Here is a 57496-nt window from a genome sequence, read left to right on the forward strand (position 1 = left end):
CTTGCTTGATGCACCAATATCCTCTGCAAAATCATAGAGAAGAGAGAGTTCTCTGTCTGAAATTGAACCATTAAAAATTTTTTTGACAATTTCCTGCATTCTCTTTGTGCCGATTCTACATGGAATACATTCAGCACAGGAGTTTTGTTGGGTGTAGTCAAGGAAAAAGTCAATTATTTCTGCCATGCATTTATCCTCTTCCCAGAAAAGCTTTCCTGCTGAACCAACTGTGGCAACAGTTCTTGAAAGAGTTAGCCAGTCAACATCAACTGGTGTTTTAATTGAAAGAGGACCGAGAGCTTTTATTTTTCCAACAAAATCCCTTGCAACCTGGGCAAATTTAAGTCCTTCTGCTCCTGAAATCCACTCAAGTCTTACCCTTTCCTTTGGAATTCCTATAACTTCAAGAAATCTTGTAAGTAAATTGAATCTTCTGTTGGCATAATAATTTCCAGTTCTATAATGACAGTCTCCTGGATGACAGCCAGCAACTAAAACTCCATCAGCACCTGATAAAAAAGCTTTAATGATAAACTCTGGTTCCACTCTTCCACTACAGGGAACTCGAATTGCACATAAATTAGGTGGATAACTATACCTCAATGAACCTGCCAGATCACATCCTGCATAACTACACCAATTACACAAAAAGGCAATAATCTTGGGCTCAAACCCTTGCTCCATCGCCAAACCTCCTCACAATTTTTTCTTGTTGTGCTTTCTTAGCTTGAGGCCAACCTTCTGGCAGGCAAGTTCAAAGAGTTTTTTATAAAGGCTTCTGCCTTTTTAGACCTTCCTGGTAATTTTCTACAAAAATTATATATGAACTTTTGATCTTTGTCAAGCCCCCCGAATTGCCTCTGTGACTTTACTTTAGGAATAACACCCCTGTATCTTCCCTTAAAATTTTTTAAATACAAGGGAAGCATTTGTTCCACCAAAACCAAATGAGTTTGTTATTGCATACCTAATTTCTTTCTTCTTTGGTTTATAAGGAACATAGTCAAGGTCGCATTCGGGGTCTGGATTGTCAAGATTAATGGTTGGTGGGACAATATTTTCATAAATACTTAAAACTGTAAAAATTGCTTCAACTCCACCAGCAGCACCAAGAAGATGTCCTGTCATAGATTTTGTAGAGCTTACGCAGAGTTTGTAGGCATGTTCACCAAAAACTGTCTTTATTGCCTGAGTCTCAAGCTCGTCTCCTTGCTTTGTCCCTGTTCCATGTGCATTTATATAATCAACTTCTTCTGGATGAATTCCAGCATCATTTATTGCCATTTTCATACATCTTGCTCCACCCTCTCCTTCTGGTGCAGGTGCTGTAATATGATAGGCATCTGAACTCATTCCATATCCGACAAGTTCTGCATAAATTTTTGCTCCTCTTTTCAAAGCATGTTCAAGCTCTTCAAGAATAATAATTCCACTTCCTTCACCCATTACAAATCCATCTCTATCAATGTCAAAAGGTCTGCTTGCTTTTTCAGGCTCATCATTTCTTGTTGAAAGAGCTCTCATTATGGCAAATCCTGCTACCGCCATTGGTGTGATAACAGCCTCTGTGCCACCTGCAATCATTACATCCGCATCTCCATACTGAATCATTCTGAAAGCTTCTCCAATTGAATGATTTCCTGTTGCACAGGCAGTTGTTACTGCAAGATTTGGTCCCTTTATTCCATATCTTATGGATATCTGACCAGCAGCAAGATTAACAATAACCATAGGAATGAAAAATGGAGTTACCCTTTTCCATCCTTTCTCAAGCAATAATTTGTGGTAATATTCAATGGTTGGAAGTCCTCCCATGCCTGAGCCAATCACAATTCCGATTCTTTCAGAATTCTGAGGAGTGATTTTTAAACCTGAATCCTGCAGTGCCATCTCAGTGGCAGCAATTGCAAAATGGATAAATCTATCCATTTTTTTTATTTCTTTTTGTTCAATGTAGTTCGCAGGATCAAAACCTTTAACTTCTGCTGCAATTCTTACAGGATAGTCTTTCGCATCGAAATGGGTAATATAAGAAACTCCAGATTTGCCCTGAAGAATTGCCTCCCATGTAGATTTAACATCAAGACCGAGAGGGGAAACCATTCCCATCCCGGTCACAACAACTCTTCTTTTACCCATAAAATATTATGCCTGACCTGTTTTATTTTTTATGTACTCAATTGCATCCTTTACCTTGCTAATCTTTTCAGCGTCCTCATCCGGAATCTCAATACCAAATGCCTCTTCAAATGCCATAACCAGCTCAACAGTATCAAGAGAGTCTGCTCCAAGGTCCTCCACAAAGGATGCTTCAGGGGTTACCTGAGATACTTCAACACCAAGCTGTTTTGCTATAATTTCCTTTACCTTTTCTTCTACCATTACTTACCTCCTTTTCTTTTTTTACATGTACATTCCGCCATTTACATGAATAACCTGTCCGGTTATGTATCCAGATTCTGGCAAAGCCAGAAATATTATAGCGTTTGCAACATCCTGCGTTGTTCCAAATCTCTGAAGTGGAATCATACGTAGCATCTCTTCTTTAACTTTTTCAGGCAACTGCTCTGTCATGGCTGTTTGAATAAAACCTGGAGCAACAGCATTAACAGTAATTCCTCGGGAAGCATACTCTTTAGCCAGAGTTTTTGTTAAAGCTACCAGTCCTGCTTTAGATGCTGAATAGTTAACCTGTCCAGGATTTCCTATAAAAGCCACAACAGAGGCAATATTTATAATTCTACCATACTTGTTTTTTGACATGATTTTCACTGCTTCACGGCAGCATAGAAATGCACCTTTAAGGTTTATGTTTAAAACAGCATCCCATTCTTCATCTTTCATCCTTATAAGAAGATTATCTCTTGTTATTCCTGCATTGTTTACAAGAATATCAATTTTAGAAAATTTTTTAACTGCTTCATCAAAAAGCTTTCTTACATCTTCTGAATTAGAAACATCTGCTTTAACTCCTAAGGTTTCAACACCATAAAGAGATTTAATTTCTTCTGCAACTTTTTCAGCATTACCTCCATTTATATCAACAATTACAGTGTTTACTCCTCTTTTAGCAAACTCTTCTGCAGTTGTTCTACCAATACCTCTTGAAGAACCAGTTATTATAGCTGTCTGCCCTTTCATAAAAAACCTCCCTTCATCAGCATTCTCTGAAAGTAAAATTATAAAAAAATTCTCTCTAAAAATTCCACTCCGAATTGCCTCATTAAAAATCTATTCAAAAAGGATATCTTCGAGGTATCCCTATACCACAACCGCTCGTATACCTTATTTGTTCTAAGAAAAAACAGCCAAAAAATTATCCCTTTTAATAAAACATAAAAAGCCTGACTAAATAAGTGTTCGTAAATCCAGAAACAGGTATAGATACTACTGCATAATTTTGGAAAACATGTTTTATGACAAAATCATGACAAAATTGCCAAAAAGTAAAGCTTCGATTTTATTTATCGGGGCGAGTGGATTTGAACCACCGACCCCCTGCTCCCAAGGCAGGTGCGCTATCCAAGCTGCGCTACGCCCCGATATTTTTTAAATTACAAGAAAGCATTGGAAAAAGTCAAATTGTTAACTCTTCTTAAAATTTAGTATTATATATCAAATACCTTCCAGGAGGTGTAAGATGGTAGAAAATATTAAATGGCTTGGGCATGATACTTTTAAAATTATTGGAGAAAAGATAATTTACACTGATCCATTCCAAATTAAAAAGCCTGATAAGGCTGATATTCTTCTCATCACCCATGAACATTATGACCATTTCAGTCCTGAAGATATTAAAAAGCTTTTAGCGCCTCATACAGTGCTTGTTCTTCCAGAGGACTGTTCTGGCAAAATTAAAGCAAAAGAAGTTATTGTTAAACCAGGAGACAGAATTACTGTAGAAGGTATAGAAATAGAGGCTGTTCCATCTTACAACACAAACAAAAAATTTCATCCAAAGGAAAAAGGATGGGTTGGCTATATTTTTAAAGTAATGGGTAAAAGAATTTATATTGCTGGAGATACGGATTATATTCCAGAGATGAAAACCTTTAAAGATATTGATATTGCTTTGCTTCCAGTTTCAGGAACCTATGTTATGACTGCAGAAGAGGCTGTTCAGGCTGCACTGGATATTAACCCTAAAATAGCAATTCCCATGCACTATGGAAGTATTGTTGGTTCTGAAAAGGATGCTCAAGAGTTTGCTAAAAAACTTAAAGGGAAAATAGAAGTAATAATACTTAAACCTGAGGAGTAAGAGCATGGAATTTACAGGTGAAGATTTAAAGAAGTCATTACCTTCTGGGTTGGAAATAGGAAAAGAAATTGTGGTTTATGATGAGGTTGAATCAACCAATTCTAAGGCAAATGAGCTTTTAAAACAGGGTTATCCTTCTGGAACCGTTGTGATTGCAGACAGACAAACAAAAGGTAAAGGGAGATTAGGTAGAACATGGATTTCACCTTCAGGAAAAAATCTTTATATGAGCATTGCTTTGAAACCAGGTATTCCTCCAAAATATGCTACACTGCTTACTTTAACAAGTGTTGTGGCTTGTACAACAGCATTAAGAAGATATACTGACATACCTGTGATGATTAAATGGCCTAATGATATGCTGATTGATGATAAAAAAATTGGCGGGATTCTGACAGAAATGAAGATTGAAGGAGAAAAAATAAAGTCTGCTGTTGTTGGTATTGGTATTAATGTGAATATGACAGAAGAAGATATACCTGAAGAGATCAAAGATATAGCTTCTTCTCTTAAAATATACAAGGGAGAAGATTTTTCAAGAGAGATTCTTATAGTAGAGATAATTAAAGAGTTTGATAAATGGTATCAATTGCTTGAAAAAAGACAGAGAAAAACAATTATTGACCGCTGGATGCAACTCAGTGGCACCATTGGAAGACAGGTTAAGATAGTTTTAGCAGATAGAGAACTTGTTGCTACAGCAGAAGCAATAGATGAAGAGGGTAGGCTCATAGTAAAACTTAATGATGGAACTTATGAAAAAATCTGTGCAGGAGATGTCACTTTACTCAGGGCAAAATGAACTCGTGGCGATTAAAATAGGAAATTCTACTGTGAATTTCGCTTTTTTCAGAACGCCTTGCTGTTCTGATTTTGATATGATTTCCTTTGAGACAAAGGAAATATTAAATTGGGAATATGATAGTCTTTGTCGTCTTTTCAGTAACCATCAAAATTGTGATTGTATAGTTTGTTCTGTTGTGCCAGAGCTTACAGAAAAATTTTTTTCTTTTTTAAAAAAAGTTTACAATAAAGTCATTGTCATCACCTCTAAAACTCCTTCAGGACTGTCTTTAAGAATTCGTAATCCAGAGTCTTTTGGAGTTGATAGACTTGCTGCTACAGTGGCTGCGTATGAATTATTCAAAAAAAATATAGCAGTTGTAGATGCTGGAACAGCTACCACAATAACAGTTGTCACCCAGGAAGGAGAAATTCTTGGAGGAGCAATAATGCCTGGACTGGGTACGATGAATTATTCTCTTAAAGAAAAAACAGCCAGCTTACCATTGGTGGATCTGGAAAAGGATTTTGATGTTCCTGGAATAGATACTCATTCAGCAATTCTAAGCGGAATACTGCTGGGGACAGTATATGCTATTGAGGGAATAATAGGGGATATTGAAAAAAAAATAAACCATAAGCTTGAAATTGTTTTAACCGGTGGATACTCTCAGTTACTTTCAAAATACATGCATAAAAAACATTTATTAAATAAACATCTTGTAATTGAGGGTATGAGATTGATATACTTAAAAAACATTAAAAATTAGGAGGGCATTATGAAATTCCAGAAGATTCTTTTACCAACAGATTTTTCAGATGAGTCATTGTACGCTCTTTCTTATGCTGTAGACCTTGCAAAAATGTTTAATGCAAAGTTATATCTTCTACATGTCATCTACGATATTGAGAAAGCATCAAATCTTCACATTCCACATCCGTCAATAACAGAGCTTTACAAGGACCTTGAGGCTCATGCTAAAAAGAATCTTGATAGTTTCGGAGCGGATATGCTTGAAGACTTCAAAAATGTTGAAACTGCTGTGTTAAGAGGCATTCCATATGAAGAAATTATCAAATATGCAAAAGAAAACAAAATTGATTTAATCATTATTGGAACACTTCCAAGAAGTGGCGTTGAAAGGTTTTTTGTGGGCAGCACAACACAGAGAGTTATTAGAAATGCTCCATGCCCTGTATTGGTAGTGACTAAAAAGCAATAAATTGAAAAATTCTGTTGAAAGTGGAATGTGAAGTTTTAGTTGTTGGTGGTGGACCAGCTGGTAGCACTGCTTCAAGACTACTTGCAGAAAAAGGGATAGAAACTGTCTTAATTGAAAAAAATCTTTCCTTTAATAAGCCCTGTGGAGGAGGAATCCCATCTGCAGGGCTAAAAGAATTTAATATTTTAAAGGAAATTCAAAAAGAGGTTGAATTTAACAGAGCAACAAAAGTAAAAATATTTCCTCCCTTTTCAGAACCAATAGAAGTTTCACTTAGAGATGGAGAGATTCTGATTTTTAATCGTCAAAATTTTGATTCCTTTTTAAGAAAACTGTCTGAAATCAGAGGAACAAATGTTATTGAAGCAGAACTGGTAAACATAGAAAATCTTGGCAATAAGTTTAAATCAACGGTAAGAGAAAAAACAGGTAAAATTATACAAATCTATTCTGAATATATCATTGCTGCCGATGGTGTTAACTCAAAGGTTTGTGCGCTTACAGGATTGCCAAAACCTGATTATTACTGGACAGTAAGCCTCCATATTCCTTCAGATTCACAAACAAAAGATACATGTGAGTTCTGGTTTGGTAATGCCCATGCTTCATTTTTTTACTCATGGGTTTTTCCAGGCACAAACTATTTATCAGTGGGAACTGGTTCAGAGGACATTAGAAAGCTAAAGAGTCTTATTGAAGGTTTTCTTAAAAAAAGATTTGAATTGCAGGCAGATTATGTTTCACTTAGAGCTTATAAGATTCCGAGATGGAAGAAAAGAAAATTTTTTATGAATAATATTCTTTTTTGTGGAGATGCTCTAGGCACTGTAATGCCTGTTTCCTTTGAAGGGATATATTATTCTATGAAATCTGCCCAATTTGCCTCAGAAGCAATCATTCAAAAAGATTTAAAGTTATATGAAAAGCTCTGGAATGAAAATTTTTTAAGACAATTCAGCATAATGAAGAAGTTTCAAGATTTTATGTTTGGCAACGATGAAAGAATGGATCGCTGGCTTAATATTCACAGAGACCCTGCCATTCAGGAACTTGCAATGGCTTTATGGTTAAAGAAAAAACATGGAAAGAAACTTATCCCTCTTTATTTAAAAGCCTTCGGAAGCCTTATTTCAAGAATTGCTCAATTTAAGATAAAATAAAATTGTGAAGAAAGCTCTATTGTATTCCTGCATGTTTCATATTTCACTATTTATATTTATCCTGATTTTACAGGATTATTTTAGACCTGCCAAACCTCAAGAACCTGTCTCAGTAGTAATTGTGCCTGTAACTCCTCAAATGCCCAAATTTTCACCATCTTTCAAAACTCCTCCACCAAAACACCTTGAAAAACTTCCTCCCATCAGAGAATTAAAACAGCCAAAATATTTAAGTGCTATTCCAAAGGGAAATCAGGGACAAAGCACAGAGAAACAGAAAGAAACAGCTTCTTCAGGAAATTTGAAAACAGAAAAACACTTTAAAGAATTAACTCCTGCACAGTCTCCAGATATTTTTGATAAAGATGTAATTGCCAGGCTTTCAAGAAAACATCAAAAAAGTAAGGAAGTAGAACAATTACGAGGATTAAGTTTTTCAGCAAAAGAATTCAATGACTGGGGATATCTTGAAAGGCTAAAGGAAAAAATAGAAAGAGTCTGGCAGTATCCTCCTCAGGCTGCAGAAAGAGGTATATATGGTGATCTTTATATAAGATTTACAATTAACAAAAAAGGCAAACTTTTGTCTGTAGAACTTGTAAGGACTTCAGGTTACAGAATGCTTGATGATGCAGCAATAAAGGCACTGAAGGATGCTGAACCATTCTGGCCTCTTCCTGATGATTGGCAGAAAGACAGCCTTACAATAACAGGACATTTTATCTATACACTACATGGCTTTTATCTAAGGTAAATTCTGTCTGAATTCTCGGAGCATCAAGCCATAGTCTCTCAAGATCATAAAATCTTCTTGTTTCTTCTAAAAATATATGAACAATTACATCACCATAATCCATTAAAACCCAGTGAGCATAAGAAAATCCTTCTACAGAATAGGGTTTATATCCCTCAATTCCCATACTCTCTTCTAAATACTCCGTAAGAGCTTTTACCTGTGTTGTACTTTCAGCAGAACATATGACAAAGTAATCAGTGATTATAGTAAGATCTTTAAGCTCAAGAATCGTAATGTCCTGTGCTTTTTTATCATAAAGCAATTTTGCTGTTTTTAAAGCCTTCTGTTTTGAATCCATCTGTTTAATTATATCATATTTTTTTGATAAAACTTCCATTCAACTAAAAAACTTACCAGAGAAACTGAAACAATAGATGCTGTTTCTGCCTTTAAAATTCTTTTGCCAAGCGATGCTATTTTTATATTGTTTTTTTCTGCTTGAACAACTTCTTTTTCGCTAAAACCTCCCTCAGGTCCTGTTAATAAAAATATATCTTCGTAAGGATTAATCTCAAAAATTATTTGCATTAAAGGATTTGTTGCCTTTTCCCAGAAAAGGATTCCATTTTTTATATTCTTAATTAATTCCGGGAAAGATGTTACATCTTCTACTTTAGGAACAATGCTTCTTCGTGCCTGCTCGGAAGCTTGTTTTGCTATTTTCCTCCATCTTTCAGTTTTACGAGTTTCCTTTACAACAGATCTTTCACTTACAAAGGGAATTATTTTTTTTACTCCCAGCTCTGTTGCTTTCTGTATGACCATTTCCATTTTTTCACCTTTTAAAATTGCCTGACATAAAACTATTGAAAAGGCATCTTCAGTGTGAAGTTCTTCCTCTTCAAGAACTTGTATGCTTCTGTCATCAATTATTTCTGCTTGAAAGTTTTTTCCTCTACCATCAAAGATTGAAATAATATCTCCTGCCTGACATCTTAAAACATTGAAAAGATATTTCTGGTCCTGACTTGAAAGCTTTATAATTTTTCCTGGAAAAATTTCACAGTATTGAATACATATTCTTGGCTTAGTCATTTAACAACTTCAGTGCCAACCCCTTTTTGGGTAAAAATCTCAAGAAGTAAACTATGAGGAATTCTTCCATCTATTATGTGAGTTTTTTTAACATTGCCTTCAAGTGCGTTAAGACAGGCATAAACCTTTGGAATCATTCCTCCAGTAATAATTTGCTGTTCAATTAATTTGAAAGCTTCTTGTATATTCAAAGTAGGGATAAGATTATTAATTTCATCGGTTATTCCCTGTACATCAGTAAGAAGAATGAGTTTTTCAGCTTTTACAGCTACAGCAATTGCAGAAGCTACTGTATCAGCATTAATGTTGTAGCTACATCCAGAATTGTCAAAGCCTATTGGAGCTACAACAGGGATAAAACCTTTATCCTGAAGACTTTCAAGTACCTCTATACAAACTTTTTCTATTTCACCAACAAATCCTAAATCAACTTCTTCATTGTTTATTTTCAAAAGCTTTTTCCTTGTTTTAAGCAATTTCCCATCTTTACCTGTAAGTCCAACAGCCTTGCCACCGTGAGAGTTAATAAGTTGAACAATTTCTTTGTTTATAACTCCTCCAAGAACCATCTCTACAATTTCCATAGTTTCTTTATCAGTAACTCTGTGGCCATGTATGAATTGGGGCTCTTTGCCAAGCCGTTTCATAACTTCTGTAATTTTAGGTCCACCCCCATGAACAACAACAGGCTTTATTCCAATGAAATTTAGAAGCACAATATCCTGAGCAAAGGCTTCTTTAAGCGAAGGATCTTTCTGAGCAGCACCACCGTATTTTATTACAAAGGTTTTTCCATAGAATTTTCTTATATAAGGAAGTGCTTCAACAAGAATGTTTGCTTTTTCAAGGAGTGCCTGGGATATATTATTCATTGAGTCCTTCTCAAAAACTCCTCTATATCAAATTCATTGCTTATGATTTCTTTTGCTTTCATTGCCTTGTCTTTTTCTCTTATAACAGCTTTGCCCATAAGTTTTTCCATTCTATCAACTGCTGTAAATGTATCCATAGGAGTAACAATAATCGGAATACCTTTAGCTTTAGCAATTCCTGTTACAGTTTCATTGACATGCATTCCTCCTGTAAGTATAAGGCACTTTGTTGATGTCTCCATTGCTACTATCTGGATGTCTGTTCTGTGAATTCCTGTTATAACTGCTTTATTCGGTATTCTTAAAAAGTATGAGAGAGCTGTTTCAGGATCCATTGCTCCAATTGAAAGATTCTCAACAAAATCATCAAGTTTATTCTCACAACAGACAAGCCCTCCATTTACTGCTTCCATAAGTCTTCTCACTGTGACAGCTTCAAGAAATTTATCTTTCTTAAAAACTCCTAAAACTTTTATCCCCTTTCCTTCAATAAAGGGCACAGCTTTTTCCCTGACATGATGAAATTGCTCAGAAGGCACTTTATTTATAACTGCACCAGTAAATTTTTCACTAATTAACTGTCTTATGCCGAATATATCATCCATTGCAAGCTCACTATCCCAGTGCTGAATTGCTATAACTCTGCCATCTGTTTCCTTTATTAAACTTATGGCATCAATTCCCAGTGTAAATCCTTCAAATATGTTATTTGGTCCAACAACTATTACAAAATCTTTATTGCTCTGTTTTGTAAAGGAGTTTATAACTTTTTCCTTTATTTTTAAATCACCGCCTTCAAAAAGTCTGTACTGTGTTTCATAAGTGAAAACAAAAGGAGATATTACACTTAAAGGCTCTTCAAGCCCTAAAAGTTCCTTTATGAAGACAGCTTCTTCATCAAATATTTCCTCGCCTTTTTTAATGGGAATTCTTCCAAGAGGTCTTATATATCCTATTTTAAATCCTCGTTCCTGAAGTGTAAGAGCCAGGCCTAAGGCAAAAAAGTTTTTCCCTGTGAAGGCTCTGTTTGATATTATAAAAATTGGTATCATTTCTCCCTCCTTCTAAACTCCTTCGCTCTTTAAATTATTATTCTTGCATCAAGCCCAATACCACCGTTATTGAATACCATATAAGGATTAATGTCAATTTCCTTAATCATGGGAAAATCCATAACCAGCCTTGAAAGCTTTTTTATGCAACTTGCTATGTCATTTTTATCGTATGGTTTTTCACCCCTTACTCCATCAAGTATTCTGCTTGCCTTTATCTCATTTATCATATCAAAGGCTTCCTCTTCTGTAACTGGAACTATTCTAAAAGAAACATCCTTGAGCACTTCCACATAAATTCCTCCAAGTCCAAACATAATCATGTGTCCGAAGGTTCTGTCATAACTTACACCAAGAATTACTTCTTTACCTCCGCTAACCATTTCATAAATCATTACACCTTCTATGTATGCTTCAGGCATAACTCTTTTAACATTTGTTGTTATTTCTACAAAAGCGTTGTAAACAGCTCTTTCATTGTTGAGATTGAGTTTTACTCCGCCAACATCTGTTTTATGAAGAATATGAGGTGAAGATACTTTCATAACAACTGGATATCCAATTCTTTCTGCAATTGCAACAGCCTCCATTGGTGTTTTTGCCAGTGCTCTCTCAGGGAAAGAAAATCCATACAGTGAAAGTATTTGCATTGCTTCTTCTCCGCCAATTTCTGATATTCCCTGTGATTTCAGAGTTTGAATAATTTCTTTTGCTTTTTCAATGTGTTCTCGTGGTACTTCTATTTGAATTTCGCTGGATATTTTTTTCTTCTTGAGTTCTGCAAATTCAATAAGTTTTCCATAGGCATTAATTGCAACAGTTGGATCACTAAAACAGGGAATTTTTGATTGTTTAAGCTTATTTACAGCATTTTTTACTCTCTGCCCTCCAATAAATGCTGCAAAAACAGGTTTTTCTGTATCACGAGCAGAATCAACTACAACATCTGCTACCTGATCAACATCTGTCATTGCCTGGGGAGTGAGAATCACACAAATTCCTTCTACAGCCTCATCTTTAGTAGCCTGCTCAAGAACAACTTTATACCTCTCAGAAGTCGCATCTCCAATTATATCAACAGGGTTATAAAGAGAGGCAGTTGGAGGAAGTTTTTCAGCTATTGCGTCTATTGAAGCTCTGGTCATTGGATCAAGTTTTATCTTAAGGCTATCTGCTGTATCAGCTGCAATAATTCCTGGTCCTCCAGCATTTGTAATAATTAAAAGTCTTCTGCCTTTAGGAATTTTTCTTGAAATAAACATCTCAGCTGTGTCAAACAATTCCTGAATGCCTGATGCTCTTATTATTCCTGTTTTTCTAAATGCTTCTGTAAAAGCTCTATCAGAACCAGCAAGGGCTCCTGTATGACTGGAAGCAGCACGGGCACCTGCTTCAGTAGCACCAGATTTAATCAATACTACAGGTTTTATTTTTGTAACCTCTTTAGCAACCTCAAGAAATCTTTTGCCATCCACAACATCTTCAATATATCCAAGAATTACATCAGTCTCTGGATCTGATGCAAAGTATTCAAGAAAGTCTGTTTCGTTAAGGTCTGCTTTGTTACCGAAACTTACAAATTTTGAAAAACCGAAGTTATTCTCTAATGCCCAGTCTATAATTGCAACTCCCAGTGCTCCTGATTGGGAAAAAAAGGCAACTCTTCCAGCTGGAGGCAGCTGAGCAGCAAAGGTAGCATTCATCTTATTTTTAGTGTTCATCACACCAAGACAATTGGGACCTACCATTTTCATTCCAGAGGATCTCACAATTTCTACTATTTCTTTTTCTCTTGCTACTCCATCTCCTCCAACTTCTTTAAAGCCTGCTGTAATAACAACCACACCTTTAACTCCTGCCCTGGCACAATCCTTTAAAGTTTCTGCTACTGCTTTGGCTGGAATTACAATTATCGCAAGGTCAACTTTATCAGGGATAGCTGATACAGAAGGATAACAGGGCAGTGAAAGTATTTGAGTTCTTGAAGGATTTACAGGATATATTTTACCTGAGTATCCATTAATAAGATTTTTAAGAACAGCATTGCCGACCTTTTTTTCTTCAGCAGATGCTCCAACAACAGCAATGGAATCTGGATTAAATATAAAATCAAGCATGGGATAATTTACCATAAGAATAAAGCCAAATGCAAAAGAAATTATTTATTTTTCATCATAAGTTTTTCTTTCACTTTAATAAGATTTGTGATTGTTTCATTTACAGGCACGGATAAATTGCATTCTTTAGCAAGCTTAACAATCGCACCATTTAATGCATCTATCTCAGTTTTTTTACCCTGCTTTATATCGTAATACATTGATGGAAAATGCTTTGCTGTAGGTGGAACGAGTTTTTCATAAAAATGCTGAAGATACTCTTTGTAGTCCTTCCAGTTAAGTTTTATCTTGTTTATCTTTACCACATTGAATATTTCTTCAACAATTTTATTCATTATTTTTCTTGTTTCTTCGTGCTCTGCCAGAGTGCCATAACTACATTCAAGAATTGCTCCAAGAGGATTTAATGCAGAGTTATAAAGAATTTTATCCCACAAGATAGCATAAACATCGTGAGATACTCTTGTAGGAAGTCCTGCTTCATTAAAAACTTTTGCAATTTCAATTAATTTTTCCTCAGGAACTGCCTTATCTGGTTGTCCCACAATTATATCATCAGCAAAAACAGTGACTTCAGCTGTGCCAACTTCAACAATTTTTGCACCAAAAATTATTCTTGAAAGAATAACTTTTTGTCTGCCAACAATAGAGCTTGCCACTTCATAGTTTCCATATCCATTTTGAGCAAGTAAAATCAGAGTATTCTGCCCTACGATTGGTTTAATTTGATTAATAGCGGTTTCAGTATCATAAGCTTTTACTGAAACAATTATAAGGTGAGGAGCTTTGTTTTTAATTTGTTCGGTATTTGTAAAGATACCATCAAGTTGAGCTTCTTTATTGCCAAAAAGTCCTTTTATCCTTAGTTTTCTATCCTTTAAATGAGTGATGTATTTTTCTTTTGTCAATCCAAAAACAGTATGTCCCTGAGATTTAAGACAGGTGGCAAAAACTGTTCCCAATGCACCCAGTCCAAAAACAACTATTTCCATATTAAAACTCCGTTTATCTTGGCATAGATTTAATTTCTTTATTAGTAGAGTCTTTTGGAGATTCAGGATTTGAATTATCTGTGGTTTCCTGGGTAACAGCTGGACAGATAAAGTCCTGGATTTCTTTATTGGACAGAGCTTCTTTCATAAATTGTGCCCAAATTGGAGCAGAAACTCTTCCACCTGCCTCTCCAGCTCCAAGACTTTTTCTCATGTCATCATAGCCAACCCATACACCTGCTACAAGTTGAGGAGTGTATCCAATAAACCAGGCATCCTTAAAATCGTTGCTTGTGCCAGTTTTACCTGCCACAGGTCTTCCAATATTTGCTCTTGTTCCTGTTCCATAATTTACAACATCTTTGAGCATATCAGTAATGGTATAAGCAACCTCAGGCGATATTGCATCTTCCAATTGTGGTTCATTGTTAAGTAACACTTTTCCAGATGCATCACTTACATATTTTATTGCAATTGGTTTAATTTTTTTACCTCCATTTGCGAACACAGCAAAGGCTGAGGTTAACTCCAAAGGAGAGACACTGAGGCTACCAAGTGCTAAAGTCAGATCCGCAGGCATTTCTGAGTTAATTCCAGCTCTTCTGGCGAGGTTTACAATTGAATCAACTCCAAGCATTTCTGCTAATCTTACTGTTGGAACATTTCTTGAATAAGCCAAAGCTACCCTCAATGTAATCTCGCCCCAAAATTGACCATCATAATTTGATGGTGACCATTCTTTAAGTCCTGTTCTGTAACTAACCGGTTCATCAAGGATGGTGCTTTCAGGTTTAAATCCTTTTTCGATTGCTGTAGCATACACAAAGGGTTTAAAACTACTTCCAGGCTGTCTTCGTGCATAAACAGCTCTATTAAATTCTCCTCTTTGGAAACTGTATCCACCAACCATTGCTCTTATATATCCTGTCTGCGGATCCAATGCAACAACTGCACCTTCTATTTCAGGTTCCTGCTCAAGGGCAAATAAAATTTCTTTACCAATTGATTTGAATCTGACCATTATAACATCTCCTGGATGTAAGATATCCGTAAGATGGAAATTTTTTATTACTCTGACTTTTCCTGAAGAATCTATTACTTTACTTGCCCATAAAGCATCTTGTAAATTCAGTTTTCCTTTCAATCCTCTTGCTTTAACAACTGCTTGATTTGGCAAAACTGAGATGACAACACCTTTTGCAATATCTCCAACTGTTGGGCTAAAAGCAACCTTTTCTTCTTTTTGTTCATTATCTTTTAGAGAGACTTTTCCAATTGGTCCACGCCAACCAATTCTTTTATCAACATCTCTAAGCCCTTCCTGTAATGCTTTTTGAGCTGCCCGTTGAGCATGGGGGTCAAGGGTTGTGTAAACTTTTAAATTACCTTTGTAAATTTTTTCAATATCAAAGTTCTCTTCAAGCTGTTTTCTCACATACTCAAGAAAATAATTGTAATTTTCAGTTGAAATTCTCAATGAACTCAGATGAATAGGTTGCATAGAGGCTCTTTTTCTTTCCTGAGGAGTAATCAACTCTTCCTTTTCCATTCTTTCAAGTACTGTTTCCTGACGCTGTTTTGCCCTGACAAGGTCATTGTATGGTGAGTATGTATTTGGAGCTCTTATTAATCCTGCAAGTAAAGCTGCCTCAGGCAGAGTAATTTCATGAACTGACTTGCCGAAATATATTCTTGATGCCATTTCAACACCATAGGCTCCATGTCCAAAATAAACATTGTTAAGATAAAGCTCGAGTATTTTGTCTTTGCTCAGTTCCTTTTCAATTTTCATGGCAAGATAGGCTTCCTTGATTTTTCTTGAAATTGTTTTCTCTGGAGTAAGAAACATTATTTTTGCAAGCTGTTGAGTAATTGTACTTCCACCTTCTTTAAGGCTCATATGTAAAATATCAGTGATTAAAGCTCTCCCTATCCCAATATAGTCAATTCCTTTATGTTTCCAGAAGCGATTATCCTCTGTGGCAACTACAGCATCTATGAGATGTTTAGGAATTCGTTTTAATGGAACATATATACCCTTTTGAATCTTAAATTCACCTATTAAAGTTCCATCTTCTGCATATACTTTTGTACCTTGATATGGCTTTACCTTATCAAAATCTTTTATTGAAGGTATGTCTCTAAATAGAGCAAAACCCGCACCTGCCAGGAATGCAATAAGCACAACAACTGTGATTACTATGACTTTAATTTTCATAACAATATTATAACATTGATTTATTAAAAAGAAATAGTTTAAAATGTTTTTAAAATAATTTTTATTAAAAGGAGAAAGCTATGAAAAAGTACAAATGCAGTGTTTGTGGTTATGTTTATGATCCAGCACAGGGAGACCCTGACAGCGGTATTCCAGCAGGAACAGCTTTTGAAAATTTGCCGGATACCTGGAGTTGTCCTGTTTGTGGTGCCACAAAGGATATGTTTGAACCGGAAGAGTAATTTGGAGGAACTTTATGAAATCAATTGAACTTGCTTTAAAAATGGAAACAGATGCTGTAAAGTTTTACACAGAAGCAGCAGAGAAAGTTTCCCATCCTGTGGGCAAAAAATGTTTATGACTATTGCAGAAGACGAGAAAAATCACATTAAGGTGATTGAAAAAGCCCTTGAAGGATTAGAAATCCCAGCGGATACTTTATCCTGTAAGCAAATTATGGTATATTATAGATATGTTTAAAACTAAAGCCTTTGGTGATTCAAAGTTTAGAATTCAAAGTTTGGCTTTAGTATTTTATCTCACTGGTTTTTTAGTTGTATTAGCTGAAACCATCTTTCATATTTATGGTAAGAGTCTCTGCACAACACAGGGATGTCGGATTGTTGAAAGTTTTGTTAAAGGAGGAGACCTTGTTCTCCTTCTGGCAGGTTTACTCTTATTTGGAATCTTAATATTTATCTCTTTTTATAAATTTCCTCAGAAAATTAAAATATTAATTGAGTATATTCATTCAGGGATTCTTATCGCAGCATTATCAGTAGAAGGTTATTTGCTTGGTTTCCAACTATTTATAATTAAAGAACTATGTATCTTTTGTCTTACTGTCTTTGGAATTCTTTTCATAAGTAGTGTTGTAAGATTATTTAAAAAACGGTTAGAAATGGCTTATGCATTTGCTGGTTTTGTTTGTGTATTTTTAATAACTTACTTTGTAAATCCTGGGATTAATCTAATACCTTCTTCCAGGTATGTGATTGTTTATTCCAGAGGGTGTCCCCATTGTGAAGAGGTAATACAGTTCTGTAAAACGCATTCACTTTCAGTTCAGACTATTGAAGCAAAAGAAATTGTAGGCACTCTTAGAGCTCTAAAAATAGACCATGTCCCTGTTCTTTTTTGTGATGAAGGCACAACGAAAAAATTTATTGTTGGACAGAACAGTATAAAAGAATATCTGCTCAGTAAAGCTCCTCAAACAAATACTCAGGAAGGAGTATGTCCTATTTTTGAGAATGGGAAATGCCAGTAAGAAGCTCTTTAAGCCTCAATGCATTTTTTACAGCGTATCCCAGAAAGTCGTTGTCAAAATAAAAAAAGCTAGGCTTATTCCATACCTTAAGTTTTTGAGCCCACTGTCTTAATTCCTCATCTGTATATTCTGATGCATAAAGCCTTTGTGAGCCATGCAGCCTCACATAAACAAAATTTGCTGTAATGGCTTCGTAGTAAGGAAATCTTCCAGCAGAATCTGCTATACAGAACGCTATGTTATTTTGCTTCAAAATTTCAAAGAAATTATCGTTTATAAAGGTTTTATTTCTAACCTCAATTGCATATCTATATTTTTTGTCAATCAACGAGACAAAATCATTAAACAGAGATTCATCAAATTTTAATCCAGGCGGGAGTTGAATTAAAATGATACCCAATTTTTCTTTTAAAGAAGCATACTTTTCAATAAAACTGTTCAGCAAATTTTTATCCACTCTAAGTCTTTTAAAATGTGTTATCTGCCTTGAAAGTTTTACTGAAAATAGAAAATCTTCTGGTGTGAGAGTATACCATTTTTGAAATGTTGAAGGTCGTACGTCTCTATAAAAAGTTACATTTATTTCTACAGTTGAGAAATGCCTGCAATAATAAGACAACCATTCTGAATATCTTAATTGTTCAGGATAAAAAATTCCTTTCCAGTGTCCGTATTGCCAGCCTGATGTGCCGATATAGTAATTTATTCTTCTTTGTATAACCTGCTCCATAAGTCTTCATAATAAAACAACTTTTTAAAAAGCCATGTCCTGTTATTTAAATTCCACTCTACTGTATATTTTAATCCTGATTCAAGCTTTGTTAATGGTAACCAGCCTGTTTTGTTTTTAATTTTTTCACTACAAATGGCAATTCTTCTTTCATGCCCTGGACGGTCAGGCATAAATTTTATTAGAGTTTCTGGTTTTTCAAGCATTTTTAGTATCTGTTTTACAATATCTATGACCTGAAATCTTTCTCCACTTCCCACATTGTAGACTTCTCCTGGGTTGCCCTTTTCTAAGACTGCAAAGATTGCTCTTATACAATCACAAAGATATAACCATTCTCGGATTATATCGCCTGTACCATAAACCGGAATATGCTCATTTCGCAAAGCCTTAAGTATTGTCATAGGTATAAGTCTTTCAGGATTCTGCCATGGACCGTAAATACTGCAAAGTCTTAAAGTAATAACAGGAACTTTCAATGCTCTCCAGTAAACCTGCCCAAGCATATCTGCTGATGCTTTACTTACAGCATAGGGAGAACGAGGATTTAAAGGACAATCTTCATCTCTTTCTCCTTCTTTAATATTCCCATATTCTTCATAAGAAGTAATATTTATAAATTTTTCTACTTCAAATTCTTTAACAAGCTCAAGAAGATATATAGTACCTATAATGTTTGTTTCCATAAAAATGCTCGGCTCTATGACTGATCTGTCTATATTTGTCTCAGCTGCAAAATGTAATACTACTTTGGGTTTATGTTTTTCAAATATTTTTCTTAATTCTTCTTTGTTAAGAATATCTACATTATAGAAATCTATTCTGTCTTGAATTGGTTTAAGTCTTTCCATATCCCCTGCATAAGTCAATTTATCAACAACAGTAACTTTCCAGCCTTTTCTCGCAGCCAGTTTTACAAAATCACTTCCTATAAAACCGGCTCCACCAGTTACAAGGACTTTCATGCCTGAATCCTCCTTAAAAAATTTTTACTTAATTATACCAAAAATAAACAAAGATATTTTAAAATAAAATCTATCAACATTTTCATGAAGGAGGTGTTTAGTTAAATGCCAATTTATGAGTATGAATGTATGAAATGCCACAAAGTTCACGAAGTCATTCAGAAATTTAGCGAAGAACCCTTAAAAAATTGTCCTGTTTGCGGAGGAGAACTTAAAAAACTTATATCCAAGTCTTCTTTTATTTTAAAGGGAAGTGGTTGGTATGTAACAGACTATGCAAGAAAAAACAACTCAGGAAATGGCTCTTCCAATTCAAATACAAATTCCAAAAAATCAGAGGAAAAATCCACATAAATGAAAAACATACATATCCATGTGCCATATAACAAAATTTATAATTACATTGATACCATTCAGAAAGAAAAACTTAACCTTGAAATATATTTTGACTCTCAATCACTTGATTGTATTACTACAAAGGATACAGAAAAACTTAAAAAAACTCTATTCTATGAGCCTGCATTATCTTTCCACGCACCTTTTATGGATTTATCTCCTGGTGCAGTTGATTCAAAGGTAAGAGAAGTGACCATAGAAAGATTTAATCAAGTTTTTGATATTGCTGAGATATTAAATCCAGTATCAATAGTTTTTCATTCAGGCTATGAAAAATGGAAGTATGCCTTTAAAGTAGAAGTCTGGCTTGAGGCAAGCCTTAAAACATGGGAAAAAATTTTACCAAGAGCTGAACAACTGAATATTAAAATCGCCATAGAAAACATTTTTGAAGAAGAACCTGAAAATCTTCTAATGCTTATGAAAGAACTTTCTTCACCTTATTTTGGAGTATGTTTTGATACAGGACATTTTAATCTTTTTTCAAAAAAGAGCATTGATGAATGGCTTGCATGTTTGAATGATTACATTGTAGAGCTTCATCTTCATGATAACAATAAAAAATTTGATGAACATCTTTCTATTGGAAGTGGCTGCTTTGAATTTGAAAAATTTTTTAAATTATTGAAAAATAAAAATTGTATTTACACAATTGAAGCCCATACGCCTGAAGAGGTATTCAAAAGCATAAAAATGCTTGATATATTGATTAGATAAAAATTATTGTGGTATTCTATTGTTTAAAAATTATAAAATAAGGATATAGCCATGGCAAAGATGAAAGGTGCAGAAATTTTAATTGAGTGCCTTAAGAGAGAGGGGGTAAAACATATTTTTGGATACCCCGGAGGAGTAATTCTTGATATCTTTGACCTTCTTTACGATGATCCAGATATAAAGCTAATTCTTACAAGGCATGAACAGGGAGCCACCCATGCTGCTGATGGATATGCAAGAGTAAGTGGGAAACCAGGGGTTGTATTGGTAACAAGTGGTCCTGGTGCAACAAATACTGTCACAGGTATAGCAACTGCTTATATGGACTCTGTCCCTCTTGTTATTTTTACAGGTCAGGTGCCAACATTTCTTATTGGAAATGACGCTTTTCAGGAAGCAGATATTGTAGGAATTACAAGACCCTGCACAAAATACAACATCCTTGTAAAAGATGTTAAAGATTTGGCAAAACAGATAAGAGAAGCCTTCTATATTGCAACTACAGGAAGACCAGGACCTGTTCTTGTCGACCTTCCTAAGGATGTAACCCAGGGCAAGGCAGAGTTTATCTGGCCAGAGACAGTTCACATAAGAAGCTATAACCCAACTTACGAAGGCAATATTTATATGATAAAAAAAGCAGCACAAGAAATTGCTAAAGCGAAGAAACCTGTAATTATTGCTGGAGGAGGTTGTATTATTTCTGAAGCTCATGAACATTTAAAAGAGCTTGCAGAGATGACACAAATTCCTGTTGCAAACACCCTTATGGGACTTGGTAGCTTTCCGCGCACTCATGAGCTTTCGCTGGGAATGCTTGGAATGCATGGCACTTACTACGCAAACATGGCAGTGCAGAACTCGGATCTAATAATCGCAATTGGAATGAGATTTGATGACAGAGTCACAGGAAAAACAGATGCTTTTGCTCCTCAGGCAAAAATTATTCATATAGATATTGATCCTACATCAATTCGTAAAAATGTAAGAGTTGACATTCCCATAGTTGGAGATGTTAGCAGAGTGCTTCAGGTATTAAACAAGATTCTCAAAGAAGAAATAAAGCCTCAGTGGGAAGAAGTAAGAAAGGCATGGCTTAAACAGATAAATCAATGGAAAAAGGAAAAACCTCTTACATACGAATTTGACCCAGAAGTTATAAAACCTCAGTATGTTATTGAAAAGATATATGAGATTACAAAAGGAGACGCAATTATTACAACAGAGGTTGGTCAGAATCAGATGTGGGCAGCACAGTTTTATAAATTTGACAAACCTCGCAGATTTGTAACATCAGGTGGACTTGGCACAATGGGATATGGTTTTCCTGCAGCAATTGGTGCTCAACTTGCATTTCCTCAGATGACAGTGATTGATATAGCAGGAGACGGAAGTATTCAGATGAATATTCAAGAACTGGCAACAGCTGTTGTTTATGATTTACCTGTAAAGGTTGCCATATTAAACAACAGCTATCTTGGAATGGTAAGACAATGGCAAGAGCTTTTTTATAATGAAAGATACTCTCATACTTATTTAAGCACAGCACCAGATTTTGTAAAAGTTGCCGAAGCTTACGGTGCAGTGGGATTAAGAGCAACAAAACCAAGTGAAGTAGAACCTGTAATAAAAGAAGCTTTATCAATAAGAAAGCCAGTATTTATGGATTTTGTTGTTGATTGGAAGGAAAAGGTTTATCCTATGGTGCCACCTGGAGCTCCTATTGATCAAATGATTTTGGAAGAAAAGAAAAAAGAGCGCAAGCTGAAAGCGGTCAAATAGGAGGAAAAAGTGAGACACACAATTTCTGTTTTAGTAGAAAACAAATTTGGAGTTCTGGCAAGAATTGCAGGATTGTTCAGTGGCAGAGGTTATAATATAGAAAGTCTTTCAGTTGGAGAAACAATTGATCCTCAAATATCAATAATGACAATCGTAACAACAGGTGATGATAGAGTTATTGAACAAATTACAAAACAGCTTAACAGACTTGTTGATGTTATAAAAGTAGTTGATTTAACAGAAATAGATCATGTAGAAAGAGAAATGGTTTTAATTAAAATAGCACCAAGAAAGGAAAATAGACTTGAGGTATTAAAAACAGTTGAAATATTTCGTGGAAGAGTTGTTGATTCAGGGCCTACAACATATACAATAGAAGTCACAGGAGATGAAAAAAAGATTCAGGCTTTTATAGAACTTATGAAACCCTTTGGAATAAAAGAATTTGTTAGAACAGGTAAAGTAGCCATTCCAAGAGAAATATCACAAAGAAAATAACAAATTTTCAAAAAAGGAGGATTAAATGGCAGACAAGCCAAAAGTTTATCTTATTGATGTAACAAATAGAGATGGCGTTCAGACTTCAAGAATACTGCTTCCAAAGCTTTCAAAAACAATGCTTAATTTATATCTTGATGAGATGGGCGTTTATCAGAGTGAAATTGGATTCCCTACCCTAAAACATGAAATTAATTACATTAATGCCAATCTTGAACTTGCTGAGATGGGAGTTTTTAAAAGAATTCATCTTGAAGGCTGGGCAAGAGCTATTCCTGAAGATGTGGAGTTAGCATTTAAAAACTGCCCAAAACTTAAACACTTAAATCTTTCAATCTCTACATCTGAAATTATGATACAGGGTAAGTTTCAGGGAAGAAAAACATGGGATGATATAGTAAAAAGCATGTATAATGCTGTAAAACTTGCTAAAGAACTTGGAGCAGAAACAGTAGGATTTAATGCAGAAGATGCCTCTCGTACCGAACTCAGCAGACTCATTGAATTTATTCTTGCAGGTAAAGAAGCAGGTGGAGATAGATTCCGCTATTGTGATACACTGGGATGCGAAGACCCCATTACAATTTATGAAAGAATTCATACTCTTGCTCTGGCAACAAAATTCCCCATTGAAATGCACTGTCATAATGACCTTGGCATGGCAGAAGCAGTCTCTGTAGCAGGAGCTCAGGCTACAGTAGAAGCAGGAGTAGACAGTTACATAAATACAACAGTAAATGGATATGGTGAAAGAGCTGGCAATGCTGATTTAGTCTCAACAATTCTTGCTCTGAAGTTTTCCCATGGACTGAAAGAAAAGTGTCCTCTTGATGAACATGTTAATCTTAAAATGGCATGGAAGATTGCAAAATACGCCTCCTATGCTTTTAATATTCCAATTCCTATAAATCAGCCAGGCACTGGTGCAAATGCATTTGCTCATGAATCAGGCATTCATGCTGATGGAGTTTTAAAAGACAGAGCCAATTACGAACTTTACTCTCCAGAAGATGTTGGTCGTGGAGAGCCAGAACTTCTTGAAACAGGAAGGATTATCACCACTGGAGAATACGGTGGAATAAAAGGATTCAGATATGTATACAGCAAGCTTGGCATAGAATTTCATGATGACAATGAAGCAAGAAAAATACTTGAACTTGTTCAGTATGCAAATTTACATACTCAGAAACCTCTCACTGATGATGAGCTTAGGTTTATAGCCCAGTATCCTGACATCGTCAGGCAGATTCTTACAGTAACACCATAAGGAGGACTGATAAATGTATACTATCACACTCATTCCAGGAGATGGAATTGGTCCTGAAATATCAGAAGCAATGATGCGAGTTGTAGAAGCCACAGGAGTAAAAATTAACTGGGAGATTCAGAATGCTGGTGAGGAAGTTTATTTAAAAGAGGGAAATCCTCTACCAGATAGAGTAATAAATTCAATTAAAAAAAATAAAATAGCAATAAAAGGACCAATAACAACACCTGTTGGAACAGGTTTCAGAAGTGTAAATGTCACCCTCAGGCAGGCTTTAGACCTTTATGCCTGTGTAAGACCTTGCAAAAGCTTTAAAGGTGCAAGAACAAAATATGAAAATATCGATCTTGTCATAATAAGAGAAAACACTGAAGACCTTTACGCAGGAATTGAATTTAAGAAAGATGAAGCTGATACTCTTCAGTTGATTAAATTTATTGAAGAAAAAACAGGAAAAAGAATAAGACAGGATTCTGGAATAAGTATTAAACCAATTTCAGTTTTTGCAACAGATCGAATTGTCCGATTTGCATTTGAATATGCAAGAAAAAACGGAAGAAAAAAAGTTACTGCTGTGCACAAAGCAAATATTATGAAATACACTGACGGACTTTTCCTTGAAGTTGCACGACAGGTAGCAACCAGTTATCCAGACATAGAGTTTGAAGATAAAATAGTGGATAACATGTGTATGCAACTCGTTCAAAAACCAGAGCTTTATGATGTGCTTGTACTACCAAATCTTTATGGAGACATTATAAGTGACCTTGCAGCAGGATTAATTGGAGGACTTGGACTGGCACCAGGTGCAAACATTGGTGATGAATATGCTGTTTTTGAGCCCACTCATGGAAGTGCACCAAAATATAAAGGATTGAATAAAGTAAATCCTTTTGCAATAATATTAAGTGCAGTTATGATGTTAAAACATCTTGGTGAAACAGAGGCTGCTAACAAAATAGAAAAAGCTGTAGCAGAAATCATAGAAGAAGGAAAATTTGTAACCTATGATATGAAATCACCTGATGATCCAAATCCACCAGCAGGAACACAGGAGGTAGCAGAGGCACTGGCTAAAAAAATTTCAACAATATGAACGAAATTTTTTTAATATTTTTTTTGATTATTTTAAACAGTTTTTTTGCTGCAGCTGAAATTGGAGTTGTTACATTAAGAAGATCAAGACTTAAACAGCTAATTGAAGAAAAAAATCCAAATGCTGAAATAGTTAAAAAATTCAAAGAAAATCCAGATAAATTCCTTGCGACAATTCAAGTTGGAATTACCCTTATAGGCAGCCTTGCTTCAGCTCTGGCAGGTGCTTATGCAGTAGAAAATATAAAACCATTGATTGAACTTCTACCATTCAATTTTTTAAAAGTTTCTGCTGAAGCAATCTCTTTAGCTATAGTTGTCATATTAGTTACCTACTTTTTAGTAGTACTCGGTGAACTAATTCCAAAGTCCATTGCTCTTGTTCATCCTGATTGGGTAAGTTTAAAAACTGCAAAATTTATCGATAAGTTTTCAAAATTAACATTTATTTTTGTAAAAATTCTCACTATTAGCACAAATTTTGTTCTCAAACCCTTTGGACTCAAAGCATTTTCCCAGAGAGGCTTTATTTCTCAAGAAGAATTAAAGCTTCTAATTGAAGAGGGAGAAGAAAAAGGCATATTTGAACCTGAAGAGCGTCAACTCATTCACAGTGCATTTAGTTTTAGTGAAATAACAGTTAAAGAAATAATGGTCCCGGCTCCTCAAATGGTTACTGTTAGTATTTACATGAGCATTGATGAGATTAAAAAGATTATCATGGATGAAAAGTTTTCAAGATATCCTGCACTGGGAAAAGACTTAAATGACATCAGAGGAATACTTCATGCAAAGGATTTTTATAATGCACTTATTAAAAATCCAGAAACACTGGATATAAAAAGACTTCTAAAGCCTCCAATGTTTGTTCCTGAAACAATGAAAATTAACATTCTTCTTAAAGAGATGCAGAAAAAAAGAGTTCATATGGCATTGGTTGTTGATGAATACGGTATTGTAACTGGTCTTGTAACTCTTGAGGATATTATTGAAGAATTGGTAGGTGAGATACGAGATGAGTATGATACTGAAATGCCTGTAATAATGCTTGCAGATGGTTCAATGATAATTGATGCAACCATCTCAATAAGAGATTTAAAAGAAGACTATGGAATAGAAATTGAAGAATCAGAAGAGTATGATACTCTTGGAGGATTTATTCTTACAGCTCTTCAAAGAATTCCCCGCGTTGGTGACACTGTAAATGTTAATGGTAAAGTTTTCAAAGTTATTGAAATGGTAGGTCAAAGAATATCAAAGATAAAGTATGAACCGTTAAAAATGTAAACTCTATGACAAAATAGGCATTCTTCTGACAATGAATCTATAAAAAAGAATTATTAATGTAACAACTCCCAGAGAGAGCGCCACTTCCATCCAGGTAGGATAGTATTTATCAGAAAGAGGAATATACCAGTTGTAGGCAATGAGACTTACATTAAAACGATTAACAATTACTCCAAAAGCAACGACAAAGGCTATTACTCTAACTACTTTAGCATTATTTGTTTTTATTGCATTTATTAAAATCAATGCAGGAGTCATTACAAATCCGACAATTTCAAAAAGATACCAGTAGCCATAATCAGTATTTAGATAATGCCAGTTATCGTAATGGGTAAGGTCAAGAATTTTAAGAATTAAATATACAAAAAGCGATACAACAAGAGCCTTAGCAAGCCCTATTGTCTTTCTATCGAAGTCTTTTTCATCAAACTCTTTTATGTATTCTTTAAAGATTTTATGTGATATAGTGCTTTCAATTATGACCATTGAAATTCCAGCAAAAACTGCAGAGATGAGGAAAAACAACGGCAGTAATGCCGAATACCAGAGAGGATGAATCTTAGATGGTGCTATGAGAAACAGTATTGAATTTAATCCCCATGACCAGCCAATTACATAGGGAACACGGTAGTATCTACCAAGGTCAAACATCAATGCAAAGACTGCAAAAACATAACCAAGAAGACTTGAAAGAATTGCTGGACGAGCAAATTTTTTGTAGTCTTTTAGGCCGAAGAGATAAACTGCTGTGCCTACTGTAAGTCCCGGTGCTGCAAGGGCAATTCCTGCAAGAATGTCAAAGCTAATCCACAATCCCCATGGATATGTATCAGAGAGATTTGTTGCAGGACCAAGTCCATAAAGGAGCCTGTATGCCATTGAATAAAAAGAAAAGGCAAGAATTAAAAAGGCAATGAAAAATGGCAATGTAGCATGTTTTGAAACATACTCTTTAAAGTCCATTCCCAAAAGTATTTTTTCCTTAAACCAGCTATTGTTTCTCATTGCTCTGCACATCCTGTGATTCTTTTTTCTTTCTGTTTTTTGAAATCATGTAATAGGCTCCCCAAACAAGTGGTGCTGCAGCAATAATCTCAAGCACCTTTACTGTAAATAGAAAATTTTTACTGTAAGATGGAATAGGATTTTTGTCAAGCTTTGGAAATCCTAATTTTTCAAATGAAACTCCTGAAATATAAAGCCAGTTTGTTCCACCTGCTTCATGCTCTCCATAAACATGAGGTATATATCTTTCAGGATTTTTATTTATTGTCTCATAGGCAAGCTTCAGCATCTCATTTCTTGGTCCAAATCTTAAAGCATCAGCAGAACATATTTCTACACAAGCAGGAATCTGAGACTCTGTTATTCTATCAAAGCACATTGTGCACTTTGTAATCTGGGGTGTAATTGGATCATAGTATTCATAAGCTGGAATATCAAAAGGACATGCAATCATGCAGTAACGACAGCCCACGCATAAAGAAGGATTATAAAGCACTGCTCCATGAGGAGTTTTCTTAAAGGCATCTACAAAACATGCAGCCTGACAGGCAGGTTCAGTGCAATGCATGCATTGTTTTTTTACATAAACAGGGCGACCATTTTCGTAAAATCTATTAACAACTGTAAATGCTCCAGCAGAGGTTCTTCGTATTTTATCAAAGACTGAAGGTTTTTTATCTTTTGATTCCTCAAACTCTTTAATTGGCTTATTCGGATTTTTATTCCATTCATTGCATGCCCATTCACATCTTCTGCATCCAATACATTTTGTAAGGTCAACAAGCACAGCATAGGGCTCCTTTGGCTTTTGCTTGTCTTTTAATGCTTCATATTTTAACCAATTCTTTCTATTTGCAATGTTACCTGTTGATTTCACAGCTCTCTGAGATAAATCTGAAGGTGATTCTCCGTAAACATTTCCTTTTCCACCAATCAGACTAATTCCTGCAATTGTCAATATCCTCTTTAAAAATTCTCTTCTTTTCATACCGTGGTACTCCATAAACTCAATATCTTTTCCTTTCCCTTAGCATTCCCACAATAACAATAAATGCAAATATTGAAAGCACAGCAATGGCATACTCAGCTCCATGATGAGAAAAAAGCTGTTCAAGGATGTACATTTTTATATCCCTCCTTTTCTTTCATGACAATCAGTGCAGGTTTTTGGTTTCTGTAACTCCATGTTTTCATGACAACTAATACACATTCCATGATAAGCAGATTGAAGTCTTGGTCTTGCAGGCACCTGAGAGTCAAATGATACACTGTGGCAACTAACACAAAGAGGTGCTGTCTTTGCTTCGGCTTCTTCTTTACTTTTATGATGACAACCTTTACAAATTGTATTTAAATCCTTATGGAAATATGTTGCAACCTTGCTTTGATTTGATATTTCTGCAAGTTTTTTTACCATTTTATAATGAGGCATCTTAACAGGATTAAACTCCTTTTCAATATGTTTTATCGCAACTTCTTCCTTCACTTTTTGAGGTGAAACAATGAATGGAGCAACCTTTTCAATCTCTTTTTTACCACTGTGGCATCTGCTACATATTTCTTTGTTTGCCACCTCTGTTTTAACTGGTGCAATAAAGTAATGACAGCCAATGCATTCTTTCTTACTGGTTAAATTTCTATGACAGCCCTGACAGCTCATCTGCGAGTTTTGCGAATGATAGGCTGTAAGAATATTTACAAATCCACCTTCCTGTTTGCCTTTTAAATTATGACATTCTCTACAACTTTTTAGTGTTTCATGATGGCAGCTTCTACATGTCTTATTATTCTTTTCGTGAAACTCATGATCAAACGAAACTCCTTTCATTTTTGCTTCTTCAATGTTTATGAAGGCAATCTTTGGCTGATCCCTTTCAGGTCTTGGAATATCTTTAAGTTCCTCAATTGTTTTATATTTTCCTGTATGACACTTTGAACACTTTAGTGGTCCTGCTTCCTTAGCCTCTAACTTATTATGTAAATGACAGTTTAAACACAAGCTGTGAAAGGCTCTTTCAATATTCCAATTGTCCTGTTTTGCTATTTTTACTATTTTTGAAAGTTCCGGTCCTTTCTTCTTATTTAAATCATGACAGTAATAACAGGACTGCTCAGTTCCTTTCTCATATACCAGTGCAAGTTCTTTGTTTTTCTCTTCAATGTCATATATATGATGGCAAAGACTACAGTCTTTTTTTATGTTTTTTCACATGTTTGTCATGAAGGGAAAAATCAAACTCCACTGAAGGATGTTTAACTATCATATCATCATTTTCTTTCTTATGGCATTCCCTGCAGGAGAGAATTACAGGCCCTGTTTTAATTTTTTCAAAGCTTAATTTTTGATGACATCTCAGGCACTGCTCATGATAGGCATTCTTAAGCAGTGAAGAATCCTTTCTATCAATGTTTTTAGGAAACTCAAAGGAAAATTCACCGAATTTGTCCTGAACATGACAATCCTGACAAATTCTTTCATCAGGCTTTTTAAAAGCCTTTGTCAGAGCTTCAACATGCTTTTGATGTTCAAATAAGACCGTGCCATATTCAAGTCTGCCAAAATATTTCTTTATGTGCAATTGCGATAATATCTTTACCTGCCTCTGGGCTTTTACTGACAGGTTCTGAAGACAGCGAAGCATAGATACCTAATCCAGAGAAAACTACAAACAGCAAAATTCCTATAAACCCAATTTTCCTCATGCTCTCATCTCTTCAGGAATTTCCATTTGCTCTGCAATCATGTCTGTTAAAAACTTTACATGAACTCCAAGCTTGTAATAGTCATTTAAGTCTTCAATTCCCTTATGACAGGTATGACATGGTGCAATCACTATTTTTGCTCCTGTGTCTTTTATCTGTTCTGCCTTTATTCTACCGCCTTCAATTCTTGCCATCTTCCATGGCGGACCCGCATCAATCATTCCTCCGCCAGCAGAACAACAGTAGTTATGGTCATCTTTTGGCGACATCTCTATAAAGTTTTCGCAAAGACTGTTTACAATATATCTGAGTTTTTCTCTTAGTCCTCTATATCTGATGATATTACAGGGATCCTGCAATGTTACAGGTTCTTTAATTTTTTGGCTGATTTTTATTCTGTTGTTTTTTAAGAGTTCGTAGAAGAACTCAACACCATATAGATAGGGAATTGGATTTTCCTTCCAGCCAATAAGTCTTGTTCCTTCATATATGCCTGTTCTGTAGGCATGTCCGCACTCTCCCATAACAATTCTCTTAACATTCAATTTAAAGGCAACTTCATAGTGAGTTCTCACCACTTTCTGAAAAGTTTCATGATCCTGAGCATAAAAAGATTTGTTTGTATAATCCCATCCATCACAATCAGGCATTGTCCAGTCAACCTTTGCCACATTCATTATCTTTGCCATGTTAGCAAGAAGCCCAGTCATGTATTTTGCCTCAAGTCCATGGGCAAGATAAAGAATTTCAGCGTCTTTTTTACCCACTGGAATTCTTGCATTTTTAATTTCTGCCCTCAGTTCATCTTCAAGCCATTGAACTGTATCAAGCCATTCATCCTGTCTAAACCACAACATATTTGTTGTCTGCATGTGACTCAATGCCTGATCCTGAATATACTGAGGAACTGCGCCAATAAGGCAACATATTCTTCTTACAAGGCTAATTAAATAAGCAATATCAATACCAAAGGGACAGAACTGAACACATCTCCGGCAAAGATTGCATTCAGAGAAGGCAATTCTTGCATATTTTTTTATGTCCTCCTTACCAACATTGCCATTTTTATTGAGTATATCCCATATTGTTTGCTTTACTTTGGCTGCAGGTGCATAGGTTGGATCATTATCATGGGATAAATAATGATGACAGGAAGTAGAACACATTCCACATCTAACACAGGTATCTACAAAGACTTTAAGCCTTGCAGAGGCTTCTCTTTTTAAAACCCAATCAATAGCCTTTTTTATTCTAACTTCATCAATTTCTTCTAAGGTTTTGTCAATTCCTATGTCTGCTACTGTCTTTCTAACAAACTCTGTCATATCAATAATCCCTTGAATGTCTTACTGCACCAAACTCACTTCCAATATGAGTCCTTATGAGCCAGAAGAAAAACATGTGGCTGAGTCTCGTAAAAGGAATAGTAGCAAGCATGATTTCTCCCGTAATCATGTGAATCGTAAGCATTATTCTATACTCAAAGAAAAGCTCATAATGGGCAAGAAATCCTGTTATAAAAGGTGCAGCTACAATAATAATTGCCATATAATCTCCCTACCAGTAAGAAATCTCACATCTGGTTGAATTATTCTACGGATAACAAGCAGAATTATAGCAAATATGACAAGCAATGTCATTGCATCAGCCAGGGACTGAGGCAAACTCCACCAGCTAATCTTCCATGAGTCATACCACAGCTCGATATGACCGGCTAAAAATAAAGGAGTTAAAATAACGCATATGTGAAAAACAAAAGTCAGCAATGTAAACCATGGATGTCTTCTCATACTTATACTTCCAAAGGGTATAAGCCAATGAATGATAGAACGAAGAGTGTATTTAAAGCTCAGATAAGGATATATTACCTTTTCTTTTTTTGCAAGCTGAATGCTGTGATAAACACGATAAAATATCCCGGCAAAAAACATCACAAAGGCAAGCCAGACAAGTGGACCTCTCGCCAGTGTATAAATTGATGGATCTCTGAAAAACTGCTCCATTATCTTAAAATCTCTCCAATTGTAAAAATTTTTCTATAATACTTTCCATTTTTGAGACATCTTACTAAAATTTTTTCTCCATCAGGACTGAAAACAGGCTCCCACAGCATCTCAAAAACATCCTTTCCAATCTTTCCATCAAGCACTATAAAGAAAACTCCGTCCCTTTCTACTTTTGCAACAATGTGAGAACCATCAGGGCTGAATTGGGGTGTCCATACTCTTTCAAAGCCTTCGCTCCATGCAATTCCGTCAACAGCCACTGTCCATAAATTGTTTTCCCTTACAACAGATGCTACTTTTTTACCATCAGGACTGAATTGAGGAGGCAGAACAGCCTGAGAGAATGTCTTTGTCCATGCAACTCCGTCAACAGCTACTGTCCATTTTCCAAACTCTGTGGCAACAACTGCTGCAATCCTTTTCCCATCAGGACTAACTCTCTGATTCCATAGCTGGACAAAATACTTATCCCATAAAGGTTTTCCATTCAAAACCAGTGTCCATCCTTTATCTGTTTTAACAGGAACGCATACATCATTTTCATTGATGAAAGCAGGCTCCCATGCATTAGGAAAAATCTCCTTCCACAGAGCTCCATCAACTGCCACTGTAAATTCCTGCTGGGAAAGCCTGACTGTAGCAGCAATCCTTTTCCCATCAGGACTGAAAGTTAATCCAAAAACAGAAATAAAGTTTTTATCCCACGGAACTCCATTAACTGCAACTGTCCATACTCCTTCTTTAAAACTAAATATATCAAGCACCTGAGGATTTTTTGTCCTTACATAGCAGGCTGTTTTTTTGGCATCAGGTGAGATAAATAAATCCCTCGCATCAAAAAAGAGATTATCCCAAACCTTTCCATTTACACAGGCTCCATAGGAATCTCCTTTTTTTATATTAAAGGCTGCGCATGATGCATCTTTGCTGAACTGAAGATTCCATGCATAATCAAAAGTTTCATCAAGCAAAACCTCATCCTTTGCCATTGTCCATTCATAATTCTTCAAAACAAGGCAGGTAACAGAACCATCAGGAATAAGCCTTAAAAAACAAACTCTTTCAAATGTGTCATCCCATGTTTTTCCATTTATGCATGGCGTAACCTTTTTGTCTTCAATTTCAACAACTGCAGCAATCTTTTCTCCATCAGGACTTGGGACAAATTCATGGACAAAATTGAATCTGTTTTTCCAGTCGTTCACATCACATACTAATTTTTCCTTTGTTTGCCAATCCCAGTTGAACATGTTAATCGTTATCTATTAAAAAACAGAATTAAAAAAAAGTCAAGTGGGTATGCGCAAACCTATATCTTCGCATACATCACTTCAACGCCTCCATGATGTCTCTCCCTTTTTTTCTAAAAATCTTTAACAAAAACTAATGCCAGATAATCCTCTAAAATTTTCCCTTTAACCTCCAGTGGCAAAAGACCGCTAAGAATACTTATTTTCAAAGAAGGAGAAATGAATAGAAATTTTAAAAGTTTTTTCAGCTTTTGTTTGATCATCTAATTTCCATTTTCTACCATTCATTTCTTGCCCCTCCAATTATTTTTATTTCTTCCTCTGTTAAATCATAGAGTTTATAAACCAATTTATCTATTTCTTTTTCAAGTTCTTTGACTTTTGCTTGTTTTTGTGGATTTGTTTCGTAGTCCGGAGATTGGGTGAGGGAGAGGATTTGGGAGACGAGATTTTCTATCTCTTTGACTATGTGATGGTTTTGGGGGGGTGATGGGGGGAATGAAAATTCTTTCAACATACTGGTTTGACAATAAAAAGCCCGTGTCAGCATATTGATGGACGTATGTTTTGACATAAAAATCAACTAATTTTGAATTTAAAATTCCCAATAAAAATCTTAAATTTTCTCCAGTCATAAAAGCCATCGAATCAAGAATGTATAAACCTTTTGGAACAAAACAAAATGAAAATTGTTGTGTCACCCTCTGCCACACAATCTTTTCCTTTTCAAATTCGGGGTAGTAGTCTGATGCCCATCTTTGTAAAGCATACCACTCATACCTTTTGCAAGTCTCTTCTTTGTTCCTTTGCATAAGTCCATCTTTATATTGAAGTAAATAACTGTATAAAGCTGGATATTTCTTTCTAAATTCACTTTCTGCTAATTCAGAAGCTCCTGTAATATTTTGATTTTTGTGTAATGGAAAATGCCAAGGTATATATATCAACCACAATCCTGCCCACTTGTATCTCCACCTTTCTATATCCCTTCCTCTCAAAACTGGTTTTATTATCTCTTCTGTTCTTTTTCTCTCTTCTTCTGTTTTGCAGTTAGCCAAAATCCTGTTTCTTGTTTCTGTATCAATTATAAATGCCTCGTTAAAGCCTGTTTTTATTCCAAAGTAAATTTTTACATCCCAATCTTTTAATGGCTTTCCAATCTTTTCTATCTTTTCTTTGAGTGCTAAAACCTTTTCATCAGCAAGTGTCCAGGCATTTTCAGAGAGTTTTTGTTGTGGGATTGTGTTTTGATTTTTACTGATATATTCAATTACATCACCATCAACTTTACCTACATTTACAAATTTCACTTTGTGGTTATCATCTGGTTTTGCTTTTTGAAACAGTATTATGTTTGTATCAACAGTTTGTTCAAATACAGGGTAACCACTAAAATCAACGAGGGTTAAAACTTTTGTGTTTTCTTTAAGAAGCTTTCTTAATTTCTCTCCATACTTTGCCCTCATCCATTTGTTGCTTGAAATAAAACAAAGGATACCTTGTGGCAAAAGCAAGTTATAGCCTTTTTCATAAAAATAAACATAAATGTCTGCTGTCGATGCAAATACCTTGTACCCTTGCTGTTGAAGAATTGGCTTTAATTCCTTGATCCTCTCCTGCCTCACATAAGGCGGGTTGCCTATCACTATGTCAAAGCCATCCTCTACCCCAAACATCCATTCTGAATCAAACCAATCCGCTTTTGCCATTTGCGAAAAAATATCAATTTCTACTATCTTTTGAACTGAAGTTTCAGGCCAGCCAGATTTAATAAGTAAACTCTTTATTTCTTCTCTTATTTCTTTGGCTTTATTTTCAATTCTCTTTTTCTCTTTGCGATTTTTTATTCTAAAAAATTTTTTATGTAAGGTTTTCAAATCCTCTTTGGGTTTTTCAATTTCCTGTGGAATAAGCGCAAGTTGCTTAGGTCTTTCAAGACTAATCAAGGTATCTGCAGAAACAAATTTAGTCTCTAAGTGAGGAAGGGGTCTAATCCCAAAATTGGGTTTATTAAAATCAACCTTTTGGTCTATCAATAAGCTCAGAAAGAATCTTAACTTACATATTTGAATAGCTATAGGTTGAATATCAACACCATAGATGGAATTCTCAATAATATAAAGTTTTCTTGCATAATCTGGATAATTTATAGATTCATCAAAGATTTCATTCACTTCTTTGAGTAAATTTTCTCTCTCCTCTTTATTATCTATTTTCAAAACCTTCTCAACTTCCAGTAAAGCTTTATTAAATTGAAGTTCATACCATAATTTATTATCCGGATCTATTTTACTCAAAACATGGACTAATTTATGAACTACTCCCATTGGAAAAGCACCAGAGCCAACTGCAGGATCTATAACTTTAAGAGAATCTATAGCCTTTATTAAATTATCTTTTTCAAAGGGAGTCAAACCTACCTCTCTTTCTTCGTAAGAAAGAATTTTCTTAAGTTTTTCTTCATCAATAGCTGTTTTTGTCTTAAAGTATTCAAGAAGAGCTTCTTCAACCATAAAATCAACAATTTCTTTGGGAGTATAATAGGAGCCTGTTGCTTTTCTTGCAGTAGTTTGAGTTTCTGGATTATAACAAGCAAGAAGATTTTCAAATATATGTCCTAAAAGTTCTGGATCAAGAGAAACTTCTACATCAATAGGCGAGGATTCATCTGCAGTAAAGTTGTAATCTTTTAAAATATTAATAAGCCCTCTAACTTTTGCCTTCTTCTTTTCTCCATAGAAATCACTTAAATCCACTTCTCTTTCAGAAGAAAAGAAGAGAAAATCTGGAATCTTTGCCCTTTTGTCTTCTCTACGACTAAAACCATCTATATAGTTGGAATCTTCATCTAAGCATTCAAAAAGGCCACCATTAATAAAAGGAACCTTGCTAAAAAGCTTTATAAATTCGTCCTCAGAGATAAGAAGTTTATTTTTGTATCTATAAAGAGTTTTTACTCCATAGTGCGTTCTATTTTCCAAAAAGGTTCCATCTTTTGTAAATTCTCTCTCTTCAGGATATCTATTTAAAGTTGCAAAAAACAAATTCTGAAGAACGGCATTGTAATAATTATCAACCTCTCCAAAGTCTTTGACTATCTTAGTCAAAAAGGATTCCTCAAAAATCTCTTCAGGAATTAACTTCTTTTCTTTCAAAAACCAAACAAAAATAAGCCTTGTAAGAAGCCTTATTAGATTTTCCTCAGAAACTCCCCCAGGAAACCAGACATTTTTTAGAGCCCAGGCATACCAGTTTTGAATCTCTGTATAAAACTCTTTGGTAAGGGGAAGGGTTGAAAAGGCTGAAATTAGGGTTTTTAATTGGAAAAAATCTCCCTCATATAGGGCTTTAAGAAAAGTTCTATATGGCCTTCCTCTTTCTACAAAATAGGTATACCTCTTGTAATAGCTGAAAGCTGTTTTGCCAGGTTCATAAATCTTATGAACCAAAGAAAACCTGAAATTTCCCTCTAAATCATAAAAGGTAAAAAGACCTGCATCAACCCCTATGTTGTCTGTTGTTCTTAAGATTTTTTTAGCAAGCTCAAATTGTCTTTTCTTGCTTGACCTATCAGAAAGCTCATACTCTACCTTTACACCAAAGGCTTTTAAAGTGTTATTATCTCTTAATCTAACCGTCAAAATTTCTCTTATATCCGAGAACTTTTCATCCTCAAAATCAAAAAGCCTCTTTTCATAAAATTGAGGATCTAATTTTTTGAACTTCCAATAAAGAACATCATCTTTTAAGGTTTTTAAAGAAAAATTATGAACTAACTTCTCCAGAGCTTCACGAAGAATATCGCTTGACATAGGACTTACCATCAATCTTTTGGTTTTCAATAGCAATTATTACCTCTTCTGGCTTTTCTTTAAGGAATTTTTCAATTTTATCGAGAAAATCTTCCCCTATCTCAGATTTTATTTCTTCTAATTTGCTAACAAGCTTTTCCAAAAGCCCTTTTAATTTCTCCTTGTTTCCTTCTTGCTCATAATTTCTTATTTTTTTACAGATATCTTCAAAATCTGCAATTTTTCCTATTACATATTCAGAGAGCGTACGATACCTTGTTATGTCTTCTATAAGATCTGAAATGAAGGAGTGATAATTATTGAGTTCTTCATAGGGCATTTCAAGAATTAGTTTTAATGCCCTTTGAGAGGACTCAAATAAATCTTTAGAAGATGTCCTAATATCATTCTTTGCAGGAAAAGATTTTTCAAGAATTTGATGATAAACTTCCCAGAAGTCAGAGCTTAAAGGTAACTGCCTTTCTTCAGGATGGGCTTTTATTTTCTCAAACACTTCTTCAAAGGTTGTAGTTTTTGCCGCTCTTTCATCGTATCTTTGATATCCAACGAAAAGGTCTTTACCTCTTTTGATAAAAACCATAAGTTCATTTTCTGATTCGGTTTTAGCAACTTTAATTCTACTTGGGAGATCTTTTAGGCTTTCAACAAGCTCACGATGCTCTGTTAAAATGCGGTCATATTCTTTAAACACTTTGGTATAGAAACTTTCCTCCTCTTCATCCTGAGGCTTAGTTGTAAGTCTCCGATAGAGTTCGGAGGACTGGGGCTCTTCATCGGGACTAAAAATTTTGGCATCCTCACCAAGAACATTGTGAATCATGAACATTTTAGTTTGAGCAATTTCTCTTGACCGCACATAGTCTGCACCTTTTTGTGTTGGGAAAAAGTTTACAATGTAAATTTCATCATAGACCTTTTTGGCAATACGATTTATACGTCCAACTCTTTGAATAACTCTCACAGGATTCCAGGGAATATCATAGTTTATAACCTCTCCGGCTCTGTTTAAGTTAAAACCCTCTGAAAGTTTATCTGTTGTAAGAAGTATATCATACTCATCTCTTTGTTCTTTATATTGAGCATCAAAATTGGCATATATTTTTTTTATGATAGTTTTGCTTAAATTTCCAGCAGCTGTAAGAACTCGACTACCAAAGTGTTCATTAAGAATTTCTTTTAGATACTTTGCAGTATCTATATATTCTGTATAAATTACAACTTTTCTTCTCTTTTCGTTAAACTCTTTAACAACTTCTACAAGTTTCTGAGCCTTTGGATCTTCTTCAAGTAAATTTAGATCTTCCATTTCCTCCTTTAGCTCTTTGAATAACTGAATATCTGATTCAATATCCCTGAAGAATTCATCCCTTAATTTAAACTTATTGATATCATAAACTTTGTAAAAAGAAGAGTCCAATTTTTCCTCTTCTAATTGCTTTTTGTAATTCTCTAATATTTCTAAAATTTCCTCTTCGTCTTTTTCATAAATTCGCTCTATAAGCCTCCTATCAAGAATAAATTTATTGGTTTTTTGAGCAAACTCTAAAGCTTTCTCATAAACTTTCATAAAATTCCCAAGGCTCTCATAGAAAGCTTTAAAACTACTTTCAAACCTTTTAACAAGAAGCCTTCGCATAAGATCATAAAGACTTTTCTGATAAGTATAGAGAAAAGGATCTTCCTTTTTTTCTAAATATATTTCTGGCTCGTCGAAAAGATCCCTTGAGATGCCCTTTTCATATAAAATTGGTAAATAAATAGCTCCTTTAAATCTTCCACCTTCATCAACAGTGTAAAATGAGTTTATAACTTTATCGTAAAATTCAAGTTGCTCATCTGTTAATTCATAAAAAGCCTCGATTGGGTCTTTTACTTCAGGAAATTCAATTCTCTCTTTATCTTTGAAATATTTTAAATCCAGGCGATTTCTCCTTATTACCACAGGCTCAAGAATAGAGCGAATTTTTCTTGCAATTTTTTTTACTCTCTGATTGACTTCGATCAGATGTTCTGAATTTAGAGAACTTACTTTTTTTAAGAAAAGATCTTGATAAAATCTTAGAGCTCTACTTTTGCGTTTAGGATCACTTGAATTCCAATATTTTTTTATATAGGCCAGTTTTTTGAATTCGGTTTCGTATTGTTTAAAGCGGGCTTCAAGATCTCCATCATAAACTATTGATGATTTTTTGGGAATAGTAAAAAGTTTAAGAAGAGCAAATATGTCTGATGGGCTGTTATTAAAGGGAGTTGCGGAAAGAAGAAGAACTGTTTTTCCTCTGCAAATTTCTCTCAAGTAGTGGTAGTTTTGTGTTCTTTCATTTCTAAAGCGATGAGCTTCATCTACTATGACCATTTCAAAATCGTGATTATTATTGACAAATTTCAGAGCATCTTCCAATTTTCCAAGAGACCATACCTCCCAATCCCAAAGTTTAAAATCTTCCAGATATTTTTTCCAACCTGAAGTTTTAGCATTATCTCCAATAAGATGTGGAGGACAAATCACTATTCCTCTTTTACCAAGAGCTTTGGCGGTAAGACATGCAATTATAGTTTTCCCAAGTCCCACAACATCTGCAAGAATGCAGCCACTGTGAGCTTCACAATTAGCAACTGCCTGAGAAACAGCTGAAAGTTGATAATCATAAGGTTTGTATTTCCTTTCAAGTAAAAGTCTTCTTAAATCTTGAACAGGATACAGACCTTGATGTAAATCTAAGTATATTTTTAACAAATATGCATAGGCTTCAAAAGGAGTTATGTTTCGGAAAAAAGTTTCATTCTCAAGAATTTCTATAAGTTTTTGGACATCTTCAGGAGTTAACTCAATAGCTCTTTCCCAAAAATTGTCAAAATAGTTTTTTGCATCCTCAAAACCATAATCTTTTATTTCTACATTAAATTCATCTTGGGATTCAAGACCTGCTCGCGTTAAATTGCTACTGCCTGTTATAAAAAGTCCTGGAAGTATGACCTTCGAATTTTCATCCATGCTGAATATGTATAATTTGGCATGATTGGGTTCTTTGGTTTTTCTAATAATGAGTTTATTTTCTAAAAAAAGTCTTTTGAAAAAATCAACCTGTTCATAAACCTCAGAATTATCAAGATCAGCTGAAGTAAAAGCTTTTTTAAAGGATTGAAAAAAATCATCTTTAATTATGTTTGAATTAAAAACTTTTAATCTTTTTGCACCTTCGTATATACCATAAACTCCACTATCAATATTAAGCCCTACAAGGATTTTAAGAAATCCTTCTTTAAGTTTGCCCTCTTCATAAAGTTCCCTTAAAATCTTGTATAAAACTTTAAAACCTGAAAAATAGAAAAAGCCTACCAGAAATTTAAGTTCAGCACTATTCTTAATTAGTTCCTTAAGTCGTTTTTCAAGATTCTTTTCAGAAGTATTGGTTATAAACATGTCAAATCCCATTTTTATATAACAGTAATTCCCTATTTGTCAAGCTTATTGCATCACATAAAAATCTATTCAAAAGGAGTTTTTACCTTTTTCTTGACACCGTGTTGTCCTTGCATCCCTTGTGGGTGCGAAAAGGAATCTGTAACGAATGGTATTTCAAGTAGATTTTAAATGAGGCAATTCGGGGGCTTGACAAAATTAGAATTTATGTTCAATAATTAGAATTATCTAATAAAATTGGAAAAATATATGTACCATTTATAGAAGGTTTAAATAAGGAGGCTTGCAATGAAGACATTGCTTGATATAGAGAATGGCAAAAAAGCCAAAATTGTAAAAATTTTAGGAGGAAAAGGTATTCGCCAACACCTTCAATGCCTTGGAATACATATTGGTGATATTGTGACATTGAAAAAAAGCTCTTTTCTGGGCGGTCCTGTGCTTCTGGAAGTAAATGGGGTTGATGTAGCACTGGGTAGAGGAGTTGCTTCAAAGATAGAAGTGGAGGAATTGTAATGAAAATCGCCTTTGTAGGACAGCCCAATGCAGGTAAAAGCACAATCTTTAATGGACTTGCAGGATATAAAACCATAACTGCCAACTTTCCAGGACAAACAGTTCATTATACAGTAAGCAAAGTAAAGGTTGGAGACGAAACCTTTGAAATAGTCGACTTACCGGGAATTTATTCTCTCACAGCCATTGATATGGCTGAACTGGAGTCAAGAAAATATATTTTGTCCGGACAGGCAGATGTTGTTGTAAATGTAATTGATGCCTCCAGTCTCTCAAGAAGCCTTGAACTTACACTTCAAGTTGCAGAGCTTCAGGTTCCAATGGTTATCTGTTTAAACATGGTAGACGAAGCTCGCAGAAAAGGCATTGAAATCAACAGTGAGAAACTCTCTCAAATTTTTGGAGTTCCTGTTATTGAAACTGTTGCAAATAAAGGAATCGGGCTTGATAAAATCTTTCCATCCGTAAAACAGACTTACTATAAAAAACTTATTCCTAAAATACAGTATTTCCACAAAGATATAGAAGAAAAAATTGAAGAAATTGAAAAAATTATCCCATCAGAGTTTCTGCAAAATATTCCAAGAAGATATATTGCTGTAAAATTACTGGAAGGTGATAAAGAACTTTTTGATGAAATTAAAAAATTTCCTGAAATTCTGGAAAAAATTGAGAATATAAGAGAAGAAATTAAGGCAAGCCATGGAAGACACGCTGATACTGTTATATCCTCTGAAAGACATGCTCTTACAATGAATATCTTTGAAGATGTAGCAAAAGTGGGAGAGCCTTTAAAATCTTTCAGAGAGCGAATTGATGATTTGCTCACAAACAAATATCTTGGATATCCTTTATTGTTTTTAATTCTTTTTGGAATTTTCTTCATGGTTTTTGAAGTGGGAAAAATCATTGAAGAGCCTATCACAGATGCTTTTGATTCCTTGATTCAGAAATTGCCAGGGCTTATTGAAGAAAACACTTTATTATACTTTATTGTCAAAGGATTGCTTGAAGGCTTCTCTGGAGGAGTTGGCGTTGCCATTCCTTATTTAATACCATTTTTTATTGGATTAACTGTTCTGGAAGACATAGGTTACCTGCCAAGAATGGCTTTTTTGATGGATACAGTAATGCATAGAATTGGATTGCATGGAAAAAGTATTCTTCCATTTGTAATTTCCTATGGATGCAATGTTCCTGGAGTTATGGCGACAAGAATCCTCGAGTCTCCAAGAGACCGCTTTATTACAGCAACTCTCTCTGTTTTAATTCCGTGTGCAGCTCGAACAGCAATAATATTCGGATTAGTCGGAGCGTATATCGGAGGATTGGCTACTGCAGCACTTTATCTTTTTAATATTCTTGTAATTATGATTTTAGGTGCTGTGTTAACAAAATTTATTCCTGAAATTACTCCTGGCTTAATAATGGAAATTCCACCTTTAAGAATTCCTACATTAAAAAATGTTTTTATGAAAACATGGCTAAGACTCAAGGATTTTATGCTTGTTGCCTGGCCACTGCTAATCATAAGCAGTATTACTCTCAGTCTTCTGGAATATTTAAAGATAGATTTAATTTTAAACAAAATGGTTGCTCCTGTAGTGAGCTTGCTTCTTGGACTGCCTGAACAAACAGGAATTACGCTTCTTTTTGGAATTCTCAGGAAAGAACTTTCAATGATAATGCTTTTTCAGGCAATGCATACAACTGAGCTTAACACTGTGATGACAGATCTTCAATTAATTGTTTATACCATATTTACCCTCTTTTACATACCCTGCGTTGGAACAATTGGAGTACTGATAAAAGAACTTGGATTTAAGAGAATGATTTTCATCTCAGGCTTAACTACACTTATAGCATTAATACTGGCTGTGATTTCAAGAATAATACTGTCAGTGGTCATTTGATAAAAATCTAAAAATTTGCTATCTTTAAATTAAGGAGGCAGCTAAAAATAGCTAAAGTTTACGGCAATACAACAGGATTAAAAAAAAGCATTATTTATGCAATAGAAAAGCTTTACAGAAAAAAACAGCCTGTAGAAGTCTTTATAACTCCTGAATTAGCAAAATCTTTATGTGCTCTGTCCTTTGAAATTAACAGACAAATTGGAGTCTTAATTGACAGGGCAGGAAATATAACCCATGTTATAATTGGCACTGCTCATTCCATTTTAATCCCTTCACTTGAAGATTTTAATATAGGGAAAAAACCTTTAAGAGGCTTAAGATACATCCATACTCACTTAAATAAAGAAATGCCTGACAGAGAAGATATTACAGATCTGAGACTTTTAAGATTTGATGCTCTGGCTGTTTTAACCCTTGAAAAAGGACTCCCGGAGCTCATTCATATTGTTCATCTCTTACCTTATGGGAAAGAAAATCAAATTGAAGTTATTTCATCAAATTTTTACTCTCTAAGGCTTAATTTTAAAGAATTTATCAATAATCTTGAGGCAGAAATGAATAGAGCAAGAGCTATTGATGTAAACGATCCACGAGAAAAGGCTATTCTTATCAGTGTGTCCACAGCGCCAAAATACATTCTTGAAGAACACATGGAGGAATTAGAAGAACTCGCAAAGTCAGCTGATGTGCTCGTAATAGATAAAATCATTCAGAGGGTAAAACAGATAAATCCAAAATATCTTCTTGGAGAAGGTAAACTCAGAGAATTGATTATCAATGCAATGGATATGGGAGCAACTCTTCTTGTGTTTGATCAGAATTTAACGCCCTCTCAGATAAGAGCAATAACTGATATGACAGAGTTAAAAGTAATAGACCGTAGCCAGCTTATACTTGATATTTTTGCAAAGAGAGCTCAAACAAGAGATGGAAAAGTTCAGGTGGAGCTTGCTCAGTTAAGATATATGCTTCCAAGACTCACAGGTAAAGGAACTGCCATGTCAAGGCTTGCTGGTGGAATTGGAGGAAGAGGTCCTGGAGAGACAAAACTGGAGATTGATAGGCGGAGAATAAAGGAACGGATTCATCATCTTGAAAATGAACTTGAAAAACTCACACTGGCAAGACTGGAAAGAAAAAAACGCAGAAAGGAACTTTCTATTCCCATTGTTTCAATTATAGGTTATACAAATGCTGGCAAGTCTACACTTCTTAATGCGCTTACAAAAAGTAATGTTTTTGTAGAAGATAAAATGTTCGCAACCCTTGATACATCTTCAAGAAGATTGAAATTTCCCGAAGAAAAGGAGCTTATAATTACTGATACAGTTGGTTTTATAAGAGACCTGCCAGAGGACCTTGTTGCAGCATTTAAGGCTACACTGGAAGAACTGGAAGACGCTTCTTTACTTATTCATCTTATTGATATTTCAAATCCACAGTTTGAAAATCACATTGATTCTGTAAATAAAATCCTTAAAGAGTTGGAACTTGATACAAAACCTGTAATTCTTGTCTTTAACAAAATTGACAAAATTCCGTTTTTTGAGGTTAAGCAGATCTGTAGCAGATACAATGCAATAGGAATCTCGGCAAAAGACAGAAACACACTTATTCCATTAATAGATGAAATAAAAAACAGGCTTTGGCAAGAAGTTACCTGTAACGCTCCACTTTAAATTTGTAAATCTCCACATCAGGGTCATATGGATCAATACCTGCCTTCAATTTGGCAATTCTTAGCTGATCATCAACAGTATTTACACCTTCTATATCTGGAAGAAGTAGACCCTTCTGCCATCCTTTTACTACAATAACTCCGTATTTTTTGGGATCAAGTTCATCAAGACTTTTTACAGGTTCTGGAGGACTTAATATATCCACCGAATATTCCAGATCTTCAAGCTCCTGAGGCTGAACAGGAGAAAAACGAGGGTCTTCAGTTGCTGCAGCTATAGCATTCCTCACTATTTCTGTGTATATATTTTCAGTGGCAGGCAAAAATGTGCCGATGCATCCACGAAGTTGACCTTTTTTCTTTATTGAAACAAATACTCCTGCTTTTCTTTTCATCTCAGCAGGAATATTTTTAGGAATTGGAGGTATTTTCCCGGTTGTCACATACTCTTCTACAGTTTTCTTAGCCAGTTCTACATAGGGATGCATAATTAAGTATATACCAACTTATGGATACAAATTCAATGATTTAACCATCAATATAGATTAAGGCTTTAATAGTTTGACAATTTAAATGGTTTTATGATATATCAATAAAAGATTGGGGAGTCGTCTAACGGCAGGACGGCAGACTCTGGATCTGCTTGTAGGGGTTCGAATCCTCTCTCCCCAGTATTTTTTAAAGGTCCCATCGTCTAGCCAGGTCGAGGACGTAGCCCTCTCAAGGCTAAAGCACGGGTTCGAATCCCGTTGGGACCGTTTTGCTTAAAAAATAACTACATATGAAAAAGTTGTTTTATTTAACAATTGTATTTTTTACTGTCAATTCTATCATGTGTTTTGCAGAGACCTTTTCTGTCTCGCAGGATACAACAATTATTGGAAAACTGCAAACTCATATAATAAAAAATAAAGAATCTCTCATTGAAATCGCAAGACATTACGATTTAGGCTATAACGAAATAGTAGATGCTAATCCTCTGATGGATCCTTTTGTTCCAGGAGATGGAAATAAAGCAATAATTCCTACTTTTTGGATCCTGCCTGACAGACCAGCGAATTTTCAGGGAATAATTATAAATCTCTCTGAAATGAGACTTTATTATTTTCATAAAAAATCTAAAGAACAATTAGTGACAACATTTCCAATTGGCATAGGGGATGATGGAGTGGAAACTCCAGTAGGTAAATTCAAGATATCTCATAAAATTGTTAATCCTCCGTGGTATGTTCCTGAGTCAATCAGAAAAGAAAGGCCTGAGCTTCCAGCAGTGGTGCCTCCTGGACCTGAAAATCCTCTTGGAACACATGCAATGAGACTTTCAGGATTGAGTTATCTTATTCATGGAACAAACAGGCCATGGGCTGTTGGAAGAAAAGTTACCCATGGCTGCATAAGGCTGTATCCTGAAGATATTCCAAAACTTTTTGAAATAGTTCCTGTAGGAACTGAAGTTTTAATCGTAAGACAACCTGTAAAAGTTGGAAAAATTGGACAGGATGTCTATATTGAGGTGCACAGGGACGATCAGCTAAAAGATTTTGATTATCTTAAAGATGCAATGGAACAACTTGCTAAAAAAGGACTTTTAAAATATGTTGATACATTCAGACTTTACAATGCTGTTAAACAAAAAAGCGGAATTCCAACTTCCATAAGCATAAAAAATAAAGAGCCACAGATCCTGCCACAGGATCCATGGCTCTGAAAAAATTCTAAATTATTTCTTCTGCTGAAGCTCAAATGCCTTTCCTGCTTTCTGTGAAGCAGCCTCTGCTCTCTTTGCTGCATCTTCTGCTCTCTGTGCTGCAGCCTCTGCTCTCTTTGCTGCATCGTCAGCCTTAGTGCAGCAGTCATCAATCTTTTTGTCAAGAGTATTAATCTTTGATTCAAGATTGTTTACCTTTGATTCAAGCTTACCTATTCTGTCAACAAGTGGATCAATCTCCTGCTTCACATAATCCTTTGTTGCGCAACCAAAAGCAAAAATGAACATTGCTGCTACCATAACGGTTAAAAGTTTTTTCATTCTGTCTCACCTCCTTTCCTAACAAAATCTTAATTAATACAACTTTAGCTCAAATTTAAAAATTTTTCAAGCCTTTTTTAAATATCCTTCTATAAGAATGTCAGATGATATTCTTTTTATTTTTAAATTCTCAATTTTAAAGGCTTCGTTAAGATCTTTATAAATTTTTCCACCAATACTTGGATAAGAATCTGCACCTCCTATTATCTTTGGTGCAATAAAAATCATGAATTTATCAACAATTCCACTCCATAAGGCATAGCTATTAAGTGATGAGCCTCCTTCAATCATCAAAGAAGTAATCTCTCTTTTGCCAAGCTCTTTCATAAGCCATTTTAAATCAACTTTTTCAGAAGAAAAAAAGAGAATTTCTATGCCTCTGCTTTGTAAGATTTTTACTTTATCATCAGTTAATTTACTTTCATGCACTATAGCTATTGTATCTGGTGGAGGAGTGTAGACATGGTAATTTAAAGGGATTACCAATTCAGGGTCTATAATAACTCTTAATGGATTTTTGCCTCCTTTTATTCTTGATGTAAACATTGGATTGTCTTTCAGCACAGTTCCACAGGCAGAAAGTAAAGCATCAACTCTTGAACGCATAAGATGTACAAGTTTTCTTGATTTTTCTGAAGTAATCCACTTAGATTCACCTGTAGGAGTTGCAATCTTACCATCAAGTGTCATTGCTATTTTTAGAATTACAAAAGGTGTTTTAGTGGTTATGTATTTTATATAAAACTCGTTTAATTTTTTAGCTTCTTCCTCACAAATTCCTTCAATTACTTCAATTCCGTGAGACTTTAATATCTCTATACCTTTTCCTGATACCTTTGGATTCGGATCTCGCATGGCAATTACAACTTTTTTTATACCTGAACTTATAATCGCATCTGTACAAGGAGGTGTTTTTTTGTCTCTGTGACAGCATGGTTCAAGTGTTACATAGAGGGTTGCACCATGTAAAGACTCTTTTGCACTCATTATAGCTTCAGCTTCTGCATGGGGTAAGCCTGCTTTTTTATGATATCCCTCTGATATAATCTTCCCATCTTTTACAATCACAGCACCAACCATTGGATTTGGAGAAGTTCTCCAGTTTCCCTTTTTTGCAAGAAAGAGTGCTCTTTTCATAAAGAATTTATCATCCAACATATTTCATTGTAACATATGAATAATTTTTTTCTGTGCTTGCCCTGATGGCATTGATTTTTTAAAAATGATTCTGTATAATATGAAAGTCATGAATTTGTTCACCCAGAGAGAACAGATAAAGGGAGTTTTAGAGTCCTTGCTGTTCGTCGCAGAAAAACCTCTCTCAATAAAATTTCTCCATACCATGTTAAACATTCCTGAAACTTATCTTAAAGAAGTAATCAATGAACTTGCTGAAGAATATAGAGCCAGAAATTCAGGAATTATGATTATCAAAATGGAAGATTCCTATCAGATGCTTACAAATCCCCAGTATGCCGAATGGATAAAAATATTTAAACAGCATACAAACAATAAACTCTCCGAACAGGCACTTGAAACACTCGCTATCATAGCTTATAAACAACCAATTACCAAAGCTGAAATAGAAAAAATAAGGGGTGTAAACTCTGATTATGCAATAAAAACTCTGATTGAAAAAAAACTTATAAAAATTGTAGGTAAAAAGGAAGTGCCTGGCAGACCTTTTCTTTATGGAACTACGAAGGAATTCTTGAAAACTTTCGGTATTTCAAGTTTAAATGAATTGCCAGCAGTTTTTGATTTTAATAATGCTAACGCTGCATAAGGAGGTGATTTATGAGTAAAATATTTGTCTTTTTAATAATAATTCTTTTTCCCTGCCTTGTATTTGCCCAGACTTACACAGTAAAAAAAGGTGACAGTATTTATAAAATTGCAGAGAAATTTAATGTTTCCGTTAATGAAATAAAAAAGGCAAATAATCTAAAAAGCAATAAACTGCAAATAGGAATGAAACTGCAAATTCCTGAAAAAAATGAAAAAAAATCTAATTCAAAATCAATAAATGAAAACAAACCACAGTATCACACTGTGAAAAAGGGTGAAACACTGTATAGAATTGCAAAAAAATACAATATATCAGTAGATGAACTTAAAAGACTCAATAGCTTAAGCAGCAACAAACTTAAGACAGGACAGAATCTTTTAGTAAAGGCTCAAAATGATACAACACAAAACCTATCAATAAGAGAGAATGAAAAAGTTCCAACCATTCATTCAGCTAAATTAGATATAGAAGAAAAGAAAGAAGAATTAGAAGAGATAAAAGCATCGGAAAATATCTCTCAGTTGAGCATAACAGAAAGATTGCTTCTTTTTGCCAAAAAGATGCTTCATCTACCATACAGATTTGGTGGAAATAGTTTTAGCGGATTTGACTGCTCCTTTTTTGTTAAAAAAGTTTATTCAATGGTTGGAATTGAACTGCCAAGAAGCGCAAGAGAGCAGTTTACTATGGGAGTTCCTGTAAAAAAAGATGAACTCCAACCAGGAGACCTTGTATTTTTCAGAACCTATGCAAAATTTCCCTCTCATGTTGGAATTTATCTGGGAGACAACTTGTTCATCCATGCATCAACGAGATCAAAAAAGGTAACAATTGACAGTTTAGAAGCTCCCTATTATCTGAGCAGATTTATTGGTGCAAAAAGAATTCTTGGAATTGATAAGGAATCCCTTGAAAAAGCTATCGAGGAAGTTAAAAAGCAGGAAAATTAATTAGAATACATTATCTTACCCATATCACGAGTATCATATCCACCAAGGAAGTTCACTGCTTTTTTAAACTCTTCGTCTTCTTTTATGACTTTTAAAACTGCCTGAATTATTGGCAATTCAAGAAAATCCTGAGGAATCAAAACATCGTATCTTTCTTCAGTAATAGGAATAAAATCAAGTCCAAGAGCTTCGGCAGCGGAAAGAATGCCCAGTCCCACATCAGCTCTTCCAGTAAGCACTGCTGAAGCAACTGCCATGTGGGTGTATTCATCTCTGTCATAACCTTTTATAGCATCAGGAGATATCCCAAGTTCCTTTAAATGTTTATCAAGAAGAAGTCTTGTGCCTGAACCTGCCTGTCTGTTTATAAAAACTACATCGTCACGAGTAAGATCTTCAAATCCTTTAATGTTTTTTGGATTACCTTTTTTAACGATAAAACCCTGAATTCTATAAACAAGATTAATAAGAACAACTTTTTTCTCTGGCAAAAGTCTTTTTATAAAAGGCACATTATACTCCCCGGTTGCTTCATCAAGAAGATGAGTCCCAGCAATATGTGCTTCACCTTTTTTAATTGCAATAAGACCTCCCATTGAACCAACATGTGCAGATGAAAGAGTTACTTGGGGAAATCTTTTTCTTAAAAAATTATACAAAACATCAAGAGTATTATCATGACTGCCAATGCAGACTACAGTATTGTCAATCTCCTCTTTGCTACGCCATAAATAAACGGGTATCTCAGACCCCTGAGAAAATCCTTCTGAACCTCTGGGAACAACAATATATCCATCAGCTCTAACAACACTCATTAAAAGTCCTGCACCTCTTCCCATTGGAGTTACAATGTATTTATCTCCTACCCTACCCACCTTCACTCTTACAAATTCATCAACCCCTATGCTTGATGATATCTGTCTTGAAAGTATTGCCTTAAGTACTTCTTCTTTTTTTGTTGATACACCAAGATAAAGCTCTATAAGAGGTTTAACAAAAATGTCAAAGCATAAGAAGGCTGATACAGGATAACCCGGTATTCCTAAAACTGCTTTCTCTCTAATAAATCCTGCAATAAAGGGTTTACCAGGTTTTATGGCAACACCATTTATGATAACTTCACCAAGTTCATTGATTACTTTATAAGTAAAATCTTCCTTTCCATATCCAGAACCAGCATTCAACAAAACAATGTCACACTCGTTTAAAGCATGCAAAATTGCATTTTTTATTTTATCTTCCTCATCTGGAACTACTGAATAAATTTTAGCTTCAGCTCCCACCTCAGTTACGAGACTGCTAAGAACGGCTGAATTATACTCTATAAGCTCAGGAGGATTTGGCATTCTCTCTTTAATTGTTTCAGCGTCAATTAGTTCTGAACCTGTTGGAATTATCCCAATAACAGGCTTTCTGCGAACTTTTATCTCTGTTATTCCGCTTGCAAGCATTGCTCCAATGTCAGCAGCACGCACAACATGACTTTCAGGAATAATTAACTCTGTTGCCACAATATCTTCTCCAATAGGTCTTACATCATTGTAAGGAGGCACAGATGCATAAATCTCTATATATCCATTCTTTATATTGACATCTTCCACTGGTATTACTGCATCAAAATCCTCTGGAAGTGGGTCTCCTGTTTCAATCCAGTGAGCATCAACACCAATTTTGAGCCTTACTGGCTCTCTCTCAGTTGCAGTGAAAGTATCACGAGCTCTAACAGCATATCCATCCATTGCAGCAGAATGAAAATAGGGTGAGGAAAATTTCGCAAAAACAGGCTCTGCTGTGACTCTTCCTAAGGCGGATTTAACCGAAATTACTTCTGCATCAATGGGAATTGAAACCCTTTCTTTAAAAAAATTTAAAAGCCTCTGTCTTGCCTCATCCAAAGATATAAGTTCATGAAAAACCTTCTTACCCATTATGCAATTGTTCTTAAACCTATAATATTTGGAGATCTTCTTATGTAGCCACGCTTCTGAACCACAATATCAAGAGGCAAACTAACCAGGTCAATTAAAAATGGATCTCTGTATTTCATATAATGATCTTCTTTAAAGCTTTTTATGTAAGTATTACATTCAAGACAGAGTTCAGCTCTTATTTCTTCATCATCAAGAAGGATTTCTATTCTGGTTGAATCTTTATTAAAACAATAGGGACATCCAATCCTGAAAAAGCTTCCTCTATGCCCACAAAGTGGACAGATCATTATTTTTTCATTATTCTCTGTAATCATTGCAAGAGATGAATCTGTTCCACAGACTGGGCATTTTCCTGTATCCATAAAAGATGCCTGCTCGCCTTCTTTTCTTAAAAAGACAAAAAAGGGCTTGCTTAATATAAAAAGCATTCTTTCAGCTTCTTCCTTTGAAATCTCCTCGCCTTGAACCTGAAGTGTCCACAAACTATGAGGCTCCTTAACAGGATTTTTACCGCTTTTTAAAATCTCATCCTTTAAGAACAAAACTGATTCATAGGGGATCTGAAAAACTAATGAGAAATTTTTAAGAACAATATCAATCAATGCAGTATCGCTGTCAAGATTTAGCATTTCTTTGTCTTTTTTGCACTGTTCTGTTAAATTTTTAATTTTTCCATAAAATTCAAGGGGGCTTCGTAAATATGGTTTTTCGTTTATTACTTCTTCAATTTTCATATCTCCTCCAGGTTTATGGAATTTCTGGTGGTTTTATATTCAAATCATCACCAGATAGAGCTTCCACAAGAAAGGTTTTCAGTGCTTTCTTTTCATCATCAGTTAAATTAAGAGGTTTCAACACCTTATTCCCCTTTCCTCCGCCTTTATTAAAGAAATCAATTACCTCGTCAAGGCTCTTAAATATACCATTATGCATATAAGGTGCAGTTTTTGCAACTTCTCTTAAGGTAGGAGTTTTAAAAGCTTTGTAATCCTTTTTTTTCTTCGTTTTAAAGTATCTTCCAAGGTCCTCTTTTACATTCATGTAGTCTGGATATCTATTAATTTTAGCCACATAGCGCCTTGTAGTTATAAACTTTGGCTCATTAACATATTTTGGATTTTCTGGAACCTCCAAAGCATGAAATTCCTGATCACTGAGATAAGCTCCATAATGGCATTCTATACATTTTCCTTTTCCTGTAAAGATTTTAAGTCCCTTTTTAGCTTCTGCAGTTAATGCATTTTCATCTCCCCTTAAATAACGGTCAATTGGTGCATTTCTCGATATTAGCGTTCTTTCAAAGGCTGCAATTGCTTTTGCAATAAGTTTTATATTTACATCATTACCAAAAATTCTCTTAAAGGCTTCTCTGTATTCAGGAACAATTCTTATTTCTTCCTCTAAAAAATCAAGATTCTGGTTCATTTCAAAAGGTGACATAATTGGAAACTCTGCCTGTTCTTCAAGAGTCTTTGCTCTTCCATCCCAGAAAAGATATTTTGCATAGGCTACATTCATTAAAGTAGGAGCATTTCTGAAGTTTCTTGTTGTTGGATAACTGAGAGATATTTCAGAACCATCTGTAAATGCTTTTTCAGGATCATGGCAATTGGCACAGCTTGTAGTTGCATCTCCTGAAAGTCTTCGGTCAAAGAAAAGCTTTTTACCAAGTTCAATTTTCTCTGAAGTCATTGGATTGTCCTTTGGAACAGGTGGAGGAGGAAGGGGTTCAAGTTGTTTTTTCTTTTTGTCAGAGGCAAAGCCTTCAATATGGAAATAGATAAAAAAAACAAAAATAGCGCAGAGAAAGTAAATGATGCTATTTTTTAGTAGCACTTTTAAGTTCTTGTAAAATAATTTCCTTGAAATAATCATAGTCTCTTACTCCAAGAATTTTTAATCCATTGATATAAAAAGCAGGAGTTACATAAAGTTCCATCTCCTTGGCAAGTTTCAAATCTCTTTCAATAATTGAAGCACCTTCTTGATTGTCTATTGCCTTTATAAATTTTTCAATATCAAGATTGAGTTCTTTTGCATATGCTATTAAAGATTCCCTGTCAAGCTTTGGAGATCTTTTTATTAATAATTCATGCATTTCAGCAAATTTTCCCTGCTTCCATGCTTCAACTGCGGCCTCTGCTGCAACTCTTGAATAATCTCTGTAGCGATATGGGAAAAACTTAATCACAAGTTTTACCTTTCCTGTAAACTCTTTAACCAATCCTTCGATGGTCGGACCGACCTCAACACAATGCGGTCATTGATAGTCAATAAATTCAACAATGGTAACGGGTGCATTCTCATATCCAATATAAGGTGATTCTTCCAGAGGCAAACTGTATCTTTTTTCAGCTGCAAAAGAACTGGATAAAATAGATAAAACTAACAAAATCAACAAAAGCTGTTTAATAATTTTCATATTTTTTCTCCTAGTGTTTAATTATAACACATTTAATCATACAATATCAGTCTCGTAAATTCGCAAAGTTTTATACCTACGGGCATTAATTATCTGGGTCAGATTAATTGTATCAAAGTTATCTTCAAGAATCCACGAAAATTCAACTTTTTTAAAGCCATATTTTCTGGCACCCTTGAAAGCTTCCCTGAGCATTATTGATTCCACTCCTTTGTGTCTCATCTCTTTTTTTACTCCAAAAAGAAGAAGCCTTATTGATTGAATTTTCCTTCTGTAATACAGAGCCTTAATTATTGCCCATGGCGTAAGTCTTCCTTTTATTTTTCTTAATACTTCATTAAAATCAGGAATGGCACCAAAAAAACCAACAGGCTTACCTTCTTTTTCAGCAACAATAACCAATTCTGGCAAAGCTATTGGCTTTAGCTTTTCAGCCATGTAATCAATTTCTTCCTTTGTTATAGGAATAAATCCCCAATTTGAAGCCCATGCTTCATTATAAACTTCCATGAATGCATAAAGCTCTTCAGTTAAATTTTTTAATTTCACTGTTCTTGCCATGATTCCCTGTTTTTCAGCAAACTGTGCGATTCTTTCAATATTTGAAGGAAGCATCTCAGGAACATCAGCTAAAAAACAGTAAAGATCCTTTGCCTTTTTCATTCCATAGGATTCAGCAAGACTGTTGTAATATGGTGGATTATAGGGAATCATTATCATCGAAGGACAATCAAATCCTTCATAAAGAAATCCGCATTCTTCATTTGTTGAAAGATTCATTGGACCACGCATTATGGAAAGATTATTTTCTTTAAGAAACTCCTTTGCTTTATTAAATAAGGCATTTGCAACAGCCTGGTCATTTATGCACTCAAAAAGACCAAAAAAGCCTACATTGTCCTTATGATATTCAAGATGAGCATAATTAACTATGGCAGCGATTCTTCCTGCAGGTTTTCCATCCTTGTAAGCAATATAAAATTTAGCCTTTGCTCTTTTAAAAAAAGGATTTTTCGCAGTAAGATGCTCTATCTGATCTTTAATTAATGGAGAAGCGTAAAAGGAATCCTCTTTATAAAGTTTCAATGGCAGGGTTACGAATTCTCTGAGCTGTTTCTTATTTATAATTTCTTTTATTTCCAAAGCCCTTCATCCAGAAAAACTTTTTAAGCTCCAATCCTGCACAGGATATAATTAAAGTGTAAATTTCATTACCTTTTATTGTCAATATAAACATTTGAAACTGATGAAAGAGGTTGTTTCTTACAAATGCTTTTGAACTTTGTGTTAAAAAGGGAATCCCTGAGTTCAGAGGCTGAGACAAGTAAGGTATAAGAGCTGCTTATCTGAAATCTCTTTTTCTTTATTCGGTATTTTAGGCTATAATAAAAGCTTATGGAGATAGAGTTTTTAAGAGACATCGGACAAAGACTGTTTAAAGAAATCTCTCTATTTAAGCCTCAGTTCAATACAACTGCCTTGGGAAGAGGTGCCTCGGGAGATACCACATTTCCCATTGATAAATTGGCTGAAGACAGAATAATTGAGGCATTTGAAAAAGCAGGCGCCAAAATTAATATAATTTCCGAGGAAAGAGGCTCAAAACTAATACAGGAAAATTATCCAAGCCTTATAATTGACCCAATTGATGGTAGTAAAAACGCTGTATCAGGCATTCCATTTTTTTCTACATCAATTGCAATAGCTGAGGGAGAAACTTTAAAAAGTCTTAAATTAGGTTACATAATAAACCTCGTAAATGGTGATGAATTCTGGGCTAAAAGAGATGAGGGCGCTTTTTTCAATGGACAGAGGATTAAAACCAGAGACAATACAATGCCTGTAATAATTGCCTTTGAAGCATCAACTCCACATAATGCTGTAAAGCAAATTCTTCCTGTACTGAAAATCGCAAACAGAGTAAGATGTTTTGGAAGCACTGCCTTGGATCTTGCATATCTTTCCCGAGGAGCTTTGAGCATATTCATTGTTCCAACACCATCAAGAATATTTGATTTTTCAGCAGGTGTGTTAATCGCAAAAGAATCCTCTGCAATCGTCACAGACATTGAAGGTAATTCAATTGAAAATCTGAAAATTGCCTTTAATACGAAAACAACCCTGTTAGTTTCTGCCAATGAAACACTTCATAAAAAAGCTCTGGATTTAATAAAATAAACAGTGAAGCACTCATCTATGAAAAAATTGTCTTTCGCTGTCGGAATAACTTTTTTTATTTTCATTGTTGAGATTATCGGTGGACTAATAAGTAATAGTCTTGCTCTGTTCAGTGATGCTGGACATGTTTTTACAGATGCTTTTGCATTGATTTTAAGCCTTATTGCCTCAATTATTACTAAAAAACCATCTGGCAGAAAAGCTACCTATGGATATCATAAAATTGGAATACTTGCCGCATTTATAAATGGAGTAAGTCTTATTGTAATTGCCGGTTTGATATTTTTTGAAGGTTATCAAAGACTGCTTAATCCTCCAAAAATTGACTCTGATATAATGCTTCCTGTAGCAGTATTTGGTTTTCTGGGAAATCTTCTTATGGCGTGGATTCTTGGGCACAGGCACGAAGATTTAAATATTAAAAGTGCGTGGTTACATGTAATTGGAGATACTATATCATCAGCAGGTGTCATTATAGGAGGCTTAATTATAAAATACACAGACTGGCTAATAATTGATCCAATAATAAGCTGGTTTATAGGCTTTATTATAATTACTGGAGGAGTAAGAGTTATTAAAGATTCCCTCTGGATTTTTCTTGATTTTGTTCCAAAGGGATTTGATGTGGAGGAAATAACAGAGAAAATTAAAAAAATTAAAGGAATTATTGATATTCATGATATTCATATCTGGTCAATTGGTTACGGTGTTCCAGCCTTTTCAGCTCATGTGGTAGTTGATAATCAGCTTTTAAGTGAAGCTGATAAAATAAGAAAAAAGATTGAAAAGGAACTGGTGAGCATAGGCATTAAACACAGTGTCATTCAAGTAGAATGTATTAAGTGCGAAAATAGTTCAATTTATTGTAATTTTGAAAATCATAAACACCACTGAATTTTTTAAGCATTTGTTCAACCTGAAACTGAAGGTTTAAATGAAGCCCTTCCAGTTGCCTGAGTTTTTTTAGTTTTTCCAGTGGAATCTGTTCTTTGATTTTATCACAGATGAAATTTATACAAAAGGCATCTCTTGCAAAGAGGACACATCCTGATTCATTAAGAAAAAGACACATGTCAGGAAATTCAGGTTCCTCGGGAATTTTTACTCCATACAGGAGATTTATTAAAAGAAGCTCGTCAGAGTACTTAAATTCTATATTCTTTCCGCAACAGGCTTTACCTTCCTTCCCACATTGAGCACATATTAAACTCATTCCACAGACAGTTCGTTCTCTGTTTTCCTGAATGATAAATTCTTTTAGCTGATTAAGTAGCGGTTGTATTCTGGATAACTGTCCTTTTGTCTCAAGTTCTTTTATCCTGTTTTTTAAATCTTCTATTTTTTCAGTTATAAGATGCATAAATAATTTTA

At 34.8% G+C, this 57496-nt stretch carries 57 protein-coding genes, 3 tRNA genes and 1 pseudogene (1 of these 61 running past the window's edge); 26 read left to right on the forward strand and 35 right to left on the reverse strand.

Translation table 11 applies throughout. The annotated features are described in order from the left end of the window. The 6 genes and pseudogenes from V4D31_RS06070 to V4D31_RS06095 all read right to left on the reverse strand — a co-directional run. A protein-coding gene (locus tag V4D31_RS06070; protein ID WP_353687092.1) for an NADH-ubiquinone oxidoreductase-F iron-sulfur binding region domain-containing protein crosses the window boundary here: on the reverse strand, positions 1-186 show its 5' portion. Its footprint begins 141 nt before the window's first position; 186 of the gene's 327 nt are visible here — the first part of the coding sequence; the start codon lies at positions 184-186; its stop codon lies beyond the left edge, outside the window. A 90-nt stretch (positions 187-276) separates the two neighbouring features. Beyond that, positions 277-684 (reverse strand): annotated as a pseudogene (locus V4D31_RS06075) (hydrogenase iron-sulfur subunit); the annotation flags it as partial. 216 nt (positions 685-900) lie between these two features. Next, positions 901-2139, reverse strand: coding sequence for a beta-ketoacyl-ACP synthase II (gene fabF / locus V4D31_RS06080; RefSeq protein ID WP_353685567.1), 1239 nt, complete (start codon positions 2137-2139; stop codon positions 901-903). 6 nt (positions 2140-2145) lie between these two features. Continuing rightward, complete coding sequence (gene acpP / locus V4D31_RS06085; RefSeq protein WP_059176190.1) at positions 2146-2382, reverse strand: acyl carrier protein; 237 nt, start codon at positions 2380-2382, stop codon at positions 2146-2148. 21 nt (positions 2383-2403) lie between these two features. Beyond that, a complete protein-coding gene (fabG, locus tag V4D31_RS06090; RefSeq protein WP_353685568.1) occupies positions 2404-3141 on the reverse strand; it encodes a 3-oxoacyl-[acyl-carrier-protein] reductase in 738 nt (245 codons plus the stop codon). A gap of 326 nt (positions 3142-3467) precedes the next feature. Next, a tRNA-Pro gene (locus tag V4D31_RS06095) sits at positions 3468-3542 on the reverse strand. Positions 3543-3640: 98 nt separating this feature from the next. On the opposite strand from V4D31_RS06095, the gene V4D31_RS06100 reads away from it, so the two are divergent. From V4D31_RS06100 to V4D31_RS06125, 6 genes are read left to right on the forward strand one after another with little or no spacing between them, the layout of a single operon-like run. Continuing rightward, entirely contained in the window at positions 3641-4261 is a 621-nt protein-coding gene (locus tag V4D31_RS06100) for an MBL fold metallo-hydrolase (protein WP_353685569.1), read from the forward strand. A 4-nt stretch (positions 4262-4265) separates the two neighbouring features. Beyond that, positions 4266-5063, forward strand: coding sequence for a biotin--[acetyl-CoA-carboxylase] ligase (locus V4D31_RS06105; protein ID WP_353685570.1), 798 nt, complete (start codon positions 4266-4268; stop codon positions 5061-5063). Further along, on the forward strand, positions 5005-5814 hold the full coding sequence (locus V4D31_RS06110) for a type III pantothenate kinase (RefSeq protein ID WP_353685571.1): 810 nt from the start codon (positions 5005-5007) through the stop codon (positions 5812-5814). The genes V4D31_RS06105 and V4D31_RS06110 overlap by 59 nt, the downstream gene beginning before the upstream one ends. A 9-nt stretch (positions 5815-5823) precedes the next feature. Further along, entirely contained in the window at positions 5824-6267 is a 444-nt protein-coding gene (locus V4D31_RS06115) for a universal stress protein (RefSeq protein WP_353685572.1), read from the forward strand. A 20-nt stretch (positions 6268-6287) separates the two neighbouring features. Beyond that, complete coding sequence (locus V4D31_RS06120; protein ID WP_353687093.1) at positions 6288-7427, forward strand: NAD(P)/FAD-dependent oxidoreductase; 1140 nt, start codon at positions 6288-6290, stop codon at positions 7425-7427. 31 nt (positions 7428-7458) lie between these two features. Then, complete coding sequence (locus V4D31_RS06125) at positions 7459-8181, forward strand: energy transducer TonB (protein WP_353685573.1); 723 nt, start codon at positions 7459-7461, stop codon at positions 8179-8181. On the opposite strand, the gene rsfS is transcribed toward V4D31_RS06125, so the two are convergent. Genes rsfS through V4D31_RS06160 form a run of 7 tightly spaced genes read right to left on the reverse strand, consistent with a single transcriptional unit; the run spans position 8147 to position 16509 of the window. After that, positions 8147-8560, reverse strand: coding sequence for a ribosome silencing factor (gene rsfS / locus V4D31_RS06130; protein ID WP_353685574.1), 414 nt, complete (start codon positions 8558-8560; stop codon positions 8147-8149). The two genes, V4D31_RS06125 and rsfS, sit on opposite strands and share 35 nt — an antisense overlap. Further along, positions 8530-9258 (reverse strand): RsmE family RNA methyltransferase, encoded by a 729-nt coding sequence (locus tag V4D31_RS06135; protein ID WP_353685575.1) that lies wholly within the window; start codon positions 9256-9258, stop codon positions 8530-8532. The genes rsfS and V4D31_RS06135 overlap by 31 nt, the downstream gene beginning before the upstream one ends. Continuing rightward, a complete protein-coding gene (gene argB / locus V4D31_RS06140) occupies positions 9255-10130 on the reverse strand; it encodes an acetylglutamate kinase (RefSeq protein WP_353685576.1) in 876 nt (291 codons plus the stop codon). Before argB ends, V4D31_RS06135 begins: the two co-directional genes overlap by 4 nt. Then, positions 10127-11182, reverse strand: a complete 1056-nt coding sequence (locus V4D31_RS06145) for a DRTGG domain-containing protein (protein WP_353685577.1) — start codon at positions 11180-11182, stop codon at positions 10127-10129. Before V4D31_RS06145 ends, argB begins: the two co-directional genes overlap by 4 nt. A 29-nt stretch (positions 11183-11211) precedes the next feature. Then, positions 11212-13299: an acetate--CoA ligase alpha subunit gene (gene acs / locus V4D31_RS06150; RefSeq protein ID WP_353685578.1), complete on the reverse strand. Its 2088-nt coding sequence runs from the start codon at positions 13297-13299 to the stop codon at positions 11212-11214. A 41-nt stretch (positions 13300-13340) separates the two neighbouring features. Further along, complete coding sequence (locus tag V4D31_RS06155; protein ID WP_353685579.1) at positions 13341-14291, reverse strand: ketopantoate reductase family protein; 951 nt, start codon at positions 14289-14291, stop codon at positions 13341-13343. Positions 14292-14304: 13 nt separating this feature from the next. Then, positions 14305-16509, reverse strand: coding sequence for a PBP1A family penicillin-binding protein (locus V4D31_RS06160; RefSeq protein ID WP_353685580.1), 2205 nt, complete (start codon positions 16507-16509; stop codon positions 14305-14307). An 80-nt stretch (positions 16510-16589) separates the two neighbouring features. On the opposite strand from V4D31_RS06160, the gene rd reads away from it, so the two are divergent. From rd to V4D31_RS06175, 3 genes are all read left to right on the forward strand, one after another. Next, positions 16590-16751, forward strand: a complete 162-nt coding sequence (gene rd / locus V4D31_RS06165) for a rubredoxin (protein WP_353685581.1) — start codon at positions 16590-16592, stop codon at positions 16749-16751. A gap of 109 nt (positions 16752-16860) precedes the next feature. Next, positions 16861-16989 carry a hypothetical protein gene (locus V4D31_RS06170; RefSeq protein WP_353685582.1) on the forward strand — a complete coding sequence of 43 codons (129 nt, stop codon included), beginning with the start codon at positions 16861-16863 and terminating at the stop codon, positions 16987-16989. Further along, positions 16982-17779: a hypothetical protein gene (locus V4D31_RS06175; protein ID WP_353685583.1), complete on the forward strand. Its 798-nt coding sequence runs from the start codon at positions 16982-16984 to the stop codon at positions 17777-17779. Before V4D31_RS06170 ends, V4D31_RS06175 begins: the two co-directional genes overlap by 8 nt. On the opposite strand, the gene V4D31_RS06180 is transcribed toward V4D31_RS06175, so the two are convergent. Beyond that, positions 17751-18509, reverse strand: coding sequence for a DUF72 domain-containing protein (locus V4D31_RS06180; RefSeq protein ID WP_353685584.1), 759 nt, complete (start codon positions 18507-18509; stop codon positions 17751-17753). The two genes, V4D31_RS06175 and V4D31_RS06180, sit on opposite strands and share 29 nt — an antisense overlap. After that, on the reverse strand, positions 18482-19474 hold the full coding sequence (locus tag V4D31_RS06185; protein WP_353685585.1) for a dTDP-glucose 4,6-dehydratase: 993 nt from the start codon (positions 19472-19474) through the stop codon (positions 18482-18484). Before V4D31_RS06185 ends, V4D31_RS06180 begins: the two co-directional genes overlap by 28 nt. Positions 19475-19579: 105 nt before the next feature. On the opposite strand from V4D31_RS06185, the gene V4D31_RS06190 reads away from it, so the two are divergent. From V4D31_RS06190 to V4D31_RS06220, 7 genes are read left to right on the forward strand one after another with little or no spacing between them, the layout of a single operon-like run. Then, a complete protein-coding gene (locus tag V4D31_RS06190) occupies positions 19580-19828 on the forward strand; it encodes an FmdB family zinc ribbon protein (RefSeq protein WP_353685586.1) in 249 nt (82 codons plus the stop codon). After that, the gene (locus V4D31_RS06195) at positions 19829-20587 is read left to right on the forward strand and encodes a sugar phosphate isomerase/epimerase family protein (protein WP_353685587.1); all 759 of its coding nucleotides are present in this window, start codon (positions 19829-19831) and stop codon (positions 20585-20587) included. Positions 20588-20638: 51 nt separating this feature from the next. After that, complete coding sequence (gene ilvB, locus V4D31_RS06200) at positions 20639-22369, forward strand: biosynthetic-type acetolactate synthase large subunit (protein WP_353685588.1); 1731 nt, start codon at positions 20639-20641, stop codon at positions 22367-22369. Positions 22370-22378: 9 nt separating this feature from the next. Then, positions 22379-22867: an acetolactate synthase small subunit gene (gene ilvN / locus V4D31_RS06205; protein WP_353685589.1), complete on the forward strand. Its 489-nt coding sequence runs from the start codon at positions 22379-22381 to the stop codon at positions 22865-22867. Positions 22868-22892: 25 nt separating this feature from the next. Next, positions 22893-24134 carry a homocitrate synthase gene (locus V4D31_RS06210; protein WP_353685590.1) on the forward strand — a complete coding sequence of 414 codons (1242 nt, stop codon included), beginning with the start codon at positions 22893-22895 and terminating at the stop codon, positions 24132-24134. A 13-nt stretch (positions 24135-24147) separates the two neighbouring features. Continuing rightward, on the forward strand, positions 24148-25230 hold the full coding sequence (locus V4D31_RS06215; RefSeq protein ID WP_353685591.1) for an isocitrate/isopropylmalate dehydrogenase family protein: 1083 nt from the start codon (positions 24148-24150) through the stop codon (positions 25228-25230). Continuing rightward, the gene (locus tag V4D31_RS06220) at positions 25227-26516 is read left to right on the forward strand and encodes a hemolysin family protein (RefSeq protein ID WP_353685592.1); all 1290 of its coding nucleotides are present in this window, start codon (positions 25227-25229) and stop codon (positions 26514-26516) included. Before V4D31_RS06215 ends, V4D31_RS06220 begins: the two co-directional genes overlap by 4 nt. A gap of 3 nt (positions 26517-26519) precedes the next feature. Here V4D31_RS06220 and nrfD read toward each other — a convergent pair whose 3' ends face one another. The 10 genes from nrfD to V4D31_RS06270 form a co-directional block, all read right to left on the reverse strand. Continuing rightward, positions 26520-27521 (reverse strand): NrfD/PsrC family molybdoenzyme membrane anchor subunit, encoded by a 1002-nt coding sequence (nrfD, locus tag V4D31_RS06225; RefSeq protein WP_353685593.1) that lies wholly within the window; start codon positions 27519-27521, stop codon positions 26520-26522. Continuing rightward, positions 27508-28509 carry a 4Fe-4S dicluster domain-containing protein gene (locus V4D31_RS06230; protein ID WP_353685594.1) on the reverse strand — a complete coding sequence of 334 codons (1002 nt, stop codon included), beginning with the start codon at positions 28507-28509 and terminating at the stop codon, positions 27508-27510. Before V4D31_RS06230 ends, nrfD begins: the two co-directional genes overlap by 14 nt. A 138-nt stretch (positions 28510-28647) precedes the next feature. Then, a complete protein-coding gene (locus V4D31_RS06235) occupies positions 28648-29520 on the reverse strand; it encodes a cytochrome c3 family protein (RefSeq protein WP_353685595.1) in 873 nt (290 codons plus the stop codon). A 184-nt stretch (positions 29521-29704) separates the two neighbouring features. Continuing rightward, positions 29705-30163, reverse strand: a complete 459-nt coding sequence (locus V4D31_RS06240; RefSeq protein WP_353685596.1) for a cytochrome c3 family protein — start codon at positions 30161-30163, stop codon at positions 29705-29707. Between the two features lie 57 nt (positions 30164-30220). Beyond that, entirely contained in the window at positions 30221-31549 is a 1329-nt protein-coding gene (locus tag V4D31_RS06245) for a (Fe-S)-binding protein (RefSeq protein WP_353685597.1), read from the reverse strand. Position 31550: 1 nt separating this feature from the next. Then, complete coding sequence (locus tag V4D31_RS06250) at positions 31551-31772, reverse strand: hypothetical protein (protein WP_353685598.1); 222 nt, start codon at positions 31770-31772, stop codon at positions 31551-31553. Then, positions 31754-32227, reverse strand: a complete 474-nt coding sequence (locus V4D31_RS06255; protein WP_353685599.1) for a hypothetical protein — start codon at positions 32225-32227, stop codon at positions 31754-31756. The genes V4D31_RS06250 and V4D31_RS06255 overlap by 19 nt, the downstream gene beginning before the upstream one ends. Further along, positions 32227-33480 carry an electron transfer complex subunit TmcD gene (tmcD, locus tag V4D31_RS06260; RefSeq protein ID WP_353685600.1) on the reverse strand — a complete coding sequence of 418 codons (1254 nt, stop codon included), beginning with the start codon at positions 33478-33480 and terminating at the stop codon, positions 32227-32229. Before tmcD ends, V4D31_RS06255 begins: the two co-directional genes overlap by 1 nt. A 365-nt stretch (positions 33481-33845) precedes the next feature. Continuing rightward, positions 33846-37328: an Eco57I restriction-modification methylase domain-containing protein gene (locus tag V4D31_RS06265; RefSeq protein WP_353685601.1), complete on the reverse strand. Its 3483-nt coding sequence runs from the start codon at positions 37326-37328 to the stop codon at positions 33846-33848. Continuing rightward, on the reverse strand, positions 37270-40728 hold the full coding sequence (locus V4D31_RS06270) for a helicase-related protein (protein ID WP_353685602.1): 3459 nt from the start codon (positions 40726-40728) through the stop codon (positions 37270-37272). Before V4D31_RS06270 ends, V4D31_RS06265 begins: the two co-directional genes overlap by 59 nt. A gap of 276 nt (positions 40729-41004) precedes the next feature. On the opposite strand from V4D31_RS06270, the gene V4D31_RS06275 reads away from it, so the two are divergent. The 3 genes from V4D31_RS06275 (at position 41005) to hflX (ending at position 44827) form a co-directional block, all read left to right on the forward strand. After that, positions 41005-41232 (forward strand): FeoA domain-containing protein, encoded by a 228-nt coding sequence (locus V4D31_RS06275; RefSeq protein ID WP_353685603.1) that lies wholly within the window; start codon positions 41005-41007, stop codon positions 41230-41232. After that, positions 41232-43145 (forward strand): ferrous iron transport protein B, encoded by a 1914-nt coding sequence (feoB, locus tag V4D31_RS06280; RefSeq protein ID WP_353685604.1) that lies wholly within the window; start codon positions 41232-41234, stop codon positions 43143-43145. Before V4D31_RS06275 ends, feoB begins: the two co-directional genes overlap by 1 nt. Positions 43146-43495: 350 nt before the next feature. Then, entirely contained in the window at positions 43496-44827 is a 1332-nt protein-coding gene (hflX, locus tag V4D31_RS06285; protein ID WP_353685605.1) for a GTPase HflX, read from the forward strand. Here hflX and amrA read toward each other — a convergent pair. Beyond that, positions 44805-45314 (reverse strand): AmmeMemoRadiSam system protein A, encoded by a 510-nt coding sequence (gene amrA / locus V4D31_RS06290; protein WP_353685606.1) that lies wholly within the window; start codon positions 45312-45314, stop codon positions 44805-44807. The genes hflX and amrA overlap by 23 nt on opposite strands. 113 nt (positions 45315-45427) lie before the next feature. On the opposite strand from amrA, the gene V4D31_RS06295 reads away from it, so the two are divergent. The 3 genes from V4D31_RS06295 to V4D31_RS06305 all read left to right on the forward strand — a co-directional run bounded on the left by V4D31_RS06295 (position 45428) and on the right by V4D31_RS06305 (position 46534). Continuing rightward, positions 45428-45498: transfer RNA gene (locus tag V4D31_RS06295), tRNA-Gln, on the forward strand. Positions 45499-45509: 11 nt separating this feature from the next. After that, positions 45510-45584, forward strand: a tRNA-Glu gene (locus tag V4D31_RS06300). A 23-nt stretch (positions 45585-45607) separates the two neighbouring features. Further along, positions 45608-46534, forward strand: coding sequence for a L,D-transpeptidase family protein (locus V4D31_RS06305; protein ID WP_353685607.1), 927 nt, complete (start codon positions 45608-45610; stop codon positions 46532-46534). Positions 46535-46546: 12 nt separating this feature from the next. On the opposite strand, the gene V4D31_RS06310 is transcribed toward V4D31_RS06305, so the two are convergent. Continuing rightward, on the reverse strand, positions 46547-46855 hold the full coding sequence (locus V4D31_RS06310; RefSeq protein WP_353685608.1) for an Lpp/OprI family alanine-zipper lipoprotein: 309 nt from the start codon (positions 46853-46855) through the stop codon (positions 46547-46549). Positions 46856-46921: 66 nt separating this feature from the next. After that, positions 46922-48013 carry a bifunctional diaminohydroxyphosphoribosylaminopyrimidine deaminase/5-amino-6-(5-phosphoribosylamino)uracil reductase RibD gene (ribD, locus tag V4D31_RS06315; RefSeq protein ID WP_353685609.1) on the reverse strand — a complete coding sequence of 364 codons (1092 nt, stop codon included), beginning with the start codon at positions 48011-48013 and terminating at the stop codon, positions 46922-46924. Between the two features lie 88 nt (positions 48014-48101). On the opposite strand from ribD, the gene scpB reads away from it, so the two are divergent. Beyond that, a complete protein-coding gene (gene scpB, locus V4D31_RS06320; RefSeq protein ID WP_353685610.1) occupies positions 48102-48641 on the forward strand; it encodes an SMC-Scp complex subunit ScpB in 540 nt (179 codons plus the stop codon). A gap of 11 nt (positions 48642-48652) precedes the next feature. After that, the gene (locus tag V4D31_RS06325) at positions 48653-49594 is read left to right on the forward strand and encodes a LysM peptidoglycan-binding domain-containing protein (RefSeq protein ID WP_353685611.1); all 942 of its coding nucleotides are present in this window, start codon (positions 48653-48655) and stop codon (positions 49592-49594) included. Here the strand turns inward: V4D31_RS06325 and V4D31_RS06330 are convergent. From V4D31_RS06330 to V4D31_RS06355, 6 genes are read right to left on the reverse strand one after another with little or no spacing between them, the layout of a single operon-like run. Next, positions 49591-51522, reverse strand: a complete 1932-nt coding sequence (locus V4D31_RS06330) for a molybdopterin biosynthesis protein (RefSeq protein WP_353685612.1) — start codon at positions 51520-51522, stop codon at positions 49591-49593. The two genes, V4D31_RS06325 and V4D31_RS06330, sit on opposite strands and share 4 nt — an antisense overlap. After that, positions 51522-52259 (reverse strand): formate dehydrogenase accessory protein FdhE, encoded by a 738-nt coding sequence (gene fdhE / locus V4D31_RS06335; RefSeq protein WP_353685613.1) that lies wholly within the window; start codon positions 52257-52259, stop codon positions 51522-51524. Before fdhE ends, V4D31_RS06330 begins: the two co-directional genes overlap by 1 nt. A 13-nt stretch (positions 52260-52272) precedes the next feature. After that, positions 52273-53400, reverse strand: coding sequence for a cytochrome c peroxidase (locus V4D31_RS06340; RefSeq protein ID WP_353685614.1), 1128 nt, complete (start codon positions 53398-53400; stop codon positions 52273-52275). Further along, on the reverse strand, positions 53345-53749 hold the full coding sequence (locus V4D31_RS06345) for a thioredoxin domain-containing protein (protein WP_353685615.1): 405 nt from the start codon (positions 53747-53749) through the stop codon (positions 53345-53347). Before V4D31_RS06345 ends, V4D31_RS06340 begins: the two co-directional genes overlap by 56 nt. 36 nt (positions 53750-53785) lie before the next feature. After that, entirely contained in the window at positions 53786-53947 is a 162-nt protein-coding gene (locus V4D31_RS06350) for a hypothetical protein (RefSeq protein WP_353685616.1), read from the reverse strand. Positions 53948-53983: 36 nt separating this feature from the next. Continuing rightward, a complete protein-coding gene (locus V4D31_RS06355; protein WP_353685617.1) occupies positions 53984-55090 on the reverse strand; it encodes a GNAT family N-acetyltransferase in 1107 nt (368 codons plus the stop codon). A 252-nt stretch (positions 55091-55342) separates the two neighbouring features. On the opposite strand from V4D31_RS06355, the gene V4D31_RS06360 reads away from it, so the two are divergent. Together V4D31_RS06360 and V4D31_RS06365 are read left to right on the forward strand one after the other, a co-directional pair. Further along, positions 55343-56125: an inositol monophosphatase family protein gene (locus tag V4D31_RS06360; RefSeq protein WP_353685618.1), complete on the forward strand. Its 783-nt coding sequence runs from the start codon at positions 55343-55345 to the stop codon at positions 56123-56125. A gap of 18 nt (positions 56126-56143) precedes the next feature. Beyond that, entirely contained in the window at positions 56144-57019 is an 876-nt protein-coding gene (locus tag V4D31_RS06365) for a cation diffusion facilitator family transporter (protein ID WP_353685619.1), read from the forward strand. Here V4D31_RS06365 and V4D31_RS06370 read toward each other — a convergent pair. Continuing rightward, positions 56964-57485 carry a hypothetical protein gene (locus V4D31_RS06370; protein ID WP_353685620.1) on the reverse strand — a complete coding sequence of 174 codons (522 nt, stop codon included), beginning with the start codon at positions 57483-57485 and terminating at the stop codon, positions 56964-56966. The two genes, V4D31_RS06365 and V4D31_RS06370, sit on opposite strands and share 56 nt — an antisense overlap. Positions 57486-57496 lie beyond the last annotated feature (11 nt).

The organism is Thermodesulfovibrio sp. 3462-1 (genome assembly GCF_040451425.1).
GTDB classification, from domain to species: Bacteria; Nitrospirota; Thermodesulfovibrionia; order Thermodesulfovibrionales; family Thermodesulfovibrionaceae; genus Thermodesulfovibrio; species Thermodesulfovibrio obliviosus.

Bases quoted from the DNA above. Each gene is read 5' to 3' on its own strand.
- fabF (WP_353685567.1), bottom strand. From the start codon at position 2,139: ATGGGTAAAAGAAGAGTTGTTGTGACCGGGATGGGAATGGTTTCCCCT.
- acpP (WP_059176190.1), bottom strand. From the start codon at position 2,382: ATGGTAGAAGAAAAGGTAAAGGAAATTATAGCAAAACAGCTTGGTGTT.
- fabG (WP_353685568.1), bottom strand. From the start codon at position 3,141: ATGAAAGGGCAGACAGCTATAATAACTGGTTCTTCAAGAGGTATTGGT.
- V4D31_RS06100 (WP_353685569.1), top strand. From the start codon at position 3,641: ATGGTAGAAAATATTAAATGGCTTGGGCATGATACTTTTAAAATTATT.
- V4D31_RS06105 (WP_353685570.1), top strand. From the start codon at position 4,266: ATGGAATTTACAGGTGAAGATTTAAAGAAGTCATTACCTTCTGGGTTG.
- V4D31_RS06110 (WP_353685571.1), top strand. From the start codon at position 5,005: ATGATGGAACTTATGAAAAAATCTGTGCAGGAGATGTCACTTTACTCA.
- V4D31_RS06115 (WP_353685572.1), top strand. From the start codon at position 5,824: ATGAAATTCCAGAAGATTCTTTTACCAACAGATTTTTCAGATGAGTCA.
- V4D31_RS06125 (WP_353685573.1), top strand. From the start codon at position 7,459: ATGTTTCATATTTCACTATTTATATTTATCCTGATTTTACAGGATTAT.
- rsfS (WP_353685574.1), bottom strand. From the start codon at position 8,560: ATGGAAGTTTTATCAAAAAAATATGATATAATTAAACAGATGGATTCA.
- V4D31_RS06135 (WP_353685575.1), bottom strand. From the start codon at position 9,258: ATGACTAAGCCAAGAATATGTATTCAATACTGTGAAATTTTTCCAGGA.
- argB (WP_353685576.1), bottom strand. From the start codon at position 10,130: ATGAATAATATATCCCAGGCACTCCTTGAAAAAGCAAACATTCTTGTT.
- V4D31_RS06145 (WP_353685577.1), bottom strand. From the start codon at position 11,182: ATGATACCAATTTTTATAATATCAAACAGAGCCTTCACAGGGAAAAAC.
- acs (WP_353685578.1), bottom strand. From the start codon at position 13,299: ATGCTTGATTTTATATTTAATCCAGATTCCATTGCTGTTGTTGGAGCA.
- V4D31_RS06155 (WP_353685579.1), bottom strand. From the start codon at position 14,291: ATGGAAATAGTTGTTTTTGGACTGGGTGCATTGGGAACAGTTTTTGCC.
- V4D31_RS06160 (WP_353685580.1), bottom strand. From the start codon at position 16,509: ATGAAAATTAAAGTCATAGTAATCACAGTTGTTGTGCTTATTGCATTC.
- rd (WP_353685581.1), top strand. From the start codon at position 16,590: ATGAAAAAGTACAAATGCAGTGTTTGTGGTTATGTTTATGATCCAGCA.
- V4D31_RS06170 (WP_353685582.1), top strand. From the start codon at position 16,861: ATGTTTATGACTATTGCAGAAGACGAGAAAAATCACATTAAGGTGATT.
- V4D31_RS06175 (WP_353685583.1), top strand. From the start codon at position 16,982: ATGTTTAAAACTAAAGCCTTTGGTGATTCAAAGTTTAGAATTCAAAGT.
- V4D31_RS06180 (WP_353685584.1), bottom strand. From the start codon at position 18,509: ATGGAGCAGGTTATACAAAGAAGAATAAATTACTATATCGGCACATCA.
- V4D31_RS06185 (WP_353685585.1), bottom strand. From the start codon at position 19,474: ATGAAAGTCCTTGTAACTGGTGGAGCCGGTTTTATAGGAAGTGATTTT.
- V4D31_RS06190 (WP_353685586.1), top strand. From the start codon at position 19,580: ATGCCAATTTATGAGTATGAATGTATGAAATGCCACAAAGTTCACGAA.
- V4D31_RS06195 (WP_353685587.1), top strand. From the start codon at position 19,829: ATGAAAAACATACATATCCATGTGCCATATAACAAAATTTATAATTAC.
- ilvB (WP_353685588.1), top strand. From the start codon at position 20,639: ATGGCAAAGATGAAAGGTGCAGAAATTTTAATTGAGTGCCTTAAGAGA.
- V4D31_RS06210 (WP_353685590.1), top strand. From the start codon at position 22,893: ATGGCAGACAAGCCAAAAGTTTATCTTATTGATGTAACAAATAGAGAT.
- V4D31_RS06215 (WP_353685591.1), top strand. From the start codon at position 24,148: ATGTATACTATCACACTCATTCCAGGAGATGGAATTGGTCCTGAAATA.
- V4D31_RS06220 (WP_353685592.1), top strand. From the start codon at position 25,227: ATGAACGAAATTTTTTTAATATTTTTTTTGATTATTTTAAACAGTTTT.
- nrfD (WP_353685593.1), bottom strand. From the start codon at position 27,521: ATGAGAAACAATAGCTGGTTTAAGGAAAAAATACTTTTGGGAATGGAC.
- V4D31_RS06230 (WP_353685594.1), bottom strand. From the start codon at position 28,509: ATGAAAAGAAGAGAATTTTTAAAGAGGATATTGACAATTGCAGGAATT.
- V4D31_RS06240 (WP_353685596.1), bottom strand. From the start codon at position 30,163: ATGCTTCGCTGTCTTCAGAACCTGTCAGTAAAAGCCCAGAGGCAGGTA.
- V4D31_RS06245 (WP_353685597.1), bottom strand. From the start codon at position 31,549: ATGACAGAGTTTGTTAGAAAGACAGTAGCAGACATAGGAATTGACAAA.
- V4D31_RS06250 (WP_353685598.1), bottom strand. From the start codon at position 31,772: ATGGCAATTATTATTGTAGCTGCACCTTTTATAACAGGATTTCTTGCC.
- V4D31_RS06255 (WP_353685599.1), bottom strand. From the start codon at position 32,227: ATGGAGCAGTTTTTCAGAGATCCATCAATTTATACACTGGCGAGAGGT.
- tmcD (WP_353685600.1), bottom strand. From the start codon at position 33,480: ATGTTCAACTGGGATTGGCAAACAAAGGAAAAATTAGTATGTGATGTG.
- V4D31_RS06270 (WP_353685602.1), bottom strand. From the start codon at position 40,728: ATGGGATTTGACATGTTTATAACCAATACTTCTGAAAAGAATCTTGAA.
- V4D31_RS06275 (WP_353685603.1), top strand. From the start codon at position 41,005: ATGAAGACATTGCTTGATATAGAGAATGGCAAAAAAGCCAAAATTGTA.
- feoB (WP_353685604.1), top strand. From the start codon at position 41,232: ATGAAAATCGCCTTTGTAGGACAGCCCAATGCAGGTAAAAGCACAATC.
- hflX (WP_353685605.1), top strand. From the start codon at position 43,496: ATGCCTGACAGAGAAGATATTACAGATCTGAGACTTTTAAGATTTGAT.
- amrA (WP_353685606.1), bottom strand. From the start codon at position 45,314: ATGCATCCCTATGTAGAACTGGCTAAGAAAACTGTAGAAGAGTATGTG.
- V4D31_RS06305 (WP_353685607.1), top strand. From the start codon at position 45,608: ATGAAAAAGTTGTTTTATTTAACAATTGTATTTTTTACTGTCAATTCT.
- V4D31_RS06310 (WP_353685608.1), bottom strand. From the start codon at position 46,855: ATGAAAAAACTTTTAACCGTTATGGTAGCAGCAATGTTCATTTTTGCT.
- ribD (WP_353685609.1), bottom strand. From the start codon at position 48,013: ATGTTGGATGATAAATTCTTTATGAAAAGAGCACTCTTTCTTGCAAAA.
- scpB (WP_353685610.1), top strand. From the start codon at position 48,102: ATGAATTTGTTCACCCAGAGAGAACAGATAAAGGGAGTTTTAGAGTCC.
- V4D31_RS06325 (WP_353685611.1), top strand. From the start codon at position 48,653: ATGAGTAAAATATTTGTCTTTTTAATAATAATTCTTTTTCCCTGCCTT.
- V4D31_RS06330 (WP_353685612.1), bottom strand. From the start codon at position 51,522: ATGGGTAAGAAGGTTTTTCATGAACTTATATCTTTGGATGAGGCAAGA.
- fdhE (WP_353685613.1), bottom strand. From the start codon at position 52,259: ATGAAAATTGAAGAAGTAATAAACGAAAAACCATATTTACGAAGCCCC.
- V4D31_RS06340 (WP_353685614.1), bottom strand. From the start codon at position 53,400: ATGATTATTTCAAGGAAATTATTTTACAAGAACTTAAAAGTGCTACTA.
- V4D31_RS06350 (WP_353685616.1), bottom strand. From the start codon at position 53,947: ATGAAAATTATTAAACAGCTTTTGTTGATTTTGTTAGTTTTATCTATT.
- V4D31_RS06360 (WP_353685618.1), top strand. From the start codon at position 55,343: ATGGAGATAGAGTTTTTAAGAGACATCGGACAAAGACTGTTTAAAGAA.
- V4D31_RS06365 (WP_353685619.1), top strand. From the start codon at position 56,144: ATGAAAAAATTGTCTTTCGCTGTCGGAATAACTTTTTTTATTTTCATT.
- V4D31_RS06370 (WP_353685620.1), bottom strand. From the start codon at position 57,485: ATGCATCTTATAACTGAAAAAATAGAAGATTTAAAAAACAGGATAAAA.